The following is a 57671-nucleotide window of genomic DNA, read 5'->3' as shown; positions in this document are numbered from 1 at the left end:
GAGCAGTCGTTCCTGCGCATCCGCTACCGCATCGACGGCATCCTGCGGCAAATCCGCAGCCTGCACAAATCGTACTGGCCGGCCATGGCCGTGCGCCTGAAGGTGATGTCAAACATGAATATCGCCGAAGCGCGCGCGCCGCAGGATGGACGCATCAGCATCAAGTTTTCCGGTCGGCAAATCGACTTCCGCGCGTCGGCGCAGCCCACCACGCATGGCGAAAACGTCGTGCTGCGCGTGCTGGACCGGCAAAAAGGCATCGTGCCGCTGGACTCTCTGGGCCTGGCCGAGGCGGAACTGAACCTGCTCAAACTCATGATCGCGCGGCCGGACGGCGTCATCCTCGTGACGGGCCCGACGGGCAGCGGCAAGACCACGACCCTGTATTCGATACTCAACCATATCAATACGGAAAGCGTCAACATCATGACCCTGGAGGACCCGGTCGAGTATCCGATGAACATGATACGCCAGACCTCCGTCAACGACTCCGTCAAGCTGGGCTTTGCCGACGGCATCCGCTCGATGATGCGGCAAGACCCGGACATCATTTTAGTTGGCGAGATCCGCGACCGCGAAACGGCGGAAATGGCTTTTGCCGCCGCCATGACGGGCCACCAGGTGTATTCCACCCTGCATACGAGCTCGGCCATCGGTTCCGTCGCGCGCCTGCTCGACATCGGCATCCTGCCCGACATCATGGCCGGCAACATCATCGGCATCGTGGCGCAGCGCCTCGTGCGCCGTTTGTGTCCGCATTGCAAGGAAACCGTGATCGCCGACGACGTCGAGCGCCGCCTGCTGGGCCTGGCAACGGACGATGCGCCCGTGTCCATCTGCCGCGCCGTCGGTTGCGAGCGCTGCGCGCACCAGGGCTACAAGGGCCGTCTGGCCATCATGGAAATTCTCAAGATGACGGCCGAGCTCGATGAATTGACGGCGCGCCGCGCCAGCAGCCGCGAATTGAAGAATGCGGCGCGCGCGGCCGGCTTCAAGGGCCTCGTCGACGACGGCATGCGCCGCGTGCTCGAAGGCGTCACCACCCTGGAAGAAGTGGGCCGCGTGGTCGACCTGACGGAAAGGCTGGCCTGATGGCGCAATATGTCTACCGCGCCATGGATGCCGCCGGCACATTGATTCCCGGCAGCATGGAGGCGGCCAACGTGCCGGACCTGGAAGCGCGCCTGCACCGCATGCAGCTCGACCTCATCGACTGCAAGATCACGGGCCAGTACCTGGTACTGCTGGGCAAGCGGGTCATCCACCGCCGCGACCTGATCAATTTCTGCTTCCACATGGAGCAATTGACGGGCGCGGGCGTGCCCATCCTGGAAGGCTTGAACGACTTGCGCGAAAGCACGGACCACCCGCGCCTGCGCGAAGTCGTCACGGATCTGATCGAAAGCATCGAGGGCGGCTTGCCCCTGTCGGGCGCGCTGGCCCAGCATGGCGACATTTTCGACGCCACGTTCACCAGCCTGATACTGGCGGGCGAACAGAGCGGCAAGATCGCCGAAGTCTTCAAGAACCTGTCGGAAAGCTTAAAATGGCAGGACGAACTGGCGTCGCAGACGCGCAAGATCGTCATGTACCCGATCATCGTCGCCATCGTCGTGGCGGCCGTGACGTTTTTCCTGATGATCTATCTGGTCCCGCAGTTGACGGCCTTCATCCGCAACATGGGCGGCGAACTGCCCCTGCACACGCGCGTGCTCATTTTCGTGTCGAATGTATTCATCGATTACTGGTATGTGCTGCTGGCCTTGCCCGTGCTGCTGTTCTTCGGCTTGCGCGCCCTCATCCGCCGCAGCGAGGCAGCCCGCTATGCCTGGGATGGCTTGAAGCTGCGACTGTGGCTGGTCGGACCCGTGCTGCACAAGATCATCCTGGCCCGCTTCGCCACGTTTTTCGCCCTGATGTATGCTTCCGGCATCACGATACTCGAATGCATCCGCTTGTCCGAAGGCATCGCCGGCAACCAGGTGGTGGCGGCCGGCCTGCGCCGCGCCGCGCAGCTGATCAGCGAGGGCTACGGCGTGACCGCCGCCTTCCAGCACACAGGCATCTTCCCGCCGCTGGTGATCCGCATGCTGAAGGTGGGCGAGGCAACGGGTTCGCTCGATACGGCCTTGCGCAATGTCAGTTACTTTTACAACCGCGAAGTGAAGGAATTGATTGAAAAAGTGCAAGCCATGATCGAGCCGACCATGACGGTCATCCTGGGCCTGCTGCTGGGCTGGATCATGCTGTCGGTGCTGGGGCCGATTTACGACACCATCAGTACAATCAAGACCTGAGGCCGCCGTGTTCCGCAAACAATTACTCTACATCACCAGCGACGCCCTGTGCGCCTACGACTGGGACCACGGCGTGCTGGGCCAGGGCCAGGTCTTTCCCGCCAGCGCGGCCGGGCTGGACGGTTTCGCCGCGTGGCTGGAAGATCCTCAGGCGCACCGTCTCGACGTGCCCGCCTACCTGCTGACGGACTTGATCGAGGAAGATTTCCAGCGCCAGCTGCTGCCCCACGTGCGCGGCAAGGCGGGCCGAGCCCTGCTGGAGCGGCGCAAGCAGCAATTGCACCGCGACACGCCCTACCGGGGCAGCACCCTGCTGGGCCGCGAAAACACGGGCCGCCACGACGACCAGGTGCTGTTCTTCGCCCTGACCAACCCGTCTCTGCTGCAGCCGTGGACGGAGGCGCTCGAACACCTGCGCGTGCCCGTCGCCGGCATCTATTCGACCAGCCTGCTGAGTATCGCGCTGGTCAAAAAACTGTCGATCGCGCATGAGCACTTGCTGCTGGTGACGCAGCAATCGGGCGGCTTGCGGCAAAGTTACTATGAAAAGGGCCAGCTGCGCTTTTCGCGCCAGACGGCCACCATCGCGCTCGACGGCGTGGCCGTGAATATTGCGCTGGAAACGGAAAAGACGCGGCAATTTCTCACCAGCACGCGCATGCTGGCGCGCGGCGACGTCTTGAATACCGTCATCCTGGCACCTGCGCCGCAAATTGCCAAGCTCGAACTGCTGTGTGATAACGGCGTCGAAGTGGCTTACCACTTCATCGACCTGCAACTGGCCGGCGAACGGGTGGGCTTGCGCCGGACGCCGGCGCTGGCCGACGAATTGCTGCTGACCTTGCTGGGCAAGCATCCGCCGTCCAGCCACTATCCGCCCGGCGCGCTGGCCCGCTATTACCACTTCCAGCGCGCGCGCAAGACGCTGTATGGCGCCAGCACGCTGATCGGCGCGTCGGCAGCCCTGTGGTGCGCGATTAACTTGCTCGGCGGCATAGCCAACGGGGCCACCATCGCGCGCCTGGCGCAGGAAACGGCGTCCTACCAGGAGCGCTACCGCAGCGTCATGTCGACCCAGCCGCCGGCGCCGGCCAAGACGCAGAACATGAAAGTGGCCGTGACCCTGGGCCACATGATCGCCAGCCAGGCGCCGGAACCGGGCCGCCTGCTGGGCATGCTGAGCGCCGCGCTGGACCAGGCGCCGCAGGTGGCGCTGGGCCAGCTGCACTGGCATGCGGGTCAGGCGCCCGCGCGCACGGCCAGCAATCAGGCGCCGCAACAGCAGCAAAGTACGGGCGCGCCGACCGGCAGCGCCCTGGCCGGCATTCCCGTCGCGCCGCCGCAGGCGCTGCGCCTGGAAGCGGACGTGGCCATGCCGAACAACGATTACCGCGCGGCCCTGGCAGCCATCACGGCCTTCGCGCAAACCCTGGCGCGCCAGCCGGGCTTGCAAGTGACGATCGAGGAAACGCCGATCGACCTGCGCCCCAGCGTGGCCCTGTCCGGCAAGAGCGCCGTGCCGGCCGTGGCCAGCCAGGCCCGCTTCACCCTTCTGCTCGCGTGGCAGCCATGAGCGGCCCCGTCAAGCAGCCGCCCCTGCCCGGCATGCAGCGAACCGCCACGTCCGCGCGCACCCTGCCCGCCTGGCTGGGTGAACTGCACCTGATACGCCGCGCCCTGCTGTGCTTTACGCTGACCATGCTGGCCAGCCTGGTGCTGCTGAGCCTGAGCATCGCCTACCGCGAGCGCGAAGCGCAGCAACTGGACCTGGCCCAGCGCACGCGTTCGGCGGCCGCCATGCTGTTCAACCACGCGGAGGCGGAGAAGCAGGAAATCCGCGCCTACGAACCGCAATTCCTGGCCCTGGGCCGGCGCGGCCTGATCGGCGAGGAAAACCGCCTGGCCTGGATCGACGCCATCCGCCGCAGCCAGGAACAGCGCAAACTGCTGCCGATCAGCTATGACATCAGTCCGCAGCAAGGGCTGCAAGTGCCGCTGCCCATGGTGATGGGACAATATCAGCTACGCGGCAGCCGCATGCGCCTGCAAATGGATTTGCTGCACGAGATGGATTTGCTGAACCTGCTGGACGATTTGCGCCAGGCCGGCTATTTCGCCGTGCAGGATTGCTCGCTCAAGCGTCATGCGGCCGCCGCGGCCGCAGCCGGGCCGGGCAGCGGCGGTGTTGCAACGCCCACATTGGGCGCCGAATGCGAGCTGCTGTGGCTGACATTGGGCAGCGCGCCCGTGCCGGGGCGGCCATGAAGCCCGCACTCGTCCTGCGCGCCTGCGTCCTGTACGCGCTGCTGGCTGGCGCCGCGCTCACGGCCCAGGCACAGTCACCGCAGCTGGGGCGCTTGTTCCTGTCACCCGAGCAGCGCGCCCAGCTCGACGCGCAGCGCTACGGCCCGCCAGCGCCCGATCCGGCCCTGGCGGCGCCCCCATCTCCGCCGCCGCCGCCGTCGCCCGCCCCGCCCGTGGAATTGAATGGCGTGGTACAGCGCAGCAGCGGCCGCTCTACCGTCTGGCTGAACCAGGAAGCGCAGAACGAGCCGCACAACCGTCTCGCGCGCGGCAAATCGGGCGCGCCCGGCACCCTGACCTTGCGCCTGTCGAACGGCCAGGTGGTGCTGCTGAAACCCGGCCAGCGCTACGATCCGGCCAGCGGCACGGTTACCGAAGCGCAGGAGGGCCAGCCATGACGCCGCGCCAACCGCATCGTCAACCTCGTCGCCAGCGCGGCGCCGCCCTGTTGCTGCTGGTGGCCGTGCTGGGCCTGGGCGCGGCCAGCCTGCTGATCAGCGCCTTCGGGCGCAACACGGGCGAAGCCGAACGCCAGCAGCGCACCCTGGCCACCCTGGCGCAGGCGCGCGACGCCTTGCTGGGCTTTGCGGCGACCAATGGCCGCCTGCCCCGCCCTGCCGCCTCCGCGCTCGATGGGCGCGAACGGGCCGCCGACTGCGCCGACGACACCGACTGCAGCGGCTTTTTGCCGTGGGTAGCGCTGGGCGTGGGCGGCGTGGATGCCTGGGGCAAGCTGCTGCGCTACAGCGTCACGCCGGAAATGGCGCGCGCGCCCATCGTCTCGTTTTCCGCCGTCGCCAACAGAGTCGTTGTGACGCGCGACGGGCGCGGCGAATTCGCCTTCGTGGCGGGCCAGGCGCTGTGCGACGTCAGCGCCCAATGCCTGCCTGCCGTGTTGTTCTCGCAAGGCAAGGATCATCACGGCACGGCCGCCAGCGGCGTGACGCAGATCAATACGGCGCGCGGCAATATCGATGAAGCGGCCAACGACAGCGCCAGCCGCAGCTTCATTACCCGCCCGGCCACCGGGCTGGCCACGCTGCCCGGCGGCGCCTTTGACGACATGCTGACCTGGATTACCTTGCCTACCCTGTACCAACGCATGCGCGCCGCGCGCAACCTGCCATGAGCGCCCTCCATCCGCGCCGCCAGGCCGGCTTTTCCCTGATCGAGATCGCCATCGTGCTCGTCATCGTCGGCCTGATGATAGGCGGCCTCGTCACGCCGTTGACGGTGCAGCTGGAACAGCGCAAGGTAGCCGAGACGCAACAAGCGCTGAATGAAGCGAAGGAAGCGCTGACGGGTTACGCGTTGCGCTACGGCTACCTGCCATGTCCCGCCATCTCCGCCATGAACGGCCTGGAAGACCGGCGCGGCACGCGCTGCACAGGAGAAAAACGCGCCGGCTTCCTGCCCTGGGCCACCCTGGGGTTGCTTCCGGGCGACAGCTGGAACCATCTGTTCCGCTACAGCGTCACGCCGGCCTTCAGCGACAGCGAGCAGCAGTTCCACCTGGGCACGCCGCGCGACATCAGCATCGTCACGCGCAATGGCGGCGCGCTGCTGCAGGCGACGGCCTTGAGCGACATCCCCGCCATGATCATGTCGCACGGAAAAAACGGCTTTGGCGCCATGGGCGTGCAGGGCCAGCGCCAGGCTGTGCCTTTCGGCAACAATGTCGACGAGCGCAATAATGCATCGAACGCCACCACCTTCATCAGCCGCGCCGCCAGCGGCCCGCAGCAGCCAGGCGGCGAGTTCGACGATATCGTCGTCTGGCTGTCGCCCAACATCCTGTTCAACCGCATGGTGGCGGCGCAAAGGCTGCCCCGCTGATGCCCATGCTCCGGCCCGCCCTCACCATCGCCCGCTACACGCTGCTCGAAGCGCTGCGCAGCCGCCTGCCGTGGCTGTTCCTGCTGGCCGCCTGCGCCGCGGCCGGCCTGGCCGGCTTCCTGCAACAACTGGCGCTGACGGAAAGCGGCGCCGTGCAGGCGTCCCTGCTGGCCGCTGCCCTGCGCCTGGCCGGCGTCTTCCTGCTGGCCACATTCATCATCACCAGCATGGCGCGCGAAGCGGCCGAGCGGGGCCTCGAATTGCTGCTGGCGCTACCCATGCCGCGCGCAGCCTACCTGCTGGGCAAACTGCTGGGCTACGGGGCGCTGGCGGCCGTGCCCGCCGTGCTGTTCGGCCTGTTGATGGCGCTGTTCGCCGCACCCGCGCAAAGCGCGCTGTGGGCTCTGTCCTTGCTGGGAGAATTGTGGATCGTCGCCGCCTTCAGCCTGCTGTGCGCGGCCAGCTTGCAGCAGGCCCTGCCGGCGCTGGCCGCCACGGGCGGCTTTTATGTGCTGGCGCGCATGCTGGGCAGTTTGCAACTGCTGGCGCACGGCCCGCAGGCGGGCGATTCCTGGCCGCAACGGGCCACGGCTGGCGCCATCGACGTGCTGGCACTGCTGCTGCCCCGCCTCGACGCCTTTACGCGCACGGAATGGCTGCTGTACGCGACGGGCGACTGGCCAGCCCTGGCCGGCGTGGCGGCGCAAACGGCTATTTATGTGGCCTTGCTGGCCAGCTGCGCGCTGTGCGACTTTTACCGCAGGAACATTTGATGGCCGCCGCCCAGCGCCCCTGGACCAGCGTGCCGCGTCCCCTGTGCTGGCTGCTGGCGGCATGCCTGCTGATGCAGCTGGACTGGCGCCTGGCGCAGCAGCACGCGCCCGCACAGGCGCAGCCCTTGCCCGCCGCGCCGCCAGCTGGCGTGGCGCGCCTGGCCAGCCTGGGCGAGCCGCTGGCCATGTCGAAGGCGATGCTGCTATACCTGCAGTCGTTCGAAGACCAGCCCGGCGTCAGCCTGCCGTGGCGCGCGCTCGACTATGACCGCCTGGCCGGCTGGCTGGAGACGGCGCAAACGCTCGATCCGCGCAGCCGCTACGCGCTGGTCGCCGCCAGCGAGGTGTATGCGGGCGTGGCCGACCCGCAGCGCGCGCGGCGCATGCTGGCCTTTGTCGCCGCCAGCTTCGCGGCCGACCCGCAGCACCGCTGGCCCGCCATGGCGCAGGCGGTGCTGGTGGCCAAGCACCAGTTGCACGACCTGCCGCTGGCGCTCGACTATGCGCGCGCGTTGCGCCATCTGGCGACGGGGCCGCACGTGCCGACATGGGTGCGCGAAATGGAAGCGTTCATCCTGGAAGACATGGACCAGCTCGACAGCGCCCGCCTCGTGATCGGCGGCCTGATCGCCAGCGGCCAGATCAGCGACCCGCACGAGCTCGCTTTTCTCGCGCGCAAGCTCGATGAACTGGCCAAAAAGAAACAGGCGGCGCCATGAGCCGCCGTCCGAAATGCCATGCGCGCGCGGCATCATTTGCAGTAAACTGCCATCCTGAAGCTGCCATACCTAGCACCAGCACTTTTTTCCAAGGAAATCCCATGCTCCCACGCCGCCAGCACGGCTTTACCCTCGTAGAAATCGCCATCGTCCTGGTCATCATCGGCTTGCTGCTCGGCGGCGTGCTCAAGGGGCAAGGCTTGATCGACAGCGCCAAGGTGAAAAACATCATCCAGCAGTCGAATGCGCTGACGGCCGCCGTCAACGCCTACCAGGACAAGTTCCGCGCCCTGCCCGGCGACGATCTCCAAGGCACCGTGCACGTGCCCAATTCGGCCGGCAACGGCAATGGCGACGGCCAGATCGGCGACGGCCAGCCGCGCGAATTCACCTTGGCGCCGCAGCACCTGGCGCTGGGCGGCTTCATCACCGGCTCGTTCAACGGCACTTCGCAATTCATGACCAGCGCCCAAGGGGGCGCCGTCTACCTGTACAACGACGAAGTGGGCGGCCGGGCCGGCAACGGCATCCGTTTCGACAACCTGCCCGAGAGCTACGCGGAGCAGATCGACAGCAAACTCGACGATGGTGTGGCCAGCACGGGCAGCGTCCGGGCGAACATGCCCTATGGCAATGCCGGTGCTATCGTCCCCCGCACCGCCGTCTTTTTCTAAGCCGCAAGTCACTATCGAAGGAATACCATGTCACCGCACCGCACACTCATCGTCTCCCTGGCCGCCTGCGCCTTGCTGGCCGGCAGCGCGCACGCCCAATACGTGGGACCGACGGCCGGCCCGGCCGCGCCCGGCAATGTGGCCGCCATCCTGAAAAATCCCGTCGACGACCAGGCCGTCGTGCTGCGCGGCAACCTGCTGCGCAAAGTGGGCAACGAGAAATATACGTTCTCCGACGGCACGGCGGAAATCCGCGTGGACATCGACGACAAGGTCTTCATGAACCGCAAGATCGACGCCAGGACCCGCGTGGAAATCCGTGGCGAAGTGGAAAAAGATTTCATGGAAAGCCCGGAAATCGATGTCGACGTGCTGACCGTGGTTCCGTAAGTTTCCTTGCCATCCCGCCGCCGCGGCGGGATGGGCGTCACCCCTCCTCTGTATGCCTTGCGCAACCTTTTTTCCATTACAGAAACTAGGCTTGTCAGAACAATCAATTTCGTCTAGCATCTTTTCATTCTAGGTCAGCCAGCGCCAGCGTCAGCCTGCCTGTCGACTCATCCATTCTGGGAGCTTTCCGGGTGCAAGATTTGCCTTCGATACGCTCAAGAATTTCATGGCTGGTGCTTGCCTGGGTCATTCCGACGGCACTCGTTTTTCTCCTGCTTGTGGCGCAAAGTTACACGCGCGAACGCGACCATGTCGTCAACGAAACGGCGCAGGCGGCGCGCGCCGTCGCCGCCGCCGTCGAACGCGACTTGAGCGGTGCGCAGATGGCCGCGCGCATCCTGGCCGCCTCGCCCGCCCTGCAAAACGACGACATCGACGCCCTGCGCGCCCTGGCCGGCAGCCTGCTGCAGCCGGGCCTGGCCGTCAGCGCCTTCATCGTGTCCGACGCCAAGGGCCGTCAGCTGATCAATACATCCCTGCCCGCCAGCCAGGCGCCGCCACCGTTGCCGCAAAAATGGGCCGCCAGCATGGAGCGCACGCGCGACCACGGCAAGCCTCGGCTGACCAGTTTGCTGACGGCGCCGGACGAGCTGCCGCGGCTGGCCCTGAACCAACCCTTGCCGCGCGACAAGGGTGCCGCCTATGTGCTGACGGCGCTTTACCCGCCCGACTACCTGCCCGTGCTGCTGCGCGAGCTGCACCTGCCCGCCTACCTGGGCGCGGCCATCGTCAATGCCGACGGCATCAACGTGGCGCGCACCCTGGCGCCGCAGCGTTACGTAGGCCAGCGCACCGTGGCGCCCCTGCTCGAGCAGATACGCCAGGCGCGCGAAGGCGTGCTGCGCCATGCCACCCTGGAAGGCCTCGACGTGTATACGGGCTTTCGCCGCGCGCCGGATGACGCCTGGACGGTCGCCGTCACCATGCGCACCAGCACGGTGGCCGAAGCCCTGCTGGGCTCCGTGGTCACCGGTTCCCTCATCCTGGCCCTGCTGCTGGGCGCCGGCTTTGCCCTGGCCTGGCGCGTGGGCGGCCGCCTGGCCCGCACCCTGCACGAACTGACGCAGCAGATCCACGCGCTGGCGCAAGGCAAGCCCCTGCTCTCGAACCGCCACGCGGACCGCGAATCGGCCGACATGGCAAGCGCCCTGGGCGCGCTGGAACGCGACTTGCGGCGCCACCGCACGCAGCTCGAAAGCCTGGTGGCAGAACGCACGCTGGCCCTGGAAAAATCCACGCGCCTGCTGGAAACCGTGTACGCGACGGCGCCCATCGGCATGCTGTTCGTGGGCCTGGACTTGCGCATCGTCATGATCAACCACTACCTGGCCGCCATCCACGGGGCCAGCGTGGCGCAGCATCTGGGCCGTCCCGTGGGCGCCATGCTGTTCGACGACGCCGTGCGCCTGGAGGTGGAGCGCTGCGTGCGCCAGGTGCTCGAAACGGGATTACCCATCGTCGACCTCGAATTGCAAGGCCATGGCGGGCAGCAACGCGAGCAGCTGAGCCACTGGGTCGTCTCGTATCACCCGATCTTCGGCCCCGAGCAGCAGTTGCTGGGGGTATCGGGCCTGTGGCTGGACATTAGCGAACGCAAGCGCAGCGAAGCGGAGTTTCGCCGTTCGAAACACCTGTTCGGCACCATCATCGAAAACATCCCGGCCATGGTCTTCGTCAAGCGTGCCGACAAGCTGAGCTTTGAAATGATCAACCGCCACGCGGAACTGACCCTGGGACGTTCGCGCGAGCAATTGCTGGGCAAGACGGACCACGATTTCTTCCCGCCGCAGCAGGCGTCCGCCTTCGTCAGCGCCGACCGCAAGCTGCTGGCCACGGGGCAGATGGTGGAAATCGAACAGGAGGCGATCAACACGGCCGACGGCACGACGCGCCACTTCACCACGCGCAAGGTGGTCCTGCGCGACGACGCGGGGCGCGCCAGCCACGTGCTGGGGGTGTCGATCGACATCACGGAACGCAAGCGCGCCACCGAGGTGCTGCACGCCACCACCTTGCGCCTGGAACAGAGCGAGCGCTTCATCCGCACCGTCACCGACAACCTGCCCGGCATGGTGTCGTACTGGGGCGCCGATCTGCGTTGCCGCTTCGCAAATAATTTCTATAACGAATGGTTTGGCCGCAGCAGCGCCGAACTGGCCGGCATCCACATGAGCGAATTGCTGGGGCAGGAACTGTTCGACGTGTATGCGCCCCATGTCGAGGGCGTTCTGGCGGGCCGGCCGCAAAGCTTCGAGCGCGACCTGCTCGACCCCACGGGCCAGGTGTGCCACACGTGGACCAACTACATTCCCGATGTCGACGATGGCGGCGGCGTGCGCGGCTTCTTCGTGCTGGCCTCGGACGTGTCCGAACTCAAGCGCACGGAATTGCGTCTGCACGAACTCAACGAACAAATGGTGCGCGCGCGCGACAAGGCCGAGGCGGCCAGTACGGCGAAGAGCGAATTCGTCGCCAACATGAGCCATGAAATCCGCACGCCGATGAACGCCATCATCGGCCTGGCGCGCCTGCTGGAAGAGTCGCCGCTGGAACGGCGCGAGCGCAGCTATGTGGGCAAGATCCAGATGGCCACGCAGTCGCTGCTCAACATCGTCAACGACGTGCTCGATTTTTCCAAAATCGAGGCGGGGCAGATGGTGCTGGAACAGCGCCGCTTCCAGCTCGAACGCATGCTGGGCAGCGTGGGCGTGCTGCTGGCCAGCAGCGCCTGGGCGCGCGGCGTGGAGCCCGTGTTCGTGCTCGACCCGCGCGTGCCCGACGAACTGATCGGCGACGCCCTGCGCATGGAACAGATCCTCATCAACCTGATGGGCAACGCCGTCAAGTTCACCGCGCATGGCGAAGTGGTGCTGTCCATCGCCATGGCGGCCGAGGATGCGGCCGGCGCGACGCTCGAGTTTTCCGTGCGCGACACAGGCATCGGCATCGGCGCGGCCGAGCAGGAGCACATCTTCGACGCGTTTTCCCAAGGCGACAGCGGCACCAGCCGCAAATACGGCGGCACGGGACTGGGGTTGGCCATCTGCCGGCGCATGGTGGAATTGATGGGCGGCCAGCTCAGCGTGAAAAGCACGCTGGGCGTAGGTTCCGACTTCCGTTTCAGCTGCCGCTTCGACAAGGTGGCGCCACCGCCAGAGGCGCCCGGCAAGGGCGCGCCCAGGGAGCTGTCGCTGCTGATCATCGACGATAACGCCAGCGTGCGCGCCATGCTGGAAGACTGGTGCGCGGCGCAGGGCTGGCACAGCCGCAGCGCCGACAGCGGCGCGGCCGGCCTGGCCCTGCTGCGCAAGCATGCCGGCGGCGAACGGGCGGCGGACCTTGTGCTGCTGGACGCGGCCATGCCGGGCATGGATGGCATTTCCATGCTCACCGAGGCGCGCACCGACGAACACCTGGCGCTGCCGCCCGTGATCATGCTGGTGGCCGACCAGGACAGCGAAAACCTCGAACGCCTGGCCGACAGCTTGATGCTGGCCGGCATCGTTTCGAAACCGGCCACCCCGGCGCGCCTGCTGGCGGCCGTCATGGCCGTGCGGGATGGACGCAACGGCCGCAGCGCGCCATCCGTGCTGCCCGTTTCCACGCCCTTGTCGGGCTTGCTGGAAGGCATGCGCGTCCTGCTGGTGGAAGACAATGAAATCAACCAGGAAGTGGCGCAGTACATCCTGCTGCACTCGGGCGCGCGCGTGGCCGTGGCGGCCAACGGCAGGCTGGCCGTCGACATGCTGGCGCACAGCCCGCAAGCGTGGGACGTGGTGCTGATGGATTTGCAGATGCCCGTCATGAATGGCTACGACGCGACCCTGGCCATCCGCGCGCTGGGCTTGCCGGACTTGCCCATCGTCGCCATGACGGCCAACGCCATGGACGAGGACCGCCTGCGCGCCATTGCCAGCGGCATGAATGCGCACGTGGCCAAGCCCATCGATGTCGACGACATGATCGAGACCCTGACCCGGCTGGTGCCGGCGCCGCCGGGCGCGGCCACTGGCGGCGGTGCCATTGCGGCCGACAATGCCGCCGCGTGGATGCCCGATGTGCCGGCCATGGTGCCAGGCATCGACCTGGCCGCGGCCCTGCACCGCTTCGGCGGCGATTACGGCGCCTTCCTGGCCCTGCTCAAGCGCTTTGAAAATTCGCAAGGCGACGCCGTCGAGGAAACCGGGCGCCTATTGGCCGCTGGCCAGACGCGGCAGGCGGCGCAACTGCTGCACCGCGTGTGCGGCGTGGCGGCCAACCTGGGCGCCACGCGCGTCGCCAGCCTGGCCGGCGACGCGGAAAAATCGCTGCACGGGGGCGCTTCGCAAGCTACCGCCGCCTTGCTGGGACAGCTGGAACTGGCGATGGCCGAAGTCATCGAAGCGGCGCGCGCCCTGCCCTCGCCCTTGCGACGCGGCCAGCCGGCACAAGCCGCGCCCGGCAGCGCACCGCTCGACCTGCGCGCCGGCCTGGCCGACCTGCTCGTCCTGATCCGCAACAATAACCTGAAGGCGCTGGCCCGATTCCACGCCCTGCACCCCGCCCTACAACAATCAGACCGGGAAGCGGCCCTGGCGCTGGCAAACGCGATCGAGACACTGAACTTTTCCGCAGCGGAAAAACTCGTGCTCGATCAGCTGAAACGAGAGGAAAACAAGTGAGCTGGACCAACCTTGCCATGAACGGGCGCATCCTCATCGTCGATGACGCCATGGAAAACATCCAGATTCTGCACCAGCTGCTGCGCGAGGAACACGACGTGCTGTTCGCCCTGAGCGGCGAGAAGGCGCTGGAAATTGCACATAATCAACTACCGGACCTGATCCTGCTCGACGCCGTCATGCCCGGCATGGATGGCTATGCCGTGTGCAACGCGCTGCGCGAATCGACCATCCTCAGCGCCATCCCCGTCATCTTCGTCACGGCCCTGAACCAGCCCGAGGACGAAACGCGGGCGCTGGAAGCGGGCGCCGTCGATTTCATCACGAAACCGTTCAACGCGGCCGTCGTGCGGGCGCGCGTGCGCAGCCAGCTGACCATCAAGCGGCAAGCCGACGCCATGCGCGAACTGTCGCTGACGGATTCGCTGACGGGCGTGGCCAACCGGCGCAGTTTCAACGACACGATGGACAGCGAATGGAGGCGCTGCGCGCGCGACGGCGTGCCGATGGCCTTGATCATGGCCGATATCGACCACTTCAAGGATTACAACGATACGTATGGCCACCAGGCGGGCGACCTGTGCCTGCAACAGGTGAGCGCCGCCCTGCGCCGCTGCGCCGTGCGCCCGCCCGACCTGCTGGCGCGCTACGGCGGCGAGGAATTCATCATCCTGCTGCCGCAGGAAACGCGCGACGGCGCCGAAGTGGTGGCCCAGCGCATCCTCGACGAAGTGCGCGCGTTGCAGATTCCCCACGCCAGATCGAGCGCCGGCCCGCACGTCACCGTCAGCCTGGGCATGGCCAGCGTCATGCCCACGGAAGGCATGGACCCGAGCGCCCTGATCCGTGCCGCCGACGCCCTGCTGTACCGCGCCAAGCATACGGGACGGGACAGGTATTGCGCGTCGGCGGGGGAGTGAAGAGGAGGCGCGCCTGCGTCGGCTTACGCTCTGCGGGCTAAGCCGACCTACCCCGACCTGCGCGGCGTAGCCAGGCTTATCCCTCAGGGATAGCAGCGCATCAAAAACTCCGCCACGCACACGGGTTTGGTGTCGCCTTCCCTTTCCATGGTGACGGCCCAGTTCACTTGCGCCCCTTCCGGCAAGTCGTCGACGGACAGGATGTCAAGCCGCGCGCGCAGGCGGCTGCCCATGGGCACGGGGGCGGGAAAGCGCACTTTATTCAAGCCATAATTGATGGCCATGCGGATGCCGGCCATGTGCAAGGCTCCCTGCAACATGGCCGGCAGCAGCGATAACGTCAGGAAGCCGTGCGCCACGGTGCAGCCGTACGGCGACTCGCGTGCGCAGCGCTCCGCGTCGACGTGGATCCACTGATGGTCGTCCGTGGCGTCGGCAAAGGTGTCGATGCGCTGCTGGGTGATGGTGAGCCAGTCGGAAACGGCCACGTGCTGTCCCGCCAGGGCCTGGAAACCGGCGATGCCAGCGATATCACGCATGCTGCTCTCCTGCCGGGCGGCGGCCGAACATGCCCATGCCTTCGACGGTGGTGACCACTTCGCCATGCTGGTTGCGCACGCTCCATACGGAAATGACGATGCCGCGGTCCGGCTTCGACGTGGACGGACGCACTTCCTTGACCTGGTAGGTCAGTTGCAAGGTGTCGCCCGCGCGCACGGGTTTGAGCCAGCGGATGCTGTCCAGGCCGGGCGAGCCCATGCTGGACGAATGCTTGAGCAGATTGTCCACGACCAGGCGCATCATCATGCCGCAGGTATGCCAGCCGCTGGCGATGACGCCCTTGAAGATGGTCTTTTCGGCGGCCTCATGGTCGACGTGGAATGGCTGGGGGTCGAAATCCGTGGCAAAGGCGATGATTTCCCTCTCCGTCACATGGCGCTGGCCCAGGTCGATTTCCAGGCCTTGCGTAAAGTCTTCGAAATACCAGTGTTTCGGGGTGATGGCAGGCGATGCGGTCATGCGGTCTCCGTCGGCAAGAAGCCCGGCTGGGCGATAAAGCGCTCGATGTGATGGTCCACGTCGCCCAGGGTCAGGGCGATCATGCTCAAGCGCTTGAAATGGTGGGCGGCGGGCAATTCGTCCGTGACGCCCATGCCGCCATGCAATTGCACGGCTTGCTGGCCGACAAAGGTGGCGGCCAGCCCCACCCTCGCCTTGGCGGCGGAGACCGTGCGGCGCCGCTCGGCCGCATCTTCGCTGTCAACCTTGGCGGCGGCCAGCATGGCCATCGAGCGCGCCTGCTCCAGGTGGATGAACATGTCGGCCATGCGGTGCTGCAAGGCCTGGAATTTGCCGATCGGCGCACCGAACTGCTGACGCGTTTTCAGGTAGTCGAGGGTGGCGGCAAAGATGGCGTCCATGGCGCCCACGGCTTCCGCGCACAGCAAGGCGGCGCCATAGTCGAGCGCCGCGTCCAGCACGGCCCAGCCCTGGCCTGCCTGGCCGACCAGGGTGTCGTGGCCCAGTACCACTTGCACGAGGGTGACGGTGGCGGCGCGCTGGCCGTCGATGGTCCGGTAGTCGCGCACGGAAACGCCGGGCGCGTCAACAGGCACGAGGAACAGCGAAACGCCATCCGTATCCCTCTGGCCGCCGCCGCTGCGCGCCGAGACGATCAGCGCGCCCGCCTGGGCGCCGTGGATGACGACGGTTTTCTCGCCGTCGAGCACGAAACCGTCGCCGCTGGCCTTGGCGGTCGTGGCGATATCGTGCATGTCGTGGCGCGACTGGCGCTCGCCCAGCGCGCAAGCCAGTTTCAGGCTGCCGCTGGCGACCTGCTCCAGCACGCCGTCGTGGCCGCCCGCCAGGCTCAGGAAGCGCGCGCCCAGCACGGTGGCCAGGTAGGGCTCGACCACCAGGCCGCGGCCCAGTTCCTGCATCACCAGCAGCATGTCGACGGCCGTGCCGTCGAAACCGCCCGCGCCGGCCGGCAGCGGCAAGGCCGTCATGCCCAGCTCGGCCAGGGTGGCCCAGGCGGCGTCGGAGGTACCCGTGGCCGAGTGGACGATCTGCTTGCGCGTTTCAAACGGGTAATCCTTGTCGACCCAGCGCCGCAGCGCGTCGGCGAATTGCTGCTGTTCCTGATTAAATTGAAAGTCCATGTCGTCTCCTTCTGGCTTACAGGCCCAGGATCATCTGCGTGATGATGTTTTTCTGGATTTCATTCGAGCCGCCATAGATCGATGTCTTGCGGTAATTGAAGTAATACGCGGCCAGCGGCGCGGCCAGGTCGTCGCCGCCAGCGCTGTGCGGCGCGCTGCCGTCAAGAAAATCCGGGTCAAAGGGCAAGGCTTGCGGGCCGATGGCTTCGACCATCAGTTCCGTCAGCTGCTGCTGCAGTTCCGAACCGCGCACCTTCAGCATCGACGCCTGCGGTCCCGGCCCCTTGCCTTCTTCACTGATCACGCGCAAAACCGTCATTTCCAGCGCCATCAATTCGATTTCCAGAGTGGCGACCTTGGCCGCAAAGGCGGGGTCGTGCAGCAGCGACGCACCGCGCTTGCTTTGCTGCATGGCCAGCTGCTTGAGGAAGGTCAGCTCGCGCTTGGAGCGACCGACGGCGGCGATGCCCGTGCGCTCATGGCCCAGCAGATACTTGGCGTACGTCCAGCCCTTGTTTTCCTGGCCCACCAGCTTGTTGACGGGCACGCGCACATTGTCGAAGAAGACTTCGTTCACTTCATGTTCTTCATCGAGCATGATGATGGGGCGCACGGTGATGCCCGGCGTTTTCATGTCGATCAGCAAGAAACTGATGCCTTCCTGCTTGCGCACCGTGCTGTCCGTGCGCACCAGGCAAAAGATCATGTCGGCATGCTGGCCCAAGGTAGTCCAGGTTTTCTGACCATTCACGATGTAATGGTCGCCGTCGCGCTGGGCCGTGGTTTTCAGCGAAGCGAGGTCGGAACCGGCGCCCGGCTCGGAATATCCCTGGCACCACCAGTCGTCGCAGTTCAGGATGCGCGGCAAGTAGTATGCTTTTTGTTCGGCGTTGGCGAAAGCCATGATGACGGGCGCCACCATGTTGATGCCGAATGGCAAAATCGGCGGCGTGGCGGCGCGCGCGCACTCCTCTTCCCAGATGTGGCGCTGCACGGCCGTCCAGCCCGTGCCGCCATATTCGACTGGCCAGGCCGGCGCGGCCCAGCCCTGCTGTGCGACGATCTTGTGCCAGCGCACGTAGTCGTCGCGGTTCAGGCGCAGATGCTGGCGCACCTTGCGCTGCAAATCCGCCGGCAGATGGTTGTCGAGGAAGGCGCGCACCGTGTCGCGGAAGGCGCTCTCCTCGGCCGTGTAATGCAGGTCCATGTCTGTCTCCTTGTTCTTGTCGGTTGCCGTGATGACTGCACGCAAGGAAACTCAGCGCACAAAAAAGCACGACCGTTCTCAAGGATTGTACAACAGAATGGGAGTGGCGCCAGGGGTTTTACAGAGGCTGGCGCGCAAGGGAAGTCGGTGCGCGGCTGGCTGGCGTAGGACCGCGTCTATGTGTGCGACAGAATATTGATGAGCTTGCCGAACGGGTCGCGCACGAAAAACCGCCTGACACCCCAAGGTTCATCGGTGAGGCCATATTCAATGGGAAACCCGGCTCCAGACATGCGTTCAAAGGCGGTATCCACGTCATCGACTTCAATGGAAAGGTCAGGCACGGCAGTGTTCGAGCCGCCTTCCGTCGCAAAGCTCACTTGAACGTTCATCTCGGTCTGCGAACCATACGTCATGATCCAGCCGTGGTCCATCAACAGGCTCAGCCCCAGCACTTCCTCGTAAAACTTCCGCGCCAGGCCCGGATCCGACGCGGGGAAATTTGCAACGATACGCTTGACTTGCATAGTTGTTCTCCTTGTCAATATAAGCTTAGACCTCTATTTTCCAAACCTGCTCAATATCGTCATCCGCTTCTCCAGGCATGGCCGCTTCAGACGAAACTGCCACTTTTCGCGACTACCTTTGAAGCAACAAGCCCCGCAGCAGCAATTCCAATGCAGCAGTTCCTTTTACCAGGCGCGCATTGCCTTCGTCGCCGTCGGCGATCCAGAACGCCGCTTCCGCCAGGCTGCCGTAGATCAGCGAAGCCAATGCCTGCGGGCAAGCGTCGGCCACGATGTCCTGGTGAATCAGCTGCTGGATAAGCCCCTGCATCGACTCGAGGCAATGGCGCTGCGAGTCCGGTGAAGCGCCGCCCAGGACCGCCTTGGCATCGCGCAACACGATGCGCTGAATTTCCGGTTCCAGGGCCATCTCCAGATAGGCACGGCAGCGATGGCGAAAGCCTTCCCACAGGTCTGCGGCGCTGTCGGAGATGGCTTGCAGGCGGCCATCCATTTCCGCGTCGATCTGCTCCACCACCGCCAGCAGCAAGCCCTTCTTGTCACCGAAGTGATGATACAGCGCACCACGCGTCAGCCCTGCCTGCGCGGTGAGGTCGTCCATCGACGTGTCGGCATAACCGCGCTCGCTGAACACTTTGCGGGCGGTGGCCAGCAACGAGGCACGGGTTTCTTCCATTTCCACACGGGTGCGGCGAACCATTGCTTTCTCCTTACATACGCAGCGTATGATTATTTACATTCACTTCGTATGTATATATACTTTATTCATACGCGATGTATGTATTATCGCTGCGGAGTGTCTCCGTTGCAAGCGGGCACACCCGTTTATCGCTTGATCACATGAAGGATATGAACCATGAGTACGTCTTTTTGCGCTGCCGCAGAAACTTCCGTCCGCCACCCCCGGCTGGCGGTCACCGCTGTCGGCATGGCCACCTTTTCCGTCGTGACGACGGAAATGCTCCCGGTCGGCCTGTTGACGCCGATTGCCGACACCCTGACCACCTCCACGGGAACGGCCGGCCTGATGATCTCGCTGCCCGCATTGCTGGCGGCCTTGTTCGCGCCGCTGGTCGTGCTTGCATCGGGAAGCCTGGACAGGCGCAAGATTCTCTGTGGTTTGCTGACACTCCTGGTGATCGCGAACATTGCCTCGGCCCTGGCGCAGAACATGGCGTGGATGCTGGCGGCGCGGGTACTCGTCGGTTTTTGCATGGGCGGCATCTGGGCCATCGCCGGCGGCCTCGCTTCCCGCCTGGTTCCAGCCCGCTCGGTAGGCCTGGCAACGTCGGTCATCTTCGGCGGCGTGGCGGCCGCTTCCGTGCTGGGCGTGCCGCTAGGCGCCCAAATCGGCGACCTCGCAGGATGGCGCTGGGCCTTCGGCGTCATGGCGCTGTTCAGCGGCCTGGTCCTGGCGCTGCATCTGGCCGTCATTCCCGCCCTGCCCGCTGCCGGTTCGGCGACCTTGCGACAATTCGGCAAACAGTTGAGCAACAGGCAGTTGCAAGCGGGACTGCTTCTGACCTTGCTGCTGGTGACCAGCCATTTCATGGCCTTTACCTTCGTGCGCCCGCTACTGCTGTCCGTGTCGGGCTTCGATGCGCAATGGCTGGGCGCACTGCTGTTTGCCTATGGCTTCGCGGGCATCATTGGAAACTTCCTGGCCGGTGTCGCTGCGGCGCGGCGCACGGCGACTACCATCATCGCCATCTCGGGCGGCCTGCTGCTCACGCCGCTGCTGTTCCTCGCTGTCGGCGGCTCCGGCATCGGCGGCGGCACGGTGCTGCTGGCCTGGGGCTTGGCCTACGGCGGTGTATCTGTCGGCCTGATGACCTTGATGATGAAGGCGGCGCCCGGGGCCGTGGAGATCGTCGCCGCGCTGTATGTGGGCGTCTTCAATATCGGCATCGCGCTCGGGGCGTGGACCGGTGGTCAGGCCGTCGACAGGCTGGGCCTCTCGGCCAACCTGTGGCTTGCCGCAGGCTTCGCCGCTGCCGCCTTGCTGCTGTCATTTGGCATCAGCGTTGCTGGAGCCAACAAACGCCCTGGCGCTGCAAGGGATTGACGCTGGCCGCCGTCAGCCATACAAGTGCAGCAGCACTTGCACGGCAACGATCTTGACGATGGTCATGCTGGGGAAAATCATGGCGTAGCCGAGGTTAGGCCGGTCCGACTTGGCCAGGCGGTTGGCGAACACCAGCACGGCCGGGTTGCCCGTGGCGCCGGCCGCGATGCCGAGCAATTCGGGAAACGGCAGGCGCAGGAATACCTTGCCCAGAATCACGACGAGAGCGACCACCACGAGCACCGTCACGACGCCGAGCGCCAGCATGGGCAAGCCGTCGGCACCCACTTGCTGCACGAAGGGCAAGCCGGACGCCATGCCGACGGAAGCGAGGAAAATCGTCAAGCCATAGTTGCGCATGACCAGGTTGGCCGACAACGGCAAGCGCCAGCTGATCTTGCCGACTCGGCCCAGGCGGCCCAGAATCAGCGCCATCACCAGTGGCCCGCCGGCCAGGCCCAGGCTGAACGAGCCTATCCACGGCAAGGGGATAGGCACGAGGCCCAGCAGCACGCCCAAGACCATGCCCATGCCCAGCGACACATAGCTGAACTCGGCCGTGGCCGTGATGGAATTGCCGAACAGTTTGCGCACGTCGGCCGCATGTTTCGCCGGCGCGATGGCCATCACCCTGTCGCCGAATTCCAGGGTCAGGAACGGGTGCGGCAGGATCATGGCGTCGCCGCGGCGGATGAACGCGATCTGCAGGGGGAAATCCTTGGCCAGGTTCAGCTCGCCCAGGGGCACGCCGACGATTTCCGCATCCGACACGAACACTTCCGTGCCATCGAAATCGCCGCGGTCCTTCATCAGGCGGCCCGGGTCCAGATGGCCCAGCGCCGTACGCGCCGCTTCCACACCGGCCACCGTGCCCGACACCATCAGCGCGTCGCCCACGCCAAGCACGAGGCTTGGGTCGGGCAAGCGGTTCTGGTGGCCCTGGCGCACGCCGATCACTTGCACGCCAGCCAGGGGGCCGTCGGCCAGTTCGGACAGGGCCGCGCCCGCCAATTTGGCTGCGTCGATGGTGATTTCGGAGACGACAATGGGCGCCGGCGGCGGCGTCAGCACGGGTTTTAGTATGCGCCCGGCCAGGTACAGGCCCAGCATGGGGCCGACGACGCCGAACGGATACGCGACGGCATAGCCGACGGCCGCGTCGCCATTGCCGTGCGACGCTTCCAGCGCCGCCTGCAGGGCGGCCGTGCTGGTCATGGCGCCGGCAAACACGCCGCTGGCCATGCGCAGCGAGATATCGATCCACTGCCCGCCCCAGATGGACACGGCCAGGCCGCCCATGACGGCGACAAAGGCGATCAGATTGTGTTTCTGTCCCGCGCCGCGCAAGCCCGCGAAAAATTGCACGCCGTACTGCACGCCGATGCCATACAGGAACAGCAGCAAGCCGATGGAGCCGACCATCGGCGGCGGCACGGAACCGGGAGCAAAGGCGCCCAGCGCCAGCCCCGCGAACAGCACGCCGCCCACGCCCAGCGAAAAGCCGAACACGCTGATGCGCCCCAGCGCATAACCGGCGCCGATGACGAGGAACAGGGCGAGGATGGGCGACGATTCCAGGGTATGGCGGAAGAGTTCAAGCATGGGGCAGCCTTATTCTGGGGAAGGCCCAGTTTAACATGCACAAAAGCAACACGATGGCGATGATGACAAGCAAGCGTGCGCAGCTTTGCACCACAAAACGGGCAAAAAAAAGCCCGCTGCGGGAGCGGGCTGAATCTAATTCCTATGCGGAAGTAGAGGAGACAAATGAATGATGCCGCATCGCAGCATAGCTATCCAATTGCATGTTGTGATGATAGAAATATGTTTTATCAATATCTGCCCTCCTCCTCGCGCAACGCCTGGCGCACGGCGGGACGCTCGCCGACGCGCTCGAACAAGCGCCTCACTTGCGGGAAGGCCGACAAGTCCACCTTGGTGTGCGCAGACCAGCCGAGGATGGTGTACAGATAGGCATCCGCGATGGAATAGCGCTCACCCAGCAGATACGGCCCGCCGGCCGCCAGTTGCCGCTCCACATAATCGAGGCGGGCAGCCAGGCGCGAGCGGGCCACGTCCTGCGCCTGCGCGCCGTATTCCGGATGGAATAGCCAGGGACTGAACACCTTGTGCAACTCGGTGGCAATAAAACCCAGCCACGACTGCAGCTGCACGCGCGCCATGGTTCCTGCCGGCGGCGCCAGACCGCTGGCCGGCGCCAGATCGGCCAGGTATTGCACGATGGCCGTGCCCTCCAGCAAGATGGTACCGTCGTCCAGCGCCAGCGCCGGCACGTACAGATTCGGATTGATGCGCGCATAATCGGCGCCCGTTTCCGTGACGCGCGGGATCTTGCGAATATCAACTCTTTCCAGTTCCAGCGCGATGCCCGCCTCGATGGCCACGATGTGCGGCGACAAAGAACACGTTCCCGTTGCGTAATACAGTTTCATGATCACTCCTCGAAAAGTTACACGGACGCGGGATCCAGTTTTTCCACGTCGATGCCGTATTTGGCGATGGCTTCGCCAATCTTGCTGCGTGGCAGCTCGCCTCCATCCGCCAGCGCCGTCAGCGCTGCCAGCACGATGAAATGGCGGTCCACTTCAAAGAAGGTGCGCAAGGATTCGCGCGTATCGGAGCGGCCAAAGCCATCCGTACCCAGGGTGACAAAGCGCCGGTCGTGCACGAAGGGGCGCACCTGGTCGGCCACGATCTTCATGTAATCGGTGGCGATCACCACTGGGCCTTGCCGGCCAGCCAGGCATTGCTCGATATAGGGCACGCGTGGCGCGCTGTCCGGGTGCAGCATGTTCCAGCGCTGCACGGCCAGGCCGTCGCGCCGCACTTCCGTGAGGCTGGTGGCGCTCCACACGTCGGCCGCCACGCCGAAATCCTGCTGCAGCAGCACGCTGGCGGCCAACACCTCGCGCAGGATGGACCCGCTGCCCATCAGCTGCACGCGCGGCGTGGTTGCCATGAGTGCTTCCGGACTTTCCTGCAGCAGATACAGGCCCTGCAGGATGCCCGCCTCGGCCCCTGCCGGCATGGCCGGGTGCGGATAGTTTTCGTTGAGCAAGGTGATGTAATAGAAAATATCCTCTTGCTCGGCAAACATGCGGCGCATGCCATCGTGGATGATGACGGCCAGCTCGTAGGCATAGGTGGGATCGTACGAGATGCAGTTGGGAATCACGGACGACAGCACGTGGCTGTGGCCATCATCGTGCTGCAAGCCTTCCCCCATCAGCGTCGTGCGGCCCGACGTGGCGCCCAGCAAAAAGCCGCGCGTGCGGGCATCGGCCGCCGCCCACGCCAGGTCGCCCACGCGCTGCAAGCCGAACATCGAATAGAAGATGTAGAACGGAATGGTGGCCAGGCCATGGTTGCTGTACGACGTGCCGGCGGCGATCCAGGAAGAAATGGCGCCCGATTCATTGATGCCCTCCTGCAAGATCTGCCCATCCTTGGCTTCCTTGTAATAGCTGAGCTGCCCGGCGTCCTGCGGCGTGTACAGCTGGCCCAGCCAGGAATGGATGCCGATCTGGCGGAACAGGCCTTCCATGCCAAACGTGCGCGATTCGTCCGGCACGATGGGAACGATGATCTTGCTCAAGGCGGCATCTTTCAGCAGGGTGCCGAGGATGCGCACAAAGGCCATGGTGGTGGACGCGCCCCGCTCGCCGCTATCGTTGAGCTGGGTGGCGAACGTGGACAGCGGCGGTATCGGCAAGGGCGCCACCTTGCCGATGCGGGCGGGAATGTAGCCGCCCAGCTGCGCCCGGCGCGCGGCAAAATAGCGCCCTTCCTCGCTGTCCGGCGCCGGTTTCAGGTAGGGCATCTCTTCCAGCTGGGCATCGCTGACGGGCAGCGCGAAGCGGTCGCGGAACGCGCGCACGGCGTCGGCGCTCATCTTTTTCAGCTGATGGTTGATGTTCTGCCCTTCTCCCGCCTCGCCCATGCCGAAACCCTTGACGGTCTTGGCCAGGATCACGGTGGGACGGCCCGGCGTGCGCATGGCTTCCGCGTAGGCCGCATGGACTTTCTCCGGGTCATGGCCGCCGCGCGTCAGCTTCCAGATGTCGTCGTCCGACATGTGCGCCACCAGCGCCAGCAGTTCCGGATACTTGCCAAAGAAATGCTCGCGCACATAAGCGCCATTCTGCGATTTGAAGGTCTGGTAATCGCCGTCCACGCATTCCATCATGCGCTGACGCAACAAACCACTCGTGTCGCGCGCCAGCAGGGCATCCCAGCCGCTGCCCCAGATGACCTTGATGACGTGCCAGCCGGCCGCACGGAACGTACCCTCCAGTTCCTGGATGACCTTGCTGTTGCCGCGCACGGGACCGTCAAGGCGCTGCAGGTTGCAGTTGACGACAAAGATCAGGTTATCCAGGCGCTCGCGTCCGCCCAGCGAAATGGCGGCCAGGGATTCGGGCTGGTCCATCTCGCCATCGCCGAGGAAGGCCCACACCTTGCGGCCCTGGTGTTCCTTCAAGCCACGGTACTCGAGGTAGCGCATGAAACGGGCCTGGTAGGCCGCCGTCAGCGGGCCCAGTCCCATGGAGACGGTGGGAAATTGCCAGAAGTCCGGCATCAGCCGGGGATGCGGATACGACGACAAGCCCTCGCGCCCCGCTTCGCGGCGGTAATTGTCCAGCTGCGCTTGCGTGATGCGGCCTTCCAGATAGGCGCGGCCATAGATGCCGGGCGCGGAATGGCCCTGGATGTAGACCAGGTCGCCGGCGAACTGGTCCGTGCGGCCACGGAAGAAGTGGTCGAAACCCACGTCGTACAGCACGGCCGCCGACTGGTAGGTGGCGATGTGGCCGCCCACGTTCGAATGCTTGGCCGCGCGCAAGACCATCACCATCGCATTCCAGCGGATATACGCGTTCAGGCGGCGCTCGATGGCCAGGTCGCCCGGATACGCACCCTGGCGTTCGGGGGCGATGCTGTTGGTATAGGCGGTGGTGACGCGGCCATGCATGCCGCCGTGCTGCGCGGAATCGGAATCGACGAGCTGGTCAAGCAAATAATGGGCGCGCGGGCGCCCTTCCACCGCGACGACGGCCTGCATCGCCTCCAGCCATTCTTTGGTTTCCTGCGGGTCAATATCGGGCACAGCGAGGGATGTGGTCATGGCAGTCTCCTGGGTTGGGAAATCGATACGCGAATAATTGCCTATGCAATCATTGCATTTGCAATCGTTATGACGGGCATTGTATAGCGCTATAATTGCATTTGCAACTGTGATCGATCTGGAGGAATACGATGTCTGAAACTGCACCTGAAATTGGCCCGGCCCCTGCGCCCGACCTGTGGTTCTCGTTCGTGCGTACGCACCGTTTGATGATCCGCGAAATCGAGCGCCGCCTCGCCGCGGCCGGCTTGCCCGTGTATGCGTGGTATGACGTGCTGTGGGGCCTCGAAAGCGGACAGGACGGTTCGCGCCGCATGCATGAACTGGCCGACGCTCTGGCCATCGAGCGCTACAACCTGACGCGCCTGGTGGACAAGCTGGAAACGGACCGGCTGGTGACGCGCACGCGCTCGATGGAAGACGGGCGCGCCGCCTTCGTTTCCATCACGGAAGACGGGAAAATCCTGCGCAAGAAGATGTGGGCCGTCTACCAGGCAACAGTGGCCGACCTGTTCCTCGCGCACTTTGACAGCGGCGAGCAGCAGGACTTCAGCGCCGCCCTCGCGCGCGCCGCCGAGGCTGCACGCAACGCCGCTCAGAGCAAGGCGTAGCGCCGCAGCGCGTAATCGACGAACTGCAGGGGCAGCGCGCCATCGTCGGCCAGGGCTTTCAAGGCCGTGACGGCCAGCCATGGCGCGCTGACCTCCATCATGGCGTCAGCACCGACGGCGATGAAACGCCCGCGCACGTAGCCGCCAATCTGGCCCGCGATGTGCTGCCCATAGCCGGTGACGGCGATGACGGGCGCGGCGCTGTCATCGAGGCAGCGCCGCACATGGGCCAACCTTGGGACGGCGCGCGGGTGACGCAGGTTCCACTGCTCCGCCGCCTGCGCATCGCGCGCCAGGCGCGTGTAGCTGGGGCAACTCCACACTTGCGCGGCGATATCCCAGTCGTCCTTGAGCAAGCGGGCCGCATCGGCAACGACGGCCAGCATCGTTCCCGCTCCGCACAGACGCACCCGGCATGGCGCCGGATCCGGCGGCGACACGCGATACATGCCCAGGCTGGCCGCTGCCGCATCGGCGGCCGACAAGGGCGCCGCCACCGCATCCGTATCCGTATCCGCACCTTCGTCCGCATCTTCATCCGCACCTTCGTCATGTATGGCCAGGTAGTAATAACCTGGCTGCTGTTCCAGATACAGCGTTTCCAGTGCCGAGCGCAGGATGGCGCGCACTTCCTCGCCCGTGGCCGGGTCGAACGGCGTGCAATTGTGCTGCGCGGCCAGCCAGGCGGGCAGCGCGGGCTGCACGCCTTTCGGCCAGCACGAGGCTTGCGTTTCCGCATCGCTGCAGACGATGCCACGCTCGCAAGCATCGACCAGTACGCCACACAATGCCTGAACCGAAGCGGGACGGCACAGATACAGCAGCGGTTTGTCGGCGCCATAGCGCAGCGGCCAGGCACTGGCGGACGCCGTCACATTCCAGGCATCGTCAGACTGCTGCATCACTTCCGCGCGCACGACGCTGATGGCGTTCACCGCACCTGGCCCCGTCTGCAAGCTGCCCGCCATGGCGCCCAGCGCCCGGCGTGGCGAAACCTGCCGCAACGGCAACGCTGGCGGTGCCGCCAGCGCGGCCAGGCAGGCCTGGACGGTGTCGCGCGCCACGTCCAATGGCGGTAGGGGAAGTAAAGGGGAAGAATGCATGCAGGCTCCTGTCGCAACAATGCTTGCGCAAGGCAGATATTGCCTATACGATTGCAAATGCAATTATTGTAGTTGCAATTCTTTGCGCGTACAAGTGCGCGAGCCAAGTGAAATCCTGTCTTCGAGGTGAAAAATGACGCTGAACAATCCTGAAACCGTGCGCATGGCCTATGCCGTGAAACTGACGAATGCGCAAGTCGAGGCGGCCAAGCGCCTGTATGCCGCGCATTTCGGCGGCACGGACAACCCGCAGGCAATGGCCGCCATCATCGCGGCGCTGGCGCGCAACTACAGTTCCGCCGTAGCGGCGAATGTGCTGTAGCGCACCACGTACGACGTGGGCAAAAACCGCGACGGAAGCGGACCTAGCTCGTTCCAAAAATGATGAGCTTTCGATGCGATCTTTGTTCACGCGTCACCAGCACGCGGGCTTGTTCCACGGTGACGCAAGCGTGCGGCGCAAACCCCTTTGGCACCGTTTCCGCATCGCGCGCGATAAGTTGCGGATCATTGATCACGTCATAGTCGCCGCGCTTGAAAAGCAATTGCTCGATACCTGCGCCCCCTTCGGACATCGGTTTGACGACGATCAGCGACCAAAGACCTTCCTCACCCAGAAATTTGTTTTGCTTCAGGAACGCGTTAACGCGATCCGCATGAGGCGCCGAGTCGCTCAGCTCGCTCTGATAAATGCCCATCGGGCACAGCATCGCGCCGGGCGGCCACCCCATATCAGGCAGCGCTGCGACCGTGACCGGACGCAATTGGGACAAATGGTGGTCAAGCGGGTGCCTCTCCGCCGAACAGGCGCCGAGCGCCATCAGCGCCAGCATGCCGGCGGCGCGAAACAAAGGCATCATCAACTTGTCTCCTTGTATGTTTATGCTTAAACAAATCTATATTAATGGATGCGGCCATGAAAACAGGCAAAAAAAAGCCCGCTACGGAAGCGGGCTGAATCTATTTCCTTGGAGGAAGTAGAGGAGACAAGTGCATGATGCCGCATCGCAGCATCATTATCCAATTGCATGTTGTGATGACAGAAATACGATTGTTCTATATCTCGGCCACGTTTCAGCCATAGCGGCCTCCCCTGCCCTTGCCATCGTTACGCCACGGTGTCGCCGCGCAAGGTTTTCGCTGCCGCCACCATGTTGGCCAGCGCGGGTATCACTTCTTTCCAGCCGCGCGTCTTCAGGCCGCAATCGGGATTGACCCACAGGCGCTGCGCGGGAATGCGCTCGGCCGCCTTGCGCATCAGCTTGACCATCTGTTCCTGGCCAGGAATGTTGGGCGAGTGGATGTCGTAGACGCCAGGACCGATGTCGTTCGGATAGTTGAAGTCATCGAAGGCGTCCAGCAATTCCATGTCGGAGCGCGAGGTTTCAATCGTGATGACGTCCGCATCCATACCGGCGATCTGCGCGATGATGTCGTTAAATTCCGAATAGCACATGTGCGTGTGGATCTGCGTTTCATCGGCCACGCCATTGGCCGTGATGCGGAACGATTCCACGGCCCAGCGCAGGTACTCGGCCCACTGGGATTTGCGCAGCGGCAAGCCTTCGCGCAGCGCCGCCTCGTCGATCTGGATCACGCGGATGCCGGCCCGTTCCAGGTCCTGCACCTCGGCGCGGATGGCCAACGCCAGCTGGTGGCACGACACGGAACGGGGCTGGTCATCGCGCACGAAAGACCAGTTCAGGATGGTGACGGGGCCCGTCAGCATGCCTTTCATCGGCTTGTTCGTCAGCGACTGGGCGTAGGTGCTCCACTCGACCGTCATGGCGCGCGGGCGGCTGATGTCGCCGAACAAAATAGGCGGCTTCACGCAGCGCGAACCGTACGATTGCACCCAGCCGAACTGGCTGAAGGTATAGCCGTCGAGCTGTTCGCCGAAATATTCCACCATGTCATTGCGTTCCGCCTCGCCGTGCACGAAGACGTCCAGACCCAGCGCTTCCTGTTCCTGGACGCAATGGGCGATTTCCGCCTGCATCAGTTTTTTATAGCTGGCTTCATCGAGCTGGCCGCTGCGGAACTGGCTGCGGGCCTGGCGGATTTCCGCAGTCTGCGGGAAAGAGCCGATGGTTGTCGTCGGGTACGCGGGCAGTTGCAACAGCGCAGCTTGCTTGGCGGCACGCTCGGCATAGCCGCCGGCACGCTGGCCCAGGCTGGCGTCGATGCGGGCCACGGCCGCTTTCACTGCCGGATTGTGCACGCGCGGCGACTGGCGGCGCGCTTGCACAGCCGCCTGATTGGCGTCCAGCGCGGCTTGCACGGAAGCGCGGCCCTGGTTCAGTGCGCCGGCAATCGTGTGCACTTCATCAAGCTTTTGACGGGCAAAGGCCAGCCAGGACTGGATCTCGGCATCGAGCTTTTGCTCGCTGGCCAGGTCGACGGGCACGTGCAGCAAGGAGCATGACGGGGCGATCCACAGCCGCGATTGCAGGCTGGCGTGCACGGGTTCCAGCCATGCCAGCACTGCATTCAAATCCGTCTTCCAGATATTGCGGCCATTTACGACACCCAGCGACAGCACGCTGGTGGCGGGCAACCGGGCAATCACCTGCGCCACTTCCTCGCGGGCATTGATGGCGTCAAGATGCAAGCCTTGCACAGGCAGCCTGCACGCCAGTGCCAAGTTGTCTTGCAGCTTGCCGAAATACGTGGCCAGCAGCAATTTGACGTTGTTGGCCTTGCTCAAGGCATCATAGGCCGTGACCAGCGCCTGCTGCCAGGCGCTGTCCAGTTCCGTGACGAGGATCGGTTCGTCGATTTGCACCCACTCCACGCCCTGGGCCGCCAGTTCCTCCAGCAATTGCACGTAGACGGGCAGCAAGCCTTGCAGCAGCGCCAGCTTATAAGAATCATCCTTGGCCTTGCCCAGCCACAGATAGGTGACAGGGCCGATCAGCACGGGCTTGGCTTTAACGTTCAATTGGCGCGCTTGCGCCAGTTGCTGCAGCAAACGGCTGCTGTCGAGCTTGAATTGCGTCCCGGCCGAAAATTCAGGCACGATGTAGTGATAATTGGTGTCGAACCATTTCGTCATTTCGCCGGCGTGGACGCAGCTGCAATCGCTGTCGCCGGCCGAGCGGCCACGGGCCACCCGAAAATAGTTATCAAGCGCCGCGCCTTCCAGGCCGCGCACGCGTTGTGGCAAGTTACCCAGGGTAAAACTCAGGTCCAGCACCTGGTCATAGAAGGAAAAGTCGCCCACGGGCGCCAGGGCCAGCCCGCTCTGCTCTTGCCAGTGGCGCTGGCGCAGTTCGGCGCCCTGGCCTTCCAGCGCGGCCAAGGTGCTGTTGCCCTTCCAGTAGTCTTCCAGGGAAAATTTCAGTTCGCGTTTGGCGCCGATGCGCGGGTAGCCCAAATTGTGTGTCGTAACGGTCATGGTCGTGCCTCCTGATGAAGTATGGAATCATCATAAAGGCTTTCATTCATGAAAAATAATGGTAAAACTTCATACATCCATTAATAATATTCATAGAAAAGCAGGCGGGCACGGGCAAAAAAAAGCCCGCTGCGGGAGCGGGCTGAATCTAATTCCTGTGAGGAAGTAGAGGAGACAGATGCATGATGCCGCATCGCAGCATATCAAGCCAATTGCATGTTGTGATGATAGAAATATGATTCATCAATATCTGCATTTCACAGTGCCTATCAGGCGCTGGCTCGCGCGATCAACTCGTAGGCCAGCGGCGCCAAGGCCGGTGGCGCGGCGCCCTCGTCCACTTCGCCCAGGCGCTGCAGGATGGCTTGCGCGGCCAGGCGGCCGATGTCATAGCGCGGCACGCGTATCGTCGTCAGCGCCGGCATGAGTTTTTCCGAGAACGGGAAGTCGCCGAAGCCCGCCACCGCGCATTGCTCTGGTATACGGATGCCCAGGCGCGCCGCCTCGTAGATGGCGCCGGCAGCCATGTTGTCGTTGGCAAAAAACAGGGCGTCGGGCCGCTCGGCGCGCGCCATTTGCTCGCTGAACACTTGCCCGCCCGCATCGAGCGGCGCCGTCACCGACGCTTGCACGATTTCCGCACGCAAACCCAGCTGCCGCATGGTTTCCTCATACCCCTGGGCCCGCTTGCGCGCGCGGAAATCGCTGCCGATGCCGCTGTCGACGTAGACGATGCGCCGGTAGCCTTGCCCGTGCAGATACAAGGTCATGTCGCGCCCCGTGGCGATATGCGAAAAGCCGATCTGCGGATATGGCCGCTCGGGGCGGATATCCCACGTTTCGATGACGGGAATCTGCAAGCCCGCCAGCAAGGTTTCCGTGGCGGCGCTGTGGTCGGCGCCCGTCAGCACGAGCGCGCGCGGCGACCAGCCGAGAAAGGCTCGCACGACCTTCTCTTCCGTCTCGATCGAGTAATCGTGGGTGGCCAGCAGCAACTGATAATTGTGCTGCGACAAAGTGGTCGACAAGCCCTGGATGGTTTCCGCAAAGATGGAGTTCGACACGCTGGGCACGATGGCGCCCACGATGCGGCCCTGGGTCGAGGCCAGGCCGCCGGCCGCCTCGTTGCGGATGTAGCCGAGCTGGTCGATGGCGTTCTTGATACGGTCGCGCGTTTCCTGCGACACGCGGTCCGGTTCCTTGAAATAGCGCGACACGGAAATGGCCGAGGTCTGTGCCAATTTGGCCACATCGAACACGGTGCTGCGGCCGAGGCCTCGCCGCTTGCGTACTGGGTCGTTCATGGGTACTGCCTTCTCAAAAATCGGTGATCACCACGCATGATGCCATGGCCGGCCGCACAGGGGACGCCAGCGTAACGCGGCTGCGCCACGGCTCTTCGGCCGGGCCGCAGAAATTCCCCACTGGAAATTGGCGTCAATGAAATCATGCCGATAGTGTAAGGGCTACGCGCCTGCCCCCTGCATTAAATCTGTTGACAGCCCCGTGCGATTCAAATTATATTTCGCTGTACTTGCAATGTTAGCGCTAACAAAGGCCTCAGGCAAGACCCGAGACAGCAGCACTGGAACGCCATACGCAGCGCGCCAGGCAACCAAAAAGGACACACATTGAGCTCCGCTACCTCCCGCCGCACGCTGGAATCCCTGCGCAGCCAGCGCTGGCTGGCCCCAGACGACATGCGCTCGTTCGCCCACCGCCAGCGCCTGCAGCAGATGGGCTTGCGCCGCGAGGAATTCCTCGACCGCCCCGTCATCGCCATCATCAATACCTGGAGCGACCTGTCGCCATGCCACTCGCACCTGCGCGAACGGGCAGAAGCCGTCAAGCGCGGCATCCTGCTGGCGGGCGGCTTCCCCGTCGAGCTGCCCGCCCTGTCGCTGGGCGAAGTGATGGTCAAGCCCACTACCATGATCTACCGCAACTTCCTTGCCATGGAAACGGAAGAACTGCTGCGCTCGCTGCCGATCGACGGCGCCGTGCTGCTCGGTGGCTGCGACAAGACCACGCCCGGCATGCTGATGGGTGCCATCAGCATGGACATCCCCGCCATCTTCTGCCCTGCCGGCCCCATGCTGAACGACCGCTACCGCGGCCAGAGCGTGGGCGCGGGCACGCACACCAAGAAATTCTGGGACGACTACGTGGCCGGCGACATCGCCAAGCCCGAGTGGATCAAGCTGGAAGCGAAGATGACGCGCTCGCCCGGCACCTGCAACACCATGGGCACGGCCTCGACCATGACGTCCATCGTCGAAGCGATGGGCTTTACCTTGCCCGGTGCCACCAGCATTCCCGCCATGGATGCCAACCACGTGCGCATGGCCTCGCAATGCGGCGAGCGCATCGTCGGCATGGTGTGGGAAGACTTGAAGCCGTCGCGCTTCTTCACCCGCGCCGCGCTGTCGAACGGCGTGGCGGCCTACATGGCGCTCGGCGGCTCGACCAACGCGGCCATCCACCTGGTCGCCATCGCCGGGCGCGCCGGCCTGGCCCTGTCGCTCGATGAAATGGATGCGATGGCGCAAAAAGTGCCGGTCATCGCCAACCTGTTCCCGTCCGGCGACAAGCTGATGGAAGATTTCTTCTATGCGGGCGGCATGCCGGCCCTGCTCAAGGAAATCGCGCCGCAGCTGGACTTGACGGCCTTGACGGTCACGGGCCGCAGCCTGGGCGAGAACATCGCCGACGCCGTCTGCCTGGACGACAGCGTCATCCGCAAGGTGTCGCAGCCGGTGGCCGACGGCGCGGCGCTGGCCGTGTTGCGCGGCAACCTGTGTCCTGGCGGCGCCGTCATCAAACCGTCGGCCGCCAATCCGAAGTTCGCCAAGCATCGGGGCCGCGCCCTCGTGTTCGATTCGAACGCCGAGATGCTGGCGCAAATCCATGCGCCCGACCTGGACATCGATGAAAACACGGTGCTGATCCTGCGCAACGGCGGCCCCATCGGCGCGCCCGGCATGCCGGAATGGGGCAATTTGCCCGTGCCGAAAAAGCTGCTGCAGCAGGGCATCCGCGACATGGTGCGCATCTCAGACGCGCGCATGAGCGGCACCCACTACGGCACCTGCGTGCTGCACGTGACGCCGGAAGCGGCCGTGGGCGGCCCCTTGGCTTTGGTGCGCAACGGCGACATGATCGAACTGGACATCGCCGCGCGCACCCTGAACATGGACGTGGCGGACGAGGAACTGGCGCGCCGCCGCGCCGAGTGGCAGGCGCCGGCGCAAAAATATGCGCGCGGCTACACCAAGCTGTACATGGAGCACGTGACGCAGGCCGACCAGGGCTGCGACCTCGACTTCTTGCTGGGCAACGCGGCCACGCCCGAGCCGCCGATCTTCTGACGCCGCCTTCCCTACATATATAGAGAGCACAAATATGGATATCCTGGACAACCCCTTCCGCGCCTTGCTGGCGGACAAAGCAGTACCGCTGGGCAGCTGGCTGATGGCCGGCACGCCCGTGACGGCAGAAGCCATGGGCTGCGCCGGCTTCGACTGGCTGGTGCTGGACATGGAACACGTGCCCATCGACTACCAGGACGCCTACCAGATCCTGCAGGCAGTGGGCGGCACGCCGGCCTGCCCCGTCGTGCGCCTGGCCTGGAACGACCTGGTGCAAATCAAGCGCGCGCTCGACATCGGCGCGCAGACCCTGATGTTCCCGTTCGTGGAAAATGCGGCAGAAGCGCGCAGCGCCGTGGCCGCCACCCGCTATCCGCAGCCGGGCCAGGCCGTTCCCGGCACGCGCGGTTTTGCCGCCATGCATCGCGCCAGCCGCTATGGCACCGTGCCCGACTACGCCACCCGCGCCAACGGCGCCGTCTTCTCGATCATCCAGCTGGAAACGCCGGCCGCCCTGGCCCAACTCGAAGAGATCGCCGCCGTCGAGGGCGTCGATGCGCTGTTCGTGGGTCCCGGAGACCTGTCGGCAGCCATGGGCCAGATCGGCAATATCGGCCACCCCGACGTGCAGGCGGCGATTGCCGACGCGGCCCGCCGCGCCCGCGCCATCGGCAAACCCATCGGCATTGTCGGCCCTTCGCCGGAAATGGTGCACACTTTCATTAGTTACGGCTATGACTACGTGGCTATCGCCTCGGACATGGGCATGATGATGCGCCAGGCCAACGCCTTTATCACGGCCCTGAAACCGTCGCTGGCGAAAGCCCTCGACACGGGCGCCTACTAATTATTCAATTGCAACGCACTGTTGCAACGCACGTAGCGCGCTCAGACGCGTCATTCGCATCTTTTGGAGACAAGCATGTCAGGTGTAAAACTGGAAAAGGTCGTCAAGAAGTACGACAACGGCGTCGAAGTCATTCATGGCATCGACCTGGAAATCAAGCAAGGCGAGTTCGTCGTCTTCGTGGGCCCTTCGGGGTGTGGAAAATCCACCCTGATGCGCATGGTCGCGGGGCTCGAGTCCATCACGGGCGGCACCATCTCCATCGAGGGGCAGGTCGTCAACGATTTGCCGCCGCGCGAGCGCGACATCGCCATGGTGTTCCAGGATTATGCGCTGTATCCGCACAAGTCCGTGTTCGACAACCTGGGCTTTGGCTTGAAGCTGCGCAAGTTCCCGAAGGCGGAAATCGAACAGCGCGTGCGCGCCGCCGCCGCCATCCTGAAAATCGACCACTTGCTCGACCGCAAGCCGCGCGCCCTGTCCGGCGGCCAGCGCCAGCGCGTGGCCATGGGCCGCGCCATCGTGCGCCAGGCCAAACTGTTCCTGTTCGATGAACCGCTGTCGAACCTGGACGCCCTGCTGCGCTCGGAAATGCGCACGGAAATCAAGAAACTGCACCAGCGCATCGGCGCCACCACCATTTACGTCACGCATGACCAGGTCGAAGCGATGACCCTGGCCGAACGCATCGTCGTGCTGTCCGGCGGCAACATCATGCAGGTTGGCACGCCGGACCAGATCTACAACGAACCTGTGTCGAAATTCGTCGCGGGGTTCACGGGTTCGCCGCCGATGAATTTCCTTGGCGCCAAGGTGGCGCGCAATGAAGCCGGCCAGGCCGAGATTGTGCTGGGCGCGGCCCGCCTGACCCTGCCGCTCGAACGCCAGGCAGCCTGCGGCAAGTTTGAGGGCCGCGCCGTGGAATTCGGCATCCGCCCGGAAGACATCACCCTGGCAGCGGTGGGCAACGCCAGCGCCGCACTGGCCGCGACAGTCGTTGTGGTCGAGCCGCTGGGCGCGGAAACCCTCGTCATCTTCCAGTGCGAAGGCGGCGAATTGACGGCGCGCCTGCCGCCCACGTTTGCGCTGGCGCCAGGGCAGCAAGTCACGGTACAGCTGGACATGGAGAAATTCCATCTGTTCGATCCGCAGGGCGGCGCGGTTCTGCCATCCCGATAAGCCGCGCACAAGCGGCACACCCATTCCAAAAAACAGGAGACAAGCATCATGCGTATCAAATCCCTCGTCCTGGCGCTCGGCGCTACCTTCGTCCTTGCCAACGGTCTTGCCATTGCGGCGCACGCGCAGACGGTCAAGGTTTTCGTCGGCGGCCAGGAGCGCCCCGAAGTCATGCGCGAACTGTTCGCCAAGTTCATGGCCGCCAATCCCGGCGTCAAGATCGACCTGGAAACGGGCGGCGCCACCTCGGAATTGCAGCAAAAATACCTGAACACGGTGCTGTCGGCCGGCGACACCACCCTGGACGTGTTCCTGATCGACATCATCCGTCCGGCCCAGTACGCGTCGGCCGGCTGGATCGAAAGCCTGGACAAATACCTGGGCGCCGACCGCGACAAGATCATGGGCCAGTACCTGCCCGCCTACAAGCAGGCGAATATGGTCGACAACAAGGTCGTGGCCCTGCCCGCCTTTGCCGACGCCATGTTCCTCTACTACCGCAAGGATTTGCTGGCCAAGTACAAGCTGGCGGCGCCGAAAACCTGGGATGAGCTGGCCACCGTGGCGCGCACCATCCAGGCCGGCGAAAAGAATCCGGAATTGCAAGGCATCAGCTTCCAGGGCAAGGCCATCGAAGGCGCCGTCTGCACCTTCTTGCTGCCGTACTGGAGCCAGGGCGGCGAACTGGTCACCAACGGCAAGCTGACCCTGGACAAGCCCAAGGCGGAAGCGGGTCTGGCCATGTGGCGCAAGCTGGTCGACCAGGGCGTGGCCAAGAAAAACATTGCCGAAGTGGCCACCGACGATACGCGCAAGGAATTCCAGGCCGGCAACGTCTTGTTTGCCGTCAACTGGGGCTATGCCTGGAACCACTTCCAGGATGGCGCCGACAGCAGCGTGAAGGATAAAGTCGGCGTCGTCAGCCTGCCGGCCATGGCGGGCGGCAAACCGGCCTCGTGCATCGGCGGCTGGCAGTGGGCAGTGTCCTCGTTCTCGAAGAACAAGGAAGCGTCGGCCAAGCTGGTGCGTTGGTTGTCGAGTCCGGAAGTGTCGAAGCAGCTGGCCATCAAGGCCTCCAACCTGCCCGTCTACCCATCCGTCTACCAGGACAAGGAAGTGCTGGCCGTCAATGGCTGGTTCGCCGACGCCCTGCCAGTCGTGCAAAGCGCCCGTTCGCGCCCCGTCACGCCGCGCTACAGCGAAGTGTCCGAAGCCGTGCGCGTCAACACGAATGCCGTGATGGCGGGCGTGAAGACGCCGGCGGCCGGCGTGGCCGAGATCGAGAACCGGGTCAAGCGCATCCTGCGCTAACCGGCATGCGCCCGTGCCGCCACGACGGCGGCCCGGGCGGCACACGCATACGCACACCGCAACAGACGAGGAAATCATGAGGCAACGCACCCTGAAAAGCCGCATCACGGACCCCAGCGAAACGACGCTGGCCTGGGTCCTGCTGACGCCGGCGATTCTGTTTTTACTGCTGATCGTGGCCTACCCGGTCAGCAAACTGATCTACAACAGTTTTTTCGACATCCGCCTGTCCGGCGGCAGCCTGCCCAGTTTCGTGGGCCTGGACAACTATAAGATGGCGCTGGAAGACAGCCTGTTCTGGAAGTCGCTGAAAAATACCATCATCATCACCGTCGTCACCGTGCCGGGCGCGCTGGTGGCGGGCCTGGGCCTGGCCATGCTGGCCAACATGCCGTTCAAATACCGCTGGCCCGTGCGCCTGGCGCTGCTGCTGCCGTGGGCACTGCCGCTGGCCTTCGTCGGCCTGATCTTCGCCTGGTTCTTCCACAGCGAGTACGGCCTGGTGAACGACATCATCCGCCGCATCGACCTGCTGATCCCCGGCCTGGGCTGGGAACCGCAAATCTGGTTCAATTCGCCCGCGCTGACGATGGCCGCCATCTGCATCACGACCATCTGGAAAACCTCGTCGTTCATGGCACTGATTTTGCTGGCCGGCCTGCAGACCATCCCCGCCTCGCTGTATGAAGCGGCCGAAGTGGACGGCGCCAGCAAGTGGAAGCAATTTACGGAAGTGACCCTGCCGCTCTTGGTGCCATCGATGCTGGTGGCGCTGATCTTCCGTACCCTGACGGCCATCCAGTCCTTCGATATTCCCTACAACATGCCCGGCCCTGGCGATGAAACCAAGACCCTGGCCATGTACATCCAGTCCAATACGGTGGACTACCTGGACGTGGGCTACGGCTCAACCCTGGCGGTGTTCATGTTCCTGCTGTCGATGGCCACCACGTTCGTATATCTGAAATATGTAAGAGGAGACAAAGAATGAGCGGCCTGTTTTCATCGAAGCGCCTGCGTTGGTTCGCCGCCGCGATCGTCATCCTCAACGGCGTCTTCCCCGCCCTCTGGATTCTTTTCACCTCGCTGAAGACCGAGAGCGAACTGACGCAAAAGCCGATCACCTACTGGCCACACGAACCGACCATCGGCAATTTCATCTCCGCCTTCCAGGACCAGCCGCTGCTGACGTTCCTGACCAACAGCCTGATCGTGGCCGGCCTGTCGACCCTGCTCAGCCTGTTCATCAGCGCGCTGGCCGCGTATGCGATCGCCCGCCTGCGCCTGCGTTTCCGCGGCCTGATCCTGACGGCCATCATCGGCGTGTCGATGTTCCCGCTGGTGACCCTGATGGTGCCGCTGTTCGAGATCATGCGCAGCCTGGGCTTGCTGAACTCCTACTGGGCCCTCGTGCTGCCGTACACGGTGCTGAACCTGCCGATTTGCACCCTGATGATGGTGAGCTTTTTCCAGGATATCCCGCGCGATATCGAGAATGCGGCCATGCTCGACGGCTGCACCCGCCTGAGCGCCCTGTGGCGCATCGTGCTGCCGCTGGCCGCGCCTGGCGTGGCGACAGCCGCCATCCTCGCCTTCGTCAATTCCTGGGACGAGTTCCTGCTGGCGCTATCGATGAATTCGGCCGTGGCTTACCGCACCCTGCCCGTCGGCATCCAGCTGTACCAGGGCGAGTTCGCCTTCCCGTGGCCGATCATTTCGGCGGCGCTGGTGGTGGCCATCGTGCCCATCGTCGTGCTGATCGTGATCTTCCAGGAAAAGGTCGTCAGCGGCCTGACCTCGGGCGGCTTGAAAGGCTGAGGTTGAAAATGGGCCACCAGTCTCCCTTCACCCTCGCGCACGGCGACTGCCGCGCCGACGTCCACCCGGCCACGGGTGGCGCGCTGGCGGCGCTCCGCTGGCGCGGGCGCGACATCCTGCGCGCCGCGCCCAGCTGTGCCAGTGCCAACGTGCGGCAGATGGCGTGCTATCCGCTGGCGCCGTATTCGAACCGCATCGGCAACGCCATGCTGCAGGCCGATGGCCACACGCATGCGCTGCGCGCCAACTTCCCGCCCGAGCCGCACAGCATCCACGGCTTCGGCTGGCAGCGCGCCTGGCAGGTGGCGGCGCGAACAAGCGACAGCGCCGAACTGTTGCTCGTGCATGGCGGCGACGCGGACTGGCCGTTCGCCTGCACCGTCCAGCAAACCGTGCTGCTCGACGAAGCCGGCCTGCGCCTGACTTTATCGGTGCGCAATAACGACACGCGCACCATGCCCGCCGGCCTGGGTTTTCACCCCTACTTCCCGCTGGCCCCTGGCCTGCGCCTGCAGACGCAGTGGGATGGCGTGTGGAGCATGGGCGACGACCGCTTGCCGGCCGGCCTGGCGCCCGTGGCGCAAGCATCGCCATTCGCCACGCCGCAGCCGGTGGCCGGCTGGCAGGCGGACAATTGCTACAGCGGCTGGACGGGCCGCGCCAGCCTCGATTACGGAGATTATGCCGTGCACCTGTCTGCCAGCGACAACTGCGGCCACCTGGTCTGCTTCGCGCCCAACGACGAGCGCAGCTTCATTGCGCTGGAACCCGTCACGCACGCGAATAACGCGTTTGCGCTGGCCGCGCGCGGCGCGCAGGGCACGGGCATGCGCTTGCTGGCGCCCGGCGAGAGCCTGCACATCGCCATGCGCCTGGCCATGGAAGACACTGCGGAGGCCCAGCATGCGTGAATGGCAAGCCGAACTCGTGCTCGACGCGCGCGCCCAGCTGGGCGAATGCCCGCTGTGGAGCGTGGCCGAGCAGTGTCTGTACTGGATCGACATCGCCGGGCGCCGTTTGCACCGCTACGATCCGGCCACAAGCCTCGACCGCGTCTGGTGGGTGCCGTGCGAGCCGGGCTGCATCGCCCTGGCTGAAAAGGGCGGCCTGGTGGCGGCCCTGCGCGACGGTTTCTACCGTTTCTATCCGCAGGAAGGCTTGCTCGACAAGCTGGCCGATGCACCGTACGACAGTACCGACATGCGCTTCAACGACGGCCGCTGCGACAGCGCCGGGCGCTTCTGGGCCGGCGCCATGTACGAACCGCGCACGGCGGAACTGGCCGCCATGTTTTGCCTGCAACGGGGCGCCACGCGCCTGGGCTGGGGGCCGCAACAAGGCTTCGGCGTCAAGGTCAGCAACGGCCTGGCCTTCGCGGAAGATGGAAAATTCCTGTTCCAGTCCGACACGCCGAACCACGTGATCTACCGTTTCGCGTTTGACGCGGCCAGCGGCCAGGCCGGTGAGCGCCAGGTGTTTGCCCGCCTTCCCGTCAAGGGCGAAGAAGCCGTGTACGGCGGCCGCCCCGATGGCGCGGCCATCGACGCCGAAGGCTGCTACTGGAGCGCGCAATACGAAGGCGGCCGGGTACTGCGCTTTTCGCCGCAGGGCGACATCATCGGCATCGTGCGCGTGCCCGTCACGCGCCCCACCATGATCGCCTTTGGCGGCGCCGACCTGCGCACCCTGTACATCACCAGCGCGCGCGAAGGCGCGGCGGACGACGAACTGGCGCGCCAGCCGCAGGCCGGCGGCCTCTTTGCCGTGCGCCTGGACGTGGCAGGCCGCCCCGAACCCCTTTACCGGGATTGATACCCCACAATTTGCCCCCGAGGACAGCATGAACGCCAACATCACTCTCTACCCCAGCCTGCAGGACCGCGTGGTCTTCGTCTCCGGCGGCGGCTCCGGCATCGGCGCCGCGCTGGTCGAACACTTCGCCCTGCAAGGCGCGCAAGTGGCTTTTTGCGATATCGACCGCGACGCCAGCGCTGCCCTGGCCACGCGCCTGGCGCCGCTGTGCCGCCATGCGCCCTGTTTTGTGTACAGCGACATCCGCGACATCGCCGCCTACCAGGCCGGCCTGGCCGACGTCGAAGCGCGTTTCGGCGCCATCCGCGTGCTGCTCAATAACGCGGGCCGCGACGACCGCCATTCGCTGGCCGAACTGACGCCCGAGTACTGGGACAACTGCCTGGCCCTGAACCTCAAGCACCACGTGTTCGCCATCCAGCAGGTGGCGCCCGGCATGGCGGCGGCCGGCGGCGGCTCCATCATCAACCTCGGCTCCATTTCATGGATGCGCGGGCGCCCCAACCTGGTCGGCTACACCACCTCCAAGGCCGGCATCGCGGGCCTGTCGCGCACCCTGGCGCGCGAGCTGGGCGAACAGAATATCCGCGTCAACGCCATCGCCCCGGGCGCCATTGCCACGGACCGCCAGGCCGCCCTGTGGCGTGATCCGGAGGAGGACCGCAAGTTCATCGAACTGCAATGCCTGAAATACCGGCTCGACGCTGGCCACGTGGCGCGCACGGCCCTGTTCCTCGCGGCCGACGATTCGGACGGCATCACGGGCCAGAACATCATCGTCGACGCCGGACTCGCGCAAGTATCTGTAGCGGGTTAAGCCGCATCACCCATTCAAGGAGAACCCTCATGTTGAACCTGCAAGACGCAAGCCTGTTGAAACAGCAATGCCTGATCGACGGCGCCTGGTGCGACGCCGATGACGGCGCCACCATCGATGTCACCAACCCGGCCACGGGCGCAGTGATCGCCACCGTGCCTCGCATGGGCGCGGCCGAGACGCGGCGCGCCATTAGCGCCTCGCATGCGGCCTTCCGGCTGTGGCGCAAGCAGACCGTGAAGGCGCGCGCCACGGTGCTGCGCGCCTGGCATGCATTGATCTTGCAGCACGCCGACGACCTGGCGCTGATCCTCACCAGCGAGCAAGGCAAATCGCTGGCGGAAGCCAAGGGCGAGATCGTCTCGAACGCGGCCTACCTGGAATGGTTTGCCGAGGAAGGCAAGCGCGCGTATGGCGACGTGATCGCGCCGCCGTCGAACGACAAGCGCATCGTCGTCATCAAGCAGCCGATCGGCGTGTGCGCGGCCATCACGCCGTGGAATTTCCCGAATGGCATGATCACGCGCAAGGCCGGCCCCGCCCTGGCGGCCGGCTGCAGCATGGTCCTGAAACCGGCGTCGCAAACGCCGCTGTCGGCCCTGGCCCTGGGCGAACTGGCGCTGCGCGCCGGCGTGCCGCCCGGCGTCTTCAATGTGGTCACGGGCGCGGCGCAAGCGATCGGCACGGAACTGTGCCACAACGACCTGGTACGCAAGATCACGTTTACGGGATCGACGGAAGTGGGCGCCTGGCTGTCGCGCGAGGCGGCCGGCACGATCAAGAAGCTGTCGCTGGAATTGGGCGGCAACGCGCCCTTCATCGTCTTCGACGACGCCGACATCGACGCGGCCGTCGAAGGCGTGCTGATGTCGAAATACCGCAACAGCGGCCAGACCTGCGTATGCGCCAACCGCATCTACGTGCAGGACAGCATCTACGACGACTTCGCCGCCCGCCTGGTGGCCAAGGTGGCCGAGCTGAAACTGGGCAATGGCCTGGACGCGGGCGTCACGCAAGGTCCGCTGATCGATGAAAACGCCGTGCGCAAGATCGAGCAGCATATCGCCGACGCGCTGTCCAAGGGCGGCAAGCTGGCCATCGGCGGCAAGCGCCACGCGCTGGGCGGCAGCTTCTTCGAGCCCAGCGTGGTGCTGGAAGCGAACAGCGACATGCTGGTGGCCACAGAGGAAACCTTCGCCCCGCTGGCGCCGCTGTTCCGCTTCGGCAGCGAAGACGAAGTCGTCGCCATGGCCAACGCCACGCAGTTCGGCCTGGCCGGCTATTTCTACAGCCGCGACCTGGGCAGGGTCTGGCGCGTGGCGGAAGAACTGGAAGTGGGCATGGTCGGCATCAACACGGGCATGATCGCCAATGAAATGGCGCCATTCGGCGGCGTCAAGCATTCGGGCATGGGCCGCGAAGGCTCGCACTACGGCATGGACGACTTCCTCGATATCAAATATTTGTGCATGGGAGGGATTTGATTATTTAAGGTAGGCAAGGCAGGGATCAGCAACAATACACCTATAAAAACACAGGAGACAGGATCATGCAAACGACGTTACGCAAGACCACATTGGCCGCGGCCATCACGGGCGCCCTTTTCTCGGCGTCACTTGTTAGCGCTAACGCACACGCCGACGAACTGAGCGACATGAAAGCCATGCTGGCCCAGTTGCAGGACCGGGTGGCGCAGATGGAAGCGAAAGCGGCCCAGCCAGCGCCAGCAGCAGCGATGGCGCCAGCAGCCACAGCGGCGTCCATGCCAGCGGCCACTGGTTTCAACTGGAAGCTGTACGGCCGTGGCGACATCAGCTACACGGTCTCGCGCGGCAAGGATGCCAGCGGGCGCCAGCTGACGAACCACCGCTTGAACCAGGGCGAGATGGCCAGCCGCCTGGGCCTCACGGGCGCCTGGGTCTTCAGCGATGAATACAAGGCCATCTTCGGCGTCGAGACGGGCTTGAACCTGTTCAACGGCAATGCGGGCGGCGGCACGCAAAACAACACCACCTCGTCCGTGCTGTTCAACCGCGGTTCCACCGTGGGCTTTGCCTCGACCACCTGGGGCTCGATCGAAGGCGGCACCATGTACATGGCGCCGTTCTGGGTCTCGCTGGGGGCCGACCTGGCCTCGGCGCACAACTACGGCGCCAACGACTTCAGCGCCCTGTTCTCGCTCACGCGCCCCGAATCGCTGGGCCGCTACCTGAAAGACCCCGTGACGGGCAACGCCAGCAAGACGACGAGTTTGGCCGGCAACAACTCGGGCACGGCCCTGTTCTATGGCAACGCCCTGCGCTACCGCAGCCCGACCTGGAACAATATCTCGGCCGAGGTGTCGTATTCGGCCGGCCAGCAGGCGTCTTCCGCCACCGACCTGGAAAACGATGGCCGCAGCTGGGCCGCCAACGTGCTGTACAAGAAGGGCGATCTGTTCCTCGGCTATGCGCACATGGATTACCAGCAGAGCAACGACATCAGCACGGCCGGCACGCCCAATTTCGTCAAGCGCAACCAGGTCACGGACATCGTCGGCGCGCGCTACAAGTGGAACGACTTTACCCTGGGCGGCTCCTACACGTCCTACCGCGTGTCGAACGCGGGCGGCTATGCGGCCGACGCCTTTGGCGTGTCGGGCGCCTATGACATCGGCAAGCACCGCATCGAAGGCAGCCTGGCGCACATCAGCTATGACGGCGCCAACGCCAAAGGCGCGTTCGGCGCGAACACGGGCGACGGCGTGGGCAAGCCGACGTCGACGGCCTACTCGCTGGGCTACCTGTACAACTTCCAGCCTACCCTGTCGTTCTATGCGTATGCCACGCGCATCGCCAACAACAGCCACGCCAAGCTGGGCGTATTGCAGTTCCGGGGGGACAATAACTACTTCGGCTACAGCCCCGTCGAGCTGACCGCCGGCATGTTCCTCGTCTTTTAATTAGTGCTTAATTGTTGATGCACCGCCGGCCCGCCGCATGCCCCGCCATGCGGGCGCCGGTTTTCACAGGAGTTGATCGTCATGCAGTACACACTACACCAGGAAAATGACAGCGTCGCCCTGCGCTGCGCCGGCCGCTTGCTGCTGCGCCACAGTGCCGATGCGCCGTGCGTGTTCGTCGGCCAGGGCCGCGAAAGCATGGAAATGTACCGAGGTAATTTCGAGATCGAGGATTACGTCGAGGAGCGCAATGCCCTGCGCGCGCTGGCCGTCACGCAGGATGGCGACGCCGCCACCCTGAGCTTCGCGCGCCATGCGGGCGACGCACCGCAGCTGGTGCTGGCCGTGCAGGCGGCGCCCCATGGCGTGCACCTGGTGGTGCGCTATGCGGCGCCGGGCTGGAACCGGCTGTGGCTGCGCCTTCCCGCGGAACAGAACGAGCACGTATGGGGCTGCGGCGAGCAGATGTCGTACTTCGACCTGCGCGGGCGCCACTTCCCCCTGTGGACGTCGGAGCCGGGCGTGGGCCGAGACAAGTCGACGCACCTGACGTGGCAGGCGGACGTGACGTCCAAGTCGGGCGGCGACTACTATCACACGAATTATCCGCAACCGAGCTTCATCTCCTCGCAGCGTTACTGTCTGCATGCGGAAACGACGGCGTATGCGGACTTCGATTTCCGCCAGCCCGACTTCCACGAGCTGCAATTCTGGGCCATGCCAGAGCGCCTGGAATTCATGCTGGCCGACTCTTTCGTCGACCTGGTCGGCGTCGTCTCGCAGCGCTTCGGCCGCCAGCCGCATCTTCCGACTTGGCTGCAAAACGGCGCCATGCTGGGCCTGAAAGGCGGCGAGGAGCACGCGCGCGCCATCCTCGCGCAGGCGCAGGAACACGGCTTGCCCGTCAGCGCCCTGTGGTGCGAAGACTGGGTCGGCTTGCGCCAGACCTCGTTCGGCAAGCGCTTGTTCTGGGACTGGCGCTGGCAGCCGCAGCGCTACCCCGACCTGAAAAACTGGATCGCCGACCTGGCCACGCAGGACATCCGCTTCCTCGGCTACGTCAATCCTTACCTGTGCAACGACGGCACCCTGTACCAGGAAGCGCTGCAGCAGGGCTTTCTGGCGACCAGCATGGATGGCGGCGCCTACCTGGTCGACTTCGGCGAATTCGATTGCGGCGTCGTCGACTTCACCAACCCGGCCGCCGCGCTGTGGTTCGAGGAACGCATCCTGCGCCAGGAAATGCTCGATTTCGGCCTGTCCGGCTGGATGGCCGATTTCGGCGAATACCTGCCGATCGACCTGCGCCTGCATAATGGCGCGGACGCTCGCCTGATGCACAACGCGTGGCCAACGCTTTGGGCCGAAGTCAATGCGCGCGCCATCGAGCGGGCCGGCAAGACGGGCGACGCCACCTTCTTCATGCGCGCCGGCTACACGGGCGTGCAGGCGCACTGCCCGCTGCTGTGGGCGGGCGACCAGTCGGTCGACTTCAGCCGCCACGACGGCTTGCAGACGGTGATCTGCGGCGCCCTGTCGTCTGGCCTTCTGGGCAACGCCTACCATCACAGCGACATCGGCGGCTATACGAGCTTGTTCGGCAACCTGCGCACGGCGGAACTGTTCCAGCGTTGGGCAGAGATGGCCGTGTTTACATCGATGATGCGCACGCACGAAGGCAACCGCCCCGACGAGAACTTCCAGTTCTACCAGGATGAAGAGGTGTTCCGCCACTTCGCCCGCATGACGCGGCTGCATGTGGCGCTGGCGCCCACCATCCGCGCCCTGGCCGAAGATGCAGTGGCGCGCGGCCTGCCGCTGCAGCGCCCGCTGTTCCTGCACTATGAACACGACCGCGCCACCTACGCCATCCAGGACCAGTACCTGTTCGGCCCCGACCTGCTGGTGGCGCCCGTGCATGCGGCCGGTGCCGCGCGCTGGAGCGCCTACCTGCCGCAGGGCGACGCCTGGATTCACCTGTGGAGCGGCGCCGCGTTCGACGGTGGCCAGCGCGTGGAAGTCGATGCGCCATTGGGCCAGCCGCCCGTCTTCGTGCGGCGCGGTTGCGCGCAGCAGGACTTCTTCCTGTCGCTGGCGGCTTGATCGGCATGAGCATGGCGTCGCACTTGCTGTTCCTGGCCTGCGTGGCGCTGGCCAGCGTGGCGCAGAACCTGACGGGCTTTGCCTTCGGCCTGATCCTGCTGGGACTGACGGCCGTGCTGCACCTGGCCAGCCTGGGCGACGTCGCCAACGTGGTCAGCGTGCTGGTGCTGGTGAATGCCGCCATCACGTTTGGCCGCACGCGACCGCGGCTGGCCTGGCCCGTGTTCGGCCCATCGCTGGCCGTCAGCCAGCTGGGCGTGGGCGCGGGCGTGGCCCTGCTGGGCTGGTTCAGCGCGCAGCAAGTAAGCCTGCTGCGCTTCCTGCTCGGCTGCGCCATCGTCGTCTGCGCCTTCATGCTGGTGCTGCGCGCCAGCGCGCGGGCGCAGCAATCCGGCCTGCCCGCCTTCCTGTTCTTCAGCGGCGTGTCCGGCGTGATGGGCGGCCTGTTCGCCAGCGCCGGCCCGCCCATGGTCTACCACCTGTACCGCCAGCCATGGCCGGCCGACATGATCCGCCACTCGCTGATCGTGCTGTTCGCCGCGAATGCCGTGCTGCGCCTGGCCCTCGTGCTGGCGCACGGCCAGTTCAGCATGACGGCCTTCTGGCTGACGCTGGAAGCCTTGCCGCTGGTGACGGGCCTGACGTGGCTGGCGCGCCGCCACCCTTCGCGCTTGCCTATCGAACACGTGCGCCGCGCCGTCTTCGTGCTGCTGCTGGTCGCCGGCCTGGCCCTCGTGCTGCCGCCCGTGCTGTCGCTGCTTGCCTGATGCGGCGCCTTTTTTAGCTTTTTTACTTTTACAAGACGAACCTTCCATGTCCGCTTCCCGCTTTTCCTCCCTGCCCGCCGACTGCGACCTGCTGGTCGTCGGCGGCGGCATCAATGGCGCCGGCATCGCGCGCGACGCGGCCGGCCGCGGCTTGCGCGTGGTGCTGTGCGAACAGCACGACCTGGCGCAGCACACTTCGTCCGCGTCCACCAAGCTGATACACGGCGGCCTGCGCTACCTCGAATACTATGAATTCAAGCTGGTGCGCAAGGCGCTGCAGGAACGCGAAGTGCTGCTGCGCGCCGCGCCCCACATCATGTGGCCGATGCGCTTCGTCATGCCGCACGACGCGGCCCAGCGCCCGGCCTGGATGATACGCGCCGGCCTGTTCCTGTACGACCACCTGGCCAAGCGCGCCTTTTTGCCCGCCTCGCAATGCATCGCGCTGGACCGCCATGCGGCAGGCGCCCCGCTGAAGGCCGGCTACAGGAAGGGCTTCATGTATTCCGACGGCTGGGTCGACGATGCGCGCCTGGTGGTGCTCAATGCGCTCAACGCGCAGGAACACGGCGCGCACATCCTCACGCGCACGGCCTGCGTCGATGCGCGCCGCGATGGCGGCGCCTGGCAAGCCACCCTGCAAGCCGAGGATGGCCAGCGCAAGACGCTGCGCGCACGCGCCATCGTCAACGCGGCGGGACCGTGGACGGCGCAATTCGCCGGCGCGGCCGGCGGCGGCAAGACGCAGGGGCTGCGGCTGATCAAGGGCAGCCACATCATCGTGCCGCGCCTGTTCGATCATCCAAACGCCTACATCTTCCAGAATCCGGACCAGCGCATCATCTTCGCCATCCCCTACCAGGACGACTTTACCCTGATCGGCACGACGGACGAGGAGTACAAGGGCGAGGTGGCGCAAGTGAAGATCAGCCCGGCGGAGATCGACTACCTGTGCCAGGCCGCGAACCGCTATTTCAAGCGCGAGATTTCTCCCGCCGACGTCGTGTGGACGTATTCGGGCGTGCGCCCGCTGCTCGACGACAGCGCGCAGAACGCGTCGGCCGTCACGCGCGACTATCTGCTGGAAGTGGCGCGCGGCGACACGGCGACGGGTGCACCGCTGCTCAATATCTGGGGCGGCAAGATCACCACCTACCGCAAGCTGGCCGAGGAAGCATTGGGCTTGCTGGCGCCCCTGCTGGACAATACCGCCGCGGCGTGGACGGCCGAGGCGCCCCTGCCCGGCGGCGACCTGCAGCAGCCGAACCGACTCGTGGACAGCCATGATTTCGACGGCTTTCTCGCCCGCTTCCTGCGCGACCACGCCTGGCTGCCGCCCGCGCTGGCGCGCCGCTATGCGCGCGCCTACGGCAGCCGCGCCACGCGCCTGCTGACCGGCGCCACCTCGATGGCCGACCTGGGTGTGCAGCTGGCGCCTGGCCTGTACGAGGCCGAAGCTTGCTATCTGATCGAGGTGGAATGGGCCAGGAGCAGCGACGACATCCTGTGGCGGCGCAGCAAGCTGGGCCTGCGCTGCGCGCCGGCCGACGTGGAACGCGTACGGCAGTGGCTGGCGGCCCATCTGGCGCAAGAGGTGGCGGTATGACGTATTTGCTGGCCCTCGACCAGGGCACCTCCAGTTCGCGCAGCATGGTGTTCGATGAATCAGGCGCCATCGTCGCCGTGGCGCAGCGCGAGTTTCGCCAGCTCTTCCCCCAGCCGGGCTGGATCGAGCACGACCCCATGGAAATCTGGCACAGCCAGGTCGAGACTTGCCGCGAAGTGCTGGCCAAGGCGGGCTTGCAGGCCGATGCGCTCGGCGCGCTGGGCATCACCAACCAGCGCGAAACCACGGTGGTATGGGACCGCGCCACGGGCGAACCCGTCTACAACGCCATCGTCTGGCAAGACCGCCGCACGGAAGCGTTGTGCGAGGATTTGCGCGCGCGCGGCCTGGCCGGCGCCATCCACGCAAAAACGGGCCTGGTGCTGGACCCGTATTTTTCCGGCACCAAGCTGCGCTGGATACTCGACGCCGTACCCGGCGTCCGCGCGCGGGCCATGCGCGGCGAACTGGCCTTCGGCACCATCGATACGTGGCTGGCGTGGAAAATGACGGGCGGCCGCCTGCACGTGAGCGACGTCACCAATGCTTCGCGCACCATGCTGTGGAACCTGCATGAAGGCTGCTGGGATGCGCAGCTGCTCGACTGGCTGGGCATCCCCGCCAGCCTGCTGCCATCCGTCCACCCGTCGAGCCACGTGTACGGCGAAACGGATGCGGACGTACTGGGCAGCCCCGTCATCATCGGCGGCATCGCCGGCGACCAGCAGGCGGCGCTGTTCGGCCAGACCTGCTTCAAGCCGGGCATGGCCAAGAATACCTATGGCACGGGCTGCTTCTTGCTGCTCAACACGGGCGAACAGTGCGCGCAATCGCAGCATGGCCTGATCAGCACTGCCGCCTGCCAGGTGGGCGTGCAACCCACGTATGCACTCGAAGGCAGCGTCTTCATCGGCGGCGCCGTGGTGCAATGGCTGCGCGACGGCCTCGGCGCCATCGGCCATGCGGGCGAAGCGGAAGGCCTGGCCGCCTCCGTGCCCGATTCGGGCGGCGTGGTCTTCGTGCCTTCGTTTACGGGCCTGGGCGCGCCCTACTGGGTGCCGTCGGCCAAGGGCGCCATCCTGGGCCTCTCGCGCGGTAGCACGGTGGGCCACATCGCCCGCGCGGCGCTCGAAGCGATCGCCTTCCAGAGCGCCGCCCTGCTGGGCGCCATGACGCGTGACGCGCAAGCGCCCATCACGCAACTGCGCGTGGACGGCGGCGCCTGCGCCAACAACCTGCTGCTGCAATTCCAGGCAGACCTGCTGGGCATCCCTGTCGTGCGCCCGCAAGTGATCGAAACGACGGCGCTGGGCGCCGCCTATCTGGCGGGCCTGGCCATCGGCCTGTATCAAGGCACCGACGAGCTGGCGTCGCACTGGCGCGCCGACAGGACGTTCTTGCCCACCATCGGGCGCGACCAGGCAGCCAGCCTGATGCAGCAGTGGGAGATGGCGGTGCGGCGGTTTACGGGGAATGGGGAGCACTGACAAACGTCGGGGCAAAAAAAGCCCGCTGCAAAGAGCGGGCTGAATCTAATTCCTGTGAGGAAGTAGAGGAGACAGATGCATCTTGACGCACTGCGGCATATCACGCCAATCAAGTGTTGTGATGAGCAAGATAAGCCCCATCAATATCTTGGCGTGATGCCCTGGTTGATTACTTGACGCTGCCAGCCGCTTCCTCGATCAGCTTGGCCACTTCCGCTGGGTGCGAGCTCATCACCACGTGCGAGGCGCCGTCGATCACGACGGTTTTCTTCGCATTGGCACGCTTGGCCATGAAGGCCAGCGCTTCTGCGGGAATATTCTTGTCTGCCTTGCCGTAGACAAACCAGGACGGGATACCCTTCCAGGCCGGCGCAGGCGAGGATTCGTTCAGCGCCGCATCCGTGATCGGACGCTGGCCGACCGCCATCAGGCGCGCCTTGGCCGCCGGCAAATCGGCGGCGAACTGGTCGTGGAACTTGGTCTGCTCGATATACAGATCGTTACTGCCATCGGCCAGCGGTACGGGCTTGGCCAAGGCCGTGCCCAAGGTGCCGCCCGGATATTTGCCAGACAGGCCAGCGGTCGTCTCGCCGGCATCGGGAGCAAAAGCCGCAACATAAACCAGCGCCTTGACGTTGCCGCCTGCCTGGGCAGCGGCGCTGATCACCGAACCGCCGTAGGAGTGCCCCACCAGCACGACGGAGCCAGGCACGCTGTTGACGACACGGGCCACGGAATCGGCGTCACTCTTGACGCTGCGCAGATGATTGGCCGCGCCGATGACGGTGTAGCCGTCTTTTGCCAGGATGGCGGCGACGCCGTCCCAGCTCGATGCATCGGCAAACGCGCCATGGACCAGGACGATGGTGGGCTTGGCGTCGCCCGCCGCCGAAGCCGGGCTGGCAGGAACGACGCTGGCGAACAAAGTGCCCACGACGGCGGCAATGGACAATGGCTTGATGAATGAGGTCATGATGATTCCCGATATTATTGGAGAGTGGTGACAAGCTGCCCGCATCGGCAGGCGAGTCGAAATACTAGCACTCAACAATGTCATTTTTGCAGCTTTGGCGGCGACCTGATCTTCTTGCAGGGGCAAGGCCTGACCCTATGATCTGGCGGCGGGCCGCTGGTGTTGCCGGCGGCAGACAGCGGCGATGCTGACGCGCAAAAAAAAGCCCGCTGCGGGAGCGGGCTGAATCTATTTCCTTGGAGGAAGATAGAGGAGACAGATGCATGATGCCGCGTTGCAGCATATAAAACCACTTTATATTCGTGATGTCAGAAATACGCAGCAGTGATATTAAGGGCAACAAAGCATTCCATGCAGCAATTTTTATGCCGCCGCTTCCGTTTTCCCGTCGCCGGAACGCAACATATTCTTGATGCCCCGCAGCGCCTGCCGCACGCGAGCCTCGTTTTCGATCAGGGCGAAGCGCACATACTCGTCGCCATACTCGCCGAAACCGATGCCGGGCGACACGCTGACCTTGGCTTTTTGCAGCAGCAGCTTGGAAAATTCCAGCGAGCCCAGGTGGCGATACGCTTCCGGTATGTGCGCCCAGATATACATCGACGCCTTCGGTTTTTCCACCATCCAGCCCGCCTCATGCAAGCCTTTGACCAGCACGTCGCGGCGGCGCTGGTATTGGGCGCAGATGTCCGTCACGCAGCTTTGGTCGCCTTCCAGCGCGGCGATGGCCGCCACTTGCACGGGCGTAAAACTGCCGTAGTCGTGATAACTCTTGATGCGCGCCAGGGCCGCCACCAGTTCCGCATTGCCCACCATGAAGCCGATGCGCCAGCCCGCCATGTTGTAGCTTTTTGACATGGTAAAAAACTCGACGGCCACGTCGCGCGCACCGGGCACCTGCATGATGGACGGCGCTTTCCAGCCATCGAAGGTGATGTCGGCATACGCCAGGTCATGCACCACCAGAATATTGTGCTGTTTCGCCAGCGCGACGACCCGTTCAAAAAATTCCAGCTCCACGCATTGCGCCGTCGGGTTGGACGGGAAACCCAGCACCATCATCTTTGGTTTCGGGTAGCTTTCGCGGATCGCCCGTTCCAGTTCGGCAAAGAAATCCACGCCCGGGCCCATGCGCACGGAACGGATATCGGCGCCGGCGATCACGGCGCCCCAGATGTGGATCGGGTAGCTGGGATTCGGCACCAGCACCGTGTCGCCACGGTCCAGGGTCGCCAGCATCAAATGGGCCAGGCCCTCCTTGGAGCCGATGGTGACGATGGCTTCGCTGTCCGGGTCGATGTCGACCTCGTAGCGCTTCTTGTACCAGTGCGCAATGGCGCGGCGCAAGCGGGGGATGCCTTTTGACGCGGAATAGCCGTGCGTGTCGGGGCGTTTCACCGTTTCGACCAGCTTGTCCACGATGTGGGCCGGCGTGGCGCCATCGGGATTGCCCATCGACATGTCGATGATGTCCTCGCCACGGCGGCGCGCGGCCATCTTGAGCTCGGCGGTGATATTGAAAACGTAGGGGGGAAGGCGATTGATGCGCGAAAAGCTGCGCGGAGCTTGGCTGTCGGTCATGATATCTCTATACGTAAGCGCCCGGATCCGTCCGAGCGACGTTGGCACAATGAGTGCGCCTGCAACGATACTAACCCGGCTTCGCAAGAACTGGCAAGAGTGTAGTCAAGCCGTTACAATGCAGGCTGATCGAAAATGAGCGCACCGGTTGGTAACCCGGTAAGTGCCCGGCACAGTCCGGCATGCTCCCGCCCACGCGGACCCACGGCGCTGATCTCTGACTGTTACACCAGCCGGGGAGGTGTTCTGGTTCGTGCATTTTCCCGCCGCGCCATCCCTCCCTTGTTTTTTTACTTTAGGAATTAGACGGATGGCAACACACGACACCGCAGTAACTGGCATGACCCTGGACCGCGCCGGCATGGAACAGCAACTGGCCTTGCCGGTACGCCATTTCATCGATTGCGCCTTCGACGGCGAAGACTTGTCGCGCCTCGATTTGCAAGGCTGCACTTTCGAACGCTGCACCTTTGCCGACACCAACTTGTTCGCCAGCAAACTGGCGCGCAGCACCTGGCGCCGCTGCCGCGCCGGCAGCGCCGATTTCGAATCCGTCGACGCCGTCGACGCCTGCTTCGAAGGCTGCGACCTGAACAACACGAAATGGCGGCGCGCCAAGCTGGCCTCGGCCACCTATCGCGGCTGCAAGCTGACGGGCGCGTCCTTCGAGGAAGCGGCGCACCTGGGCTTGACTTTCGAAGAGAGCCTGCTGGTGGGCGCCGACCTGCGGGGATTCTCGTTCCGTAAGGCGATATTAAAACAGCTGGATTTTTCCGACGCCTACCTGGCCGGCTGCGACTTCCGCGACGCCGTTTTCGAAGGCGGCAGCTTGCGCAACGCCACGATCAAACTGGCGAAGTTCCAGGGCGCGGACCTGCGCGGCGCCGATATCGACGGTTTCAAACTGAGCGAAGCTGCACTGCTGAAAGGCGCTGTCATCACGCATGCGCAGGCGGCCAACTTCATGCGCGCGCTCGACCTGGTGGTGATGTAAGCCTTGCCCCACGCCCGTTCTTAACAGCAAGCTTGCGGTAAACACGGGTTGCCGCAGCCAAGGGTTCTGGGGTGGTGGCATTGCTTGTTCCATGTCCATCGCCCACTCTGCGTCGCTCGCCAGTGGTTTTTCAGGCCCACTCAATGTTTCACGCCACGCGATTCACCACAGTCCATGCCAAATAATGCGTGCTATATTCCGCACGCAGGTTTCCATTTAAACATCGGCCTACGATACTGCCCCATGACAATGATGAAGATAATAAAAATAATCTTATTCATACTGCTGTGCATCCTGACATGCATCACCATTCCGCCAGCGGGAGTAATCTTCAGTTATATGGCGCTGCGTGAAAACAAGGAAAGCATCAAAAGATTTATCATCAAGATATCTCCCGACACCGAAAAAATCATCCCTGCACTGATCGAAAGATATAACGATCCCAAGACCATTATTTCACTTGTTATTTTTTCCATTGCCACGATAGGCGGCCTGATCCTCCTGATCTCGCACCTACATATCCAGGAAACAGATGATTATGTAAATTACATCCTCGAACAGGTGGCGCTGACAGGCATTCTCGTCGTTGGGGTGTCAGGCATTGCATGGGTACTATTTTCGCTGAATTCCGTTTTTGCAAGCCTGCTGGCAAAAGTGGCGGTTTCCCTGGCGGTGTCTGCCTGCGTGATTTTTTCGCGCCTGAGCGCTGTCGATTTTTTTGCGGCCAATTTTCCTTTTCCGCCGTCCTACCTGCCCTTTTCATTTGGCCTCGCCACCCTGATATTTGCCTTCTCGTTCAGCGCCTTTGCCTATGCTATTCTGGCAATCATTTTCGAGGTCATTTTCCTGTTGTTCTTGTTTATTTTCGATTTCAAGGCCAATAAAAAAACCACTTACTTCCTCTTTGCAATCTCCATTGCTGGCTTTATCGGAAGTTATTCGGCGGCCCAGGCCATGATCCAGGGCATTTCAAACAAGGGGCCACTGTTCATGATCAAGGCCGCGGAACGCTATGACTTCACAACGAACCATATGTGCCAGGTGCAGGAGGGTGAAACTGTCCTCTTCATTGACAATGTAGCGGATCGCGCGATTGCAGCGACTTTTCCGCCGCCCCCGCAAGGCGAAAAAATTTCCCCTCGAAATATCTCTGATGCCATATTAAAAAGCTATCTGCCGACAAATTTCCGCACCGTCCATTGCAACCCGCTATCGGAACCGCGCAAGGAAGCTGGCTGGTGTGGCAATTCCCAGGGCTATGGCTTTTGCGATGCTGATCGCATGCCGCACAAGTAAACACGCAAAAAAAAGCCCGCTATGGAAGCGGGCTGAATCTATTTCCTTGGAGGAGATAGAGGAGACAAGTGCATCTTGCGGCATTGCGGCATATCACGCCACTTTATCTTCATGATGATAGAAATACTCAGCAGTGATAATGAGGCGCCATCAGGGTTTCAAGCCGTGCGGCGCGTGGCCTGCGGTAAAAATTCTCCCATCCACACCAGCAGGGCCAGGCCTGGAAACGCCATGCCGGTCAGCAAGGTCGCTTGCCAGCCGTAGCTGGCATACACCCAGGCGCCGATGGCCGAGCCGGCCGCGCCACCGGCGAAGAACAGCGCGAAATACAGGCCATTCAGGCGGCCCCGCACTTCCGCGCCCAGGCTGAAGATGGCGCGCTGGCCCAGCACCAGATTGGCGGCAACACCCATGTCGAGCACGATGGAAGCGACCACCAGCAAGCCCAGCGCCACGTGTTTCGATTCCGGCGCAAACATCGGCAAGGCAAAGGCCGCGATGCCCAGCGCAAGGGCAACGGCCGTGGCCGGCAAGGTGTGGCCTGCGTCGGCCAGGCGGCCCGCGACGGGCGAGGCGACGGCGCCGGCCATGCCCACCAGGGCGAAGATGGCGATGCCCGTTTGCGACAGGCCGAACGCGGGGCTGGACAGCACCAGCGGCGTGACGGTCCAGAACAGGCTGAAGGCGCCAAACAGGCCGGCATGATAGGCGGCGCGGCGGCGCAGCACTGGCGTACCCAGCAGCAAATGCCACAGCGAGGCCATCAGGGCCGGATATTTCATGCTCGACACGGGCTGGCGCACGGGCAAGGCGCGGCGCAGCACCAGTGCCAGCAGCACCATCAGCACGGCCGCGCCGCCGAACACCACGTGCCAGCTGGCGTGCGCGGCCACCAGCGAGGCCACGGGACGGGCCAGCATGATGCCCAGCAACAAGCCGCTGACCACCTTGCCCACCGTCTGGCCCCGCGTCGCTTCCTGCGACAGGTGGGCGGCAAACGGCACGATCACCTGCGCCGCCACGGATCCGAGGCCGATGGCCAGCGCGGCGGCCAGGAACACGATGGCGCCCGTGGAGAAGGCCGCCGCCACGAGGGCCGTGGCCGTCACCAGCAAGGCAGTGACGATCAGGCGGCGGTTTTCCAGCAAGTCGCCCAGGGGTACGACAAACAGCAGGCCCAGGGTATAGCCGACTTGCGTCAGCGTGACGATCAGCCCGGCCGCCTTGGCCGACAGGCCCGTCGAGGCGCTGATGGGGCCGACGAGGGTTTGCGCATAATACAGATTGGCCACGATCAGGCCGGAAGCGATGGCCAGCAGCAGCACCATGGCGGGCGAAATGTCGTGGGGAGCAGACGGTGAGGCCTTGTTCATGTTGTTTCCTCGGTTCGATAGGGATGTTGCCATTCTAGGCAAAGCTGAGGAAAAGATAATTAGGGCATAATCCGCTTATACTTTTCACATAAGATGAACAATTAAACGGAAGCTCTCCCATGGACAAGATCAAGGCCATGCAAACCTTCGTGCGCATCGTCGAGGCCAACAGTTTTTCCAAGGCGGCCGAAACATTGAATTTGCCGCGCGCCGCGTTGACGGCCACTCTGCAAAAGCTGGAAGCCTATCTGGGCACGCAATTGCTGCAGCGAACCACGCGCCGCCTGTCGCTGACGCCGGAAGGGGCCGAATACTTTCGCCACTGCATCGATATCCTGAAAGCCGTCGATACGGCGGAACTGGCGTTTCGTGGCCCCGACGCGAAAAAACCGCGCGGCTTGCTGCGCATCAACCTGCCCAATACCGTGGGCCGGCGCCTGATCATTCCCCATATCGCGCAATTCCACGCCGCCTGGCCGGACGTGCAACTGCAGCTGAGCCTGACGGACCGCCTGGTCGACCTGACACAGGAAGGCATCGATTGCG

General features: G+C 64.4%; 50 protein-coding genes (2 of these 50 running past the window's edge). 34 read left to right on the top strand and 16 right to left on the bottom strand.

Annotated features, from left to right (window positions below):
• The 13 genes from GYK42_RS06580 to GYK42_RS06520 form a co-directional block, all read left to right on the top strand.
• Nucleotides 1–1092, top strand: partial view of a GspE/PulE family protein gene (locus GYK42_RS06580; protein ID WP_166446820.1) — the 3' portion only. The gene continues 612 nt to the left of window position 1, outside the view; only the last 1092 of its 1704 coding nucleotides appear in the window; its start codon lies off the left edge, out of view; it ends in the stop codon at nt 1090–1092.
• On the top strand, nt 1092–2297 hold the full coding sequence (locus tag GYK42_RS06575; RefSeq protein WP_046683046.1) for a type II secretion system F family protein: 1206 nt from the start codon (nt 1092–1094) through the stop codon (nt 2295–2297). Before GYK42_RS06580 ends, GYK42_RS06575 begins: the two co-directional genes overlap by 1 nt.
• Nucleotides 2298–2304: 7 nt before the next feature.
• Nucleotides 2305–3870 (top strand): hypothetical protein, encoded by a 1566-nt coding sequence (locus GYK42_RS06570; protein ID WP_166446819.1) that lies wholly within the window; start codon nt 2305–2307, stop codon nt 3868–3870.
• On the top strand, nt 3867–4562 hold the full coding sequence (locus GYK42_RS06565; RefSeq protein WP_235501989.1) for a hypothetical protein: 696 nt from the start codon (nt 3867–3869) through the stop codon (nt 4560–4562). The genes GYK42_RS06570 and GYK42_RS06565 overlap by 4 nt, the downstream gene beginning before the upstream one ends.
• Nucleotides 4559–4999 (top strand): hypothetical protein, encoded by a 441-nt coding sequence (locus tag GYK42_RS06560; RefSeq protein WP_166446818.1) that lies wholly within the window; start codon nt 4559–4561, stop codon nt 4997–4999. Before GYK42_RS06565 ends, GYK42_RS06560 begins: the two co-directional genes overlap by 4 nt.
• Complete coding sequence (locus GYK42_RS06555) at nt 4996–5730, top strand: hypothetical protein (RefSeq protein WP_166446817.1); 735 nt, start codon at nt 4996–4998, stop codon at nt 5728–5730. The genes GYK42_RS06560 and GYK42_RS06555 overlap by 4 nt, the downstream gene beginning before the upstream one ends.
• Entirely contained in the window at nt 5727–6437 is a 711-nt protein-coding gene (locus tag GYK42_RS06550) for a type II secretion system protein (RefSeq protein ID WP_166446816.1), read from the top strand. Before GYK42_RS06555 ends, GYK42_RS06550 begins: the two co-directional genes overlap by 4 nt.
• The gene (locus GYK42_RS06545; protein ID WP_166446815.1) at nt 6437–7210 is read left to right on the top strand and encodes an ABC transporter permease subunit; all 774 of its coding nucleotides are present in this window, start codon (nt 6437–6439) and stop codon (nt 7208–7210) included. Before GYK42_RS06550 ends, GYK42_RS06545 begins: the two co-directional genes overlap by 1 nt.
• Nucleotides 7210–7929 carry a hypothetical protein gene (locus GYK42_RS06540; protein WP_166446814.1) on the top strand — a complete coding sequence of 240 codons (720 nt, stop codon included), beginning with the start codon at nt 7210–7212 and terminating at the stop codon, nt 7927–7929. Before GYK42_RS06545 ends, GYK42_RS06540 begins: the two co-directional genes overlap by 1 nt.
• Before the next feature lie 101 nt (nt 7930–8030).
• Entirely contained in the window at nt 8031–8603 is a 573-nt protein-coding gene (locus GYK42_RS06535) for a prepilin-type N-terminal cleavage/methylation domain-containing protein (protein WP_166446813.1), read from the top strand.
• Nucleotides 8604–8630: 27 nt separating this feature from the next.
• Nucleotides 8631–8993: a NirD/YgiW/YdeI family stress tolerance protein gene (locus GYK42_RS06530; RefSeq protein ID WP_166446812.1), complete on the top strand. Its 363-nt coding sequence runs from the start codon at nt 8631–8633 to the stop codon at nt 8991–8993.
• A 233-nt stretch (nt 8994–9226) separates the two neighbouring features.
• Entirely contained in the window at nt 9227–13714 is a 4488-nt protein-coding gene (locus GYK42_RS06525; protein ID WP_346768069.1) for a PAS domain-containing protein, read from the top strand.
• Nucleotides 13711–14634 (top strand): diguanylate cyclase domain-containing protein, encoded by a 924-nt coding sequence (locus GYK42_RS06520; protein WP_346768068.1) that lies wholly within the window; start codon nt 13711–13713, stop codon nt 14632–14634. The genes GYK42_RS06525 and GYK42_RS06520 overlap by 4 nt, the downstream gene beginning before the upstream one ends.
• A gap of 83 nt (nt 14635–14717) precedes the next feature.
• Here GYK42_RS06520 and GYK42_RS06515 read toward each other — a convergent pair whose 3' ends face one another.
• The 6 genes from GYK42_RS06515 to GYK42_RS06490 all read right to left on the bottom strand — a co-directional run bounded on the left by GYK42_RS06515 (nt 14718) and on the right by GYK42_RS06490 (nt 19230).
• Nucleotides 14718–15173 (bottom strand): MaoC family dehydratase, encoded by a 456-nt coding sequence (locus GYK42_RS06515; RefSeq protein WP_166446811.1) that lies wholly within the window; start codon nt 15171–15173, stop codon nt 14718–14720.
• Nucleotides 15166–15654, bottom strand: coding sequence for a MaoC family dehydratase (locus GYK42_RS06510; RefSeq protein WP_166446810.1), 489 nt, complete (start codon nt 15652–15654; stop codon nt 15166–15168). The genes GYK42_RS06515 and GYK42_RS06510 overlap by 8 nt, the downstream gene beginning before the upstream one ends.
• Nucleotides 15651–16796 (bottom strand): acyl-CoA dehydrogenase family protein, encoded by a 1146-nt coding sequence (locus GYK42_RS06505; RefSeq protein WP_166446809.1) that lies wholly within the window; start codon nt 16794–16796, stop codon nt 15651–15653. Before GYK42_RS06505 ends, GYK42_RS06510 begins: the two co-directional genes overlap by 4 nt.
• A gap of 16 nt (nt 16797–16812) precedes the next feature.
• Nucleotides 16813–18003, bottom strand: a complete 1191-nt coding sequence (locus GYK42_RS06500) for an acyl-CoA dehydrogenase family protein (RefSeq protein WP_166446808.1) — start codon at nt 18001–18003, stop codon at nt 16813–16815.
• A gap of 176 nt (nt 18004–18179) precedes the next feature.
• Nucleotides 18180–18530: a VOC family protein gene (locus GYK42_RS06495; protein ID WP_046683060.1), complete on the bottom strand. Its 351-nt coding sequence runs from the start codon at nt 18528–18530 to the stop codon at nt 18180–18182.
• Nucleotides 18531–18642: 112 nt separating this feature from the next.
• On the bottom strand, nt 18643–19230 hold the full coding sequence (locus GYK42_RS06490; protein WP_166446807.1) for a TetR/AcrR family transcriptional regulator: 588 nt from the start codon (nt 19228–19230) through the stop codon (nt 18643–18645).
• A gap of 156 nt (nt 19231–19386) precedes the next feature.
• On the opposite strand from GYK42_RS06490, the gene GYK42_RS06485 reads away from it, so the two are divergent.
• Nucleotides 19387–20595: an MFS transporter gene (locus GYK42_RS06485; protein WP_166446806.1), complete on the top strand. Its 1209-nt coding sequence runs from the start codon at nt 19387–19389 to the stop codon at nt 20593–20595.
• A 12-nt stretch (nt 20596–20607) separates the two neighbouring features.
• On the opposite strand, the gene GYK42_RS06480 is transcribed toward GYK42_RS06485, so the two are convergent.
• The 3 genes from GYK42_RS06480 to aceE form a co-directional block, all read right to left on the bottom strand.
• Nucleotides 20608–22197, bottom strand: coding sequence for an aspartate:alanine exchanger family transporter (locus GYK42_RS06480; RefSeq protein WP_166446805.1), 1590 nt, complete (start codon nt 22195–22197; stop codon nt 20608–20610).
• A gap of 230 nt (nt 22198–22427) precedes the next feature.
• The gene (gene gstA, locus GYK42_RS06475; protein WP_166446804.1) at nt 22428–23048 is read right to left on the bottom strand and encodes a glutathione transferase GstA; all 621 of its coding nucleotides are present in this window, start codon (nt 23046–23048) and stop codon (nt 22428–22430) included.
• A 17-nt stretch (nt 23049–23065) separates the two neighbouring features.
• Entirely contained in the window at nt 23066–25741 is a 2676-nt protein-coding gene (gene aceE, locus GYK42_RS06470) for a pyruvate dehydrogenase (acetyl-transferring), homodimeric type (RefSeq protein WP_166446803.1), read from the bottom strand.
• 131 nt (nt 25742–25872) lie between these two features.
• Here aceE and GYK42_RS06465 point away from each other — a divergent pair, with 131 nt between their 5' ends.
• Complete coding sequence (locus GYK42_RS06465; protein ID WP_166446802.1) at nt 25873–26352, top strand: MarR family winged helix-turn-helix transcriptional regulator; 480 nt, start codon at nt 25873–25875, stop codon at nt 26350–26352.
• Here GYK42_RS06465 and GYK42_RS06460 read toward each other — a convergent pair.
• A complete protein-coding gene (locus tag GYK42_RS06460; RefSeq protein ID WP_166446801.1) occupies nt 26337–27455 on the bottom strand; it encodes a transketolase-like TK C-terminal-containing protein in 1119 nt (372 codons plus the stop codon). The genes GYK42_RS06465 and GYK42_RS06460 overlap by 16 nt on opposite strands.
• Nucleotides 27456–27588: 133 nt before the next feature.
• Here GYK42_RS06460 and GYK42_RS06455 point away from each other — a divergent pair, with 133 nt between their 5' ends.
• The gene (locus tag GYK42_RS06455; protein ID WP_046684175.1) at nt 27589–27777 is read left to right on the top strand and encodes a hypothetical protein; all 189 of its coding nucleotides are present in this window, start codon (nt 27589–27591) and stop codon (nt 27775–27777) included.
• Between the two features lie 43 nt (nt 27778–27820).
• Here GYK42_RS06455 and GYK42_RS06450 read toward each other — a convergent pair whose 3' ends face one another.
• The 3 genes from GYK42_RS06450 to GYK42_RS06440 form a co-directional block, all read right to left on the bottom strand.
• Complete coding sequence (locus tag GYK42_RS06450) at nt 27821–28315, bottom strand: hypothetical protein (protein ID WP_166446800.1); 495 nt, start codon at nt 28313–28315, stop codon at nt 27821–27823.
• Between the two features lie 248 nt (nt 28316–28563).
• Nucleotides 28564–30852 carry a 5-methyltetrahydropteroyltriglutamate--homocysteine S-methyltransferase gene (gene metE / locus GYK42_RS06445; protein WP_166446799.1) on the bottom strand — a complete coding sequence of 763 codons (2289 nt, stop codon included), beginning with the start codon at nt 30850–30852 and terminating at the stop codon, nt 28564–28566.
• Nucleotides 30853–31121: 269 nt separating this feature from the next.
• Nucleotides 31122–32156, bottom strand: a complete 1035-nt coding sequence (locus tag GYK42_RS06440) for a LacI family DNA-binding transcriptional regulator (RefSeq protein ID WP_166446798.1) — start codon at nt 32154–32156, stop codon at nt 31122–31124.
• Between the two features lie 396 nt (nt 32157–32552).
• Here GYK42_RS06440 and araD point away from each other — a divergent pair, with 396 nt between their 5' ends.
• The 15 genes from araD (at nt 32553) to glpK (ending at nt 50908) form a co-directional block, all read left to right on the top strand.
• Nucleotides 32553–34220, top strand: coding sequence for an L-arabinonate dehydratase (gene araD, locus GYK42_RS06435; RefSeq protein WP_240943491.1), 1668 nt, complete (start codon nt 32553–32555; stop codon nt 34218–34220).
• A gap of 34 nt (nt 34221–34254) precedes the next feature.
• Complete coding sequence (locus tag GYK42_RS06430) at nt 34255–35067, top strand: HpcH/HpaI aldolase family protein (protein WP_058049976.1); 813 nt, start codon at nt 34255–34257, stop codon at nt 35065–35067.
• A gap of 75 nt (nt 35068–35142) precedes the next feature.
• The gene (locus GYK42_RS06425) at nt 35143–36246 is read left to right on the top strand and encodes an ABC transporter ATP-binding protein (RefSeq protein WP_166446796.1); all 1104 of its coding nucleotides are present in this window, start codon (nt 35143–35145) and stop codon (nt 36244–36246) included.
• A gap of 48 nt (nt 36247–36294) precedes the next feature.
• Nucleotides 36295–37557: an ABC transporter substrate-binding protein gene (locus GYK42_RS06420; protein ID WP_166446795.1), complete on the top strand. Its 1263-nt coding sequence runs from the start codon at nt 36295–36297 to the stop codon at nt 37555–37557.
• 76 nt (nt 37558–37633) lie between these two features.
• Nucleotides 37634–38548: a carbohydrate ABC transporter permease gene (locus GYK42_RS06415; protein ID WP_139089627.1), complete on the top strand. Its 915-nt coding sequence runs from the start codon at nt 37634–37636 to the stop codon at nt 38546–38548.
• Complete coding sequence (locus tag GYK42_RS06410; protein WP_034755232.1) at nt 38545–39375, top strand: carbohydrate ABC transporter permease; 831 nt, start codon at nt 38545–38547, stop codon at nt 39373–39375. The genes GYK42_RS06415 and GYK42_RS06410 overlap by 4 nt, the downstream gene beginning before the upstream one ends.
• Nucleotides 39376–39383: 8 nt before the next feature.
• The gene (locus GYK42_RS06405) at nt 39384–40286 is read left to right on the top strand and encodes an aldose 1-epimerase (protein WP_166446794.1); all 903 of its coding nucleotides are present in this window, start codon (nt 39384–39386) and stop codon (nt 40284–40286) included.
• The gene (locus GYK42_RS06400) at nt 40279–41187 is read left to right on the top strand and encodes an SMP-30/gluconolactonase/LRE family protein (protein ID WP_166446793.1); all 909 of its coding nucleotides are present in this window, start codon (nt 40279–40281) and stop codon (nt 41185–41187) included. The genes GYK42_RS06405 and GYK42_RS06400 overlap by 8 nt, the downstream gene beginning before the upstream one ends.
• 28 nt (nt 41188–41215) lie before the next feature.
• Nucleotides 41216–42004 carry an SDR family NAD(P)-dependent oxidoreductase gene (locus GYK42_RS06395; protein ID WP_166446792.1) on the top strand — a complete coding sequence of 263 codons (789 nt, stop codon included), beginning with the start codon at nt 41216–41218 and terminating at the stop codon, nt 42002–42004.
• 29 nt (nt 42005–42033) lie between these two features.
• Entirely contained in the window at nt 42034–43488 is a 1455-nt protein-coding gene (locus tag GYK42_RS06390) for an NAD-dependent succinate-semialdehyde dehydrogenase (protein WP_166446791.1), read from the top strand.
• 65 nt (nt 43489–43553) lie between these two features.
• The gene (locus tag GYK42_RS06385) at nt 43554–44945 is read left to right on the top strand and encodes a porin (protein WP_166446790.1); all 1392 of its coding nucleotides are present in this window, start codon (nt 43554–43556) and stop codon (nt 44943–44945) included.
• Between the two features lie 81 nt (nt 44946–45026).
• A complete protein-coding gene (locus tag GYK42_RS06380; RefSeq protein WP_166446789.1) occupies nt 45027–47048 on the top strand; it encodes an alpha-glucosidase in 2022 nt (673 codons plus the stop codon).
• A gap of 5 nt (nt 47049–47053) precedes the next feature.
• Entirely contained in the window at nt 47054–47815 is a 762-nt protein-coding gene (locus GYK42_RS06375; RefSeq protein ID WP_166446788.1) for a TSUP family transporter, read from the top strand.
• Between the two features lie 46 nt (nt 47816–47861).
• Entirely contained in the window at nt 47862–49421 is a 1560-nt protein-coding gene (gene glpD, locus GYK42_RS06370) for a glycerol-3-phosphate dehydrogenase (protein ID WP_166446787.1), read from the top strand.
• Nucleotides 49418–50908 carry a glycerol kinase GlpK gene (gene glpK, locus GYK42_RS06365; protein WP_166446786.1) on the top strand — a complete coding sequence of 497 codons (1491 nt, stop codon included), beginning with the start codon at nt 49418–49420 and terminating at the stop codon, nt 50906–50908. The genes glpD and glpK overlap by 4 nt, the downstream gene beginning before the upstream one ends.
• A 169-nt stretch (nt 50909–51077) precedes the next feature.
• Here the strand turns inward: glpK and GYK42_RS06360 are convergent, their stop codons facing one another.
• The gene (locus GYK42_RS06360; protein WP_166446785.1) at nt 51078–51881 is read right to left on the bottom strand and encodes an alpha/beta fold hydrolase; all 804 of its coding nucleotides are present in this window, start codon (nt 51879–51881) and stop codon (nt 51078–51080) included.
• A gap of 363 nt (nt 51882–52244) precedes the next feature.
• Complete coding sequence (gene alaC, locus GYK42_RS06355; RefSeq protein WP_166446784.1) at nt 52245–53462, bottom strand: alanine transaminase; 1218 nt, start codon at nt 53460–53462, stop codon at nt 52245–52247.
• A gap of 310 nt (nt 53463–53772) precedes the next feature.
• Here alaC and GYK42_RS06350 point away from each other — a divergent pair, with 310 nt between their 5' ends.
• Nucleotides 53773–54456, top strand: coding sequence for a pentapeptide repeat-containing protein (locus GYK42_RS06350; protein ID WP_431190153.1), 684 nt, complete (start codon nt 53773–53775; stop codon nt 54454–54456).
• 243 nt (nt 54457–54699) lie between these two features.
• The gene (locus GYK42_RS06345) at nt 54700–55752 is read left to right on the top strand and encodes a hypothetical protein (RefSeq protein ID WP_166446783.1); all 1053 of its coding nucleotides are present in this window, start codon (nt 54700–54702) and stop codon (nt 55750–55752) included.
• Nucleotides 55753–55910: 158 nt separating this feature from the next.
• Here the strand turns inward: GYK42_RS06345 and GYK42_RS06340 are convergent, their stop codons facing one another.
• Entirely contained in the window at nt 55911–57125 is a 1215-nt protein-coding gene (locus tag GYK42_RS06340) for an MFS transporter (RefSeq protein ID WP_166446782.1), read from the bottom strand.
• Between the two features lie 119 nt (nt 57126–57244).
• On the opposite strand from GYK42_RS06340, the gene GYK42_RS06335 reads away from it, so the two are divergent.
• Nucleotides 57245–57671 carry the beginning of a LysR family transcriptional regulator gene (locus tag GYK42_RS06335; RefSeq protein WP_166446781.1) on the top strand. Its footprint extends 500 nt past the window's final position, so 427 of the gene's 927 nt are visible here — the first part of the coding sequence; its start codon is at nt 57245–57247; the stop codon falls past the right edge of the window.

The organism is Janthinobacterium lividum (genome assembly GCF_011601275.1).
Classification (GTDB): Bacteria; Pseudomonadota; Gammaproteobacteria; order Burkholderiales; family Burkholderiaceae_D; genus Janthinobacterium; species Janthinobacterium lividum_E.
The sequence above is the reverse complement of the archived record's forward strand: the minus strand, read 5'-3'. Positions and strand labels throughout refer to the sequence as shown.

What these genes read in the sequence shown, in the direction of transcription:
- GYK42_RS06390 (WP_166446791.1), top strand. Translation starts at nt 42,034, where the DNA reads ATGTTGAACCTGCAAGACGCAAGCCTGTTGAAACAGCAATGCCTGATC.
- GYK42_RS06455 (WP_046684175.1), top strand. Translation starts at nt 27,589, where the DNA reads ATGACGCTGAACAATCCTGAAACCGTGCGCATGGCCTATGCCGTGAAA.
- GYK42_RS06395 (WP_166446792.1), top strand. Translation starts at nt 41,216, where the DNA reads ATGAACGCCAACATCACTCTCTACCCCAGCCTGCAGGACCGCGTGGTC.
- GYK42_RS06555 (WP_166446817.1), top strand. Translation starts at nt 4,996, where the DNA reads ATGACGCCGCGCCAACCGCATCGTCAACCTCGTCGCCAGCGCGGCGCC.
- GYK42_RS06485 (WP_166446806.1), top strand. Translation starts at nt 19,387, where the DNA reads ATGAGTACGTCTTTTTGCGCTGCCGCAGAAACTTCCGTCCGCCACCCC.
- alaC (WP_166446784.1), bottom strand. Translation starts at nt 53,462, where the DNA reads ATGACCGACAGCCAAGCTCCGCGCAGCTTTTCGCGCATCAATCGCCTT.
- GYK42_RS06405 (WP_166446794.1), top strand. Translation starts at nt 39,384, where the DNA reads ATGGGCCACCAGTCTCCCTTCACCCTCGCGCACGGCGACTGCCGCGCC.
- GYK42_RS06440 (WP_166446798.1), bottom strand. Translation starts at nt 32,156, where the DNA reads ATGAACGACCCAGTACGCAAGCGGCGAGGCCTCGGCCGCAGCACCGTG.
- GYK42_RS06345 (WP_166446783.1), top strand. Translation starts at nt 54,700, where the DNA reads ATGACAATGATGAAGATAATAAAAATAATCTTATTCATACTGCTGTGC.
- GYK42_RS06480 (WP_166446805.1), bottom strand. Translation starts at nt 22,197, where the DNA reads ATGCTTGAACTCTTCCGCCATACCCTGGAATCGTCGCCCATCCTCGCC.
- GYK42_RS06380 (WP_166446789.1), top strand. Translation starts at nt 45,027, where the DNA reads ATGCAGTACACACTACACCAGGAAAATGACAGCGTCGCCCTGCGCTGC.
- GYK42_RS06340 (WP_166446782.1), bottom strand. Translation starts at nt 57,125, where the DNA reads ATGAACAAGGCCTCACCGTCTGCTCCCCACGACATTTCGCCCGCCATG.
- GYK42_RS06450 (WP_166446800.1), bottom strand. Translation starts at nt 28,315, where the DNA reads ATGATGCCTTTGTTTCGCGCCGCCGGCATGCTGGCGCTGATGGCGCTC.
- GYK42_RS06495 (WP_046683060.1), bottom strand. Translation starts at nt 18,530, where the DNA reads ATGCAAGTCAAGCGTATCGTTGCAAATTTCCCCGCGTCGGATCCGGGC.
- GYK42_RS06545 (WP_166446815.1), top strand. Translation starts at nt 6,437, where the DNA reads ATGCCCATGCTCCGGCCCGCCCTCACCATCGCCCGCTACACGCTGCTC.
- GYK42_RS06400 (WP_166446793.1), top strand. Translation starts at nt 40,279, where the DNA reads ATGCGTGAATGGCAAGCCGAACTCGTGCTCGACGCGCGCGCCCAGCTG.
- GYK42_RS06515 (WP_166446811.1), bottom strand. Translation starts at nt 15,173, where the DNA reads ATGCGTGATATCGCTGGCATCGCCGGTTTCCAGGCCCTGGCGGGACAG.
- GYK42_RS06575 (WP_046683046.1), top strand. Translation starts at nt 1,092, where the DNA reads ATGGCGCAATATGTCTACCGCGCCATGGATGCCGCCGGCACATTGATT.
- GYK42_RS06415 (WP_139089627.1), top strand. Translation starts at nt 37,634, where the DNA reads ATGAGGCAACGCACCCTGAAAAGCCGCATCACGGACCCCAGCGAAACG.
- GYK42_RS06410 (WP_034755232.1), top strand. Translation starts at nt 38,545, where the DNA reads ATGAGCGGCCTGTTTTCATCGAAGCGCCTGCGTTGGTTCGCCGCCGCG.
- GYK42_RS06530 (WP_166446812.1), top strand. Translation starts at nt 8,631, where the DNA reads ATGTCACCGCACCGCACACTCATCGTCTCCCTGGCCGCCTGCGCCTTG.
- GYK42_RS06420 (WP_166446795.1), top strand. Translation starts at nt 36,295, where the DNA reads ATGCGTATCAAATCCCTCGTCCTGGCGCTCGGCGCTACCTTCGTCCTT.
- gstA (WP_166446804.1), bottom strand. Translation starts at nt 23,048, where the DNA reads ATGAAACTGTATTACGCAACGGGAACGTGTTCTTTGTCGCCGCACATC.
- GYK42_RS06490 (WP_166446807.1), bottom strand. Translation starts at nt 19,230, where the DNA reads ATGGTTCGCCGCACCCGTGTGGAAATGGAAGAAACCCGTGCCTCGTTG.
- GYK42_RS06500 (WP_166446808.1), bottom strand. Translation starts at nt 18,003, where the DNA reads ATGGACCTGCATTACACGGCCGAGGAGAGCGCCTTCCGCGACACGGTG.
- GYK42_RS06550 (WP_166446816.1), top strand. Translation starts at nt 5,727, where the DNA reads ATGAGCGCCCTCCATCCGCGCCGCCAGGCCGGCTTTTCCCTGATCGAG.
- metE (WP_166446799.1), bottom strand. Translation starts at nt 30,852, where the DNA reads ATGACCGTTACGACACACAATTTGGGCTACCCGCGCATCGGCGCCAAA.
- GYK42_RS06385 (WP_166446790.1), top strand. Translation starts at nt 43,554, where the DNA reads ATGCAAACGACGTTACGCAAGACCACATTGGCCGCGGCCATCACGGGC.
- GYK42_RS06540 (WP_166446814.1), top strand. Translation starts at nt 7,210, where the DNA reads ATGGCCGCCGCCCAGCGCCCCTGGACCAGCGTGCCGCGTCCCCTGTGC.
- glpK (WP_166446786.1), top strand. Translation starts at nt 49,418, where the DNA reads ATGACGTATTTGCTGGCCCTCGACCAGGGCACCTCCAGTTCGCGCAGC.
- GYK42_RS06505 (WP_166446809.1), bottom strand. Translation starts at nt 16,796, where the DNA reads ATGGACTTTCAATTTAATCAGGAACAGCAGCAATTCGCCGACGCGCTG.
- GYK42_RS06425 (WP_166446796.1), top strand. Translation starts at nt 35,143, where the DNA reads ATGTCAGGTGTAAAACTGGAAAAGGTCGTCAAGAAGTACGACAACGGC.
- araD (WP_240943491.1), top strand. Translation starts at nt 32,553, where the DNA reads ATGCGCTCGTTCGCCCACCGCCAGCGCCTGCAGCAGATGGGCTTGCGC.
- glpD (WP_166446787.1), top strand. Translation starts at nt 47,862, where the DNA reads ATGTCCGCTTCCCGCTTTTCCTCCCTGCCCGCCGACTGCGACCTGCTG.
- GYK42_RS06460 (WP_166446801.1), bottom strand. Translation starts at nt 27,455, where the DNA reads ATGCATTCTTCCCCTTTACTTCCCCTACCGCCATTGGACGTGGCGCGC.
- GYK42_RS06535 (WP_166446813.1), top strand. Translation starts at nt 8,031, where the DNA reads ATGCTCCCACGCCGCCAGCACGGCTTTACCCTCGTAGAAATCGCCATC.
- GYK42_RS06565 (WP_235501989.1), top strand. Translation starts at nt 3,867, where the DNA reads ATGAGCGGCCCCGTCAAGCAGCCGCCCCTGCCCGGCATGCAGCGAACC.
- GYK42_RS06350 (WP_431190153.1), top strand. Translation starts at nt 53,773, where the DNA reads ATGGCAACACACGACACCGCAGTAACTGGCATGACCCTGGACCGCGCC.
- GYK42_RS06465 (WP_166446802.1), top strand. Translation starts at nt 25,873, where the DNA reads ATGTCTGAAACTGCACCTGAAATTGGCCCGGCCCCTGCGCCCGACCTG.
- GYK42_RS06360 (WP_166446785.1), bottom strand. Translation starts at nt 51,881, where the DNA reads ATGACCTCATTCATCAAGCCATTGTCCATTGCCGCCGTCGTGGGCACT.
- GYK42_RS06510 (WP_166446810.1), bottom strand. Translation starts at nt 15,654, where the DNA reads ATGACCGCATCGCCTGCCATCACCCCGAAACACTGGTATTTCGAAGAC.
- GYK42_RS06430 (WP_058049976.1), top strand. Translation starts at nt 34,255, where the DNA reads ATGGATATCCTGGACAACCCCTTCCGCGCCTTGCTGGCGGACAAAGCA.
- GYK42_RS06560 (WP_166446818.1), top strand. Translation starts at nt 4,559, where the DNA reads ATGAAGCCCGCACTCGTCCTGCGCGCCTGCGTCCTGTACGCGCTGCTG.
- GYK42_RS06375 (WP_166446788.1), top strand. Translation starts at nt 47,054, where the DNA reads ATGAGCATGGCGTCGCACTTGCTGTTCCTGGCCTGCGTGGCGCTGGCC.
- aceE (WP_166446803.1), bottom strand. Translation starts at nt 25,741, where the DNA reads ATGACCACATCCCTCGCTGTGCCCGATATTGACCCGCAGGAAACCAAA.